At 55.5% G+C, this 57,671-nt stretch carries 51 protein-coding genes (1 of these 51 running past the window's edge); 32 read left to right on the top strand and 19 right to left on the bottom strand.

What is annotated here, in order from left to right; genetic code table 11:
- Together OGY07_RS12285 and fhuF are read left to right on the top strand one after the other, a co-directional pair.
- Positions 1-327, top strand: the end of a protein-coding gene (locus OGY07_RS12285; protein ID WP_286600856.1) for a GGDEF domain-containing protein. 738 nt of this gene lie to the left of the window's left edge; only the last 327 of its 1,065 coding nucleotides appear in the window; the start codon falls outside the window, past its left edge; it ends in the stop codon at positions 325-327.
- Positions 328-440: 113 nt separating this feature from the next.
- Positions 441-1,229: a siderophore-iron reductase FhuF gene (fhuF, locus tag OGY07_RS12280; RefSeq protein ID WP_042292249.1), complete on the top strand. Its 789-nt coding sequence runs from the start codon at positions 441-443 to the stop codon at positions 1,227-1,229.
- 25 nt (positions 1,230-1,254) lie between these two features.
- Here the strand turns inward: fhuF and OGY07_RS12275 are convergent, their stop codons facing one another.
- Positions 1,255-2,604: a PTS sugar transporter subunit IIC gene (locus OGY07_RS12275; protein WP_042292252.1), complete on the bottom strand. Its 1,350-nt coding sequence runs from the start codon at positions 2,602-2,604 to the stop codon at positions 1,255-1,257.
- A 234-nt stretch (positions 2,605-2,838) separates the two neighbouring features.
- On the opposite strand from OGY07_RS12275, the gene OGY07_RS12270 reads away from it, so the two are divergent.
- Positions 2,839-3,297, top strand: coding sequence for a YbaK/EbsC family protein (locus OGY07_RS12270; RefSeq protein ID WP_286600853.1), 459 nt, complete (start codon positions 2,839-2,841; stop codon positions 3,295-3,297).
- Positions 3,298-3,343: 46 nt separating this feature from the next.
- On the opposite strand, the gene bglJ is transcribed toward OGY07_RS12270, so the two are convergent.
- The 4 genes from bglJ to pobA all read right to left on the bottom strand — a co-directional run bounded on the left by bglJ (position 3,344) and on the right by pobA (position 7,003).
- Entirely contained in the window at positions 3,344-3,976 is a 633-nt protein-coding gene (bglJ, locus tag OGY07_RS12265) for a DNA-binding transcriptional activator BglJ (protein WP_060570311.1), read from the bottom strand.
- Positions 3,937-4,659 carry a helix-turn-helix domain-containing protein gene (locus OGY07_RS12260; protein WP_205612337.1) on the bottom strand — a complete coding sequence of 241 codons (723 nt, stop codon included), beginning with the start codon at positions 4,657-4,659 and terminating at the stop codon, positions 3,937-3,939. The genes bglJ and OGY07_RS12260 overlap by 40 nt, the downstream gene beginning before the upstream one ends.
- A gap of 250 nt (positions 4,660-4,909) precedes the next feature.
- Positions 4,910-5,803, bottom strand: a complete 894-nt coding sequence (locus OGY07_RS12255) for a helix-turn-helix domain-containing protein (RefSeq protein WP_286600849.1) — start codon at positions 5,801-5,803, stop codon at positions 4,910-4,912.
- A gap of 15 nt (positions 5,804-5,818) precedes the next feature.
- Positions 5,819-7,003, bottom strand: coding sequence for a 4-hydroxybenzoate 3-monooxygenase (pobA, locus tag OGY07_RS12250; protein WP_042292266.1), 1,185 nt, complete (start codon positions 7,001-7,003; stop codon positions 5,819-5,821).
- Between the two features lie 294 nt (positions 7,004-7,297).
- On the opposite strand from pobA, the gene OGY07_RS12245 reads away from it, so the two are divergent.
- The 14 genes from OGY07_RS12245 to OGY07_RS12180 all read left to right on the top strand — a co-directional run bounded on the left by OGY07_RS12245 (position 7,298) and on the right by OGY07_RS12180 (position 20,261).
- On the top strand, positions 7,298-8,074 hold the full coding sequence (locus OGY07_RS12245; protein ID WP_042292269.1) for a threonine/serine exporter family protein: 777 nt from the start codon (positions 7,298-7,300) through the stop codon (positions 8,072-8,074).
- Complete coding sequence (locus OGY07_RS12240; RefSeq protein WP_042292271.1) at positions 8,065-8,538, top strand: threonine/serine exporter; 474 nt, start codon at positions 8,065-8,067, stop codon at positions 8,536-8,538. The genes OGY07_RS12245 and OGY07_RS12240 overlap by 10 nt, the downstream gene beginning before the upstream one ends.
- A 96-nt stretch (positions 8,539-8,634) precedes the next feature.
- Entirely contained in the window at positions 8,635-9,174 is a 540-nt protein-coding gene (gene dnaT / locus OGY07_RS12235) for a primosomal protein DnaT (protein ID WP_042292273.1), read from the top strand.
- Positions 9,175-9,176: 2 nt separating this feature from the next.
- On the top strand, positions 9,177-9,914 hold the full coding sequence (gene dnaC / locus OGY07_RS12230; RefSeq protein ID WP_042292276.1) for a replicative helicase loader DnaC: 738 nt from the start codon (positions 9,177-9,179) through the stop codon (positions 9,912-9,914).
- A 152-nt stretch (positions 9,915-10,066) separates the two neighbouring features.
- The gene (locus OGY07_RS12225; RefSeq protein ID WP_072015037.1) at positions 10,067-10,561 is read left to right on the top strand and encodes a YjjA family protein; all 495 of its coding nucleotides are present in this window, start codon (positions 10,067-10,069) and stop codon (positions 10,559-10,561) included.
- 275 nt (positions 10,562-10,836) lie between these two features.
- Complete coding sequence (gene opgB / locus OGY07_RS12220) at positions 10,837-13,128, top strand: phosphatidylglycerol--membrane-oligosaccharide glycerophosphotransferase (protein WP_286600841.1); 2,292 nt, start codon at positions 10,837-10,839, stop codon at positions 13,126-13,128.
- 185 nt (positions 13,129-13,313) lie between these two features.
- Complete coding sequence (locus OGY07_RS12215; RefSeq protein ID WP_286600839.1) at positions 13,314-13,958, top strand: EAL domain-containing protein; 645 nt, start codon at positions 13,314-13,316, stop codon at positions 13,956-13,958.
- Positions 13,955-14,506, top strand: a complete 552-nt coding sequence (locus tag OGY07_RS12210; protein ID WP_286600834.1) for a helix-turn-helix domain-containing protein — start codon at positions 13,955-13,957, stop codon at positions 14,504-14,506. The genes OGY07_RS12215 and OGY07_RS12210 overlap by 4 nt, the downstream gene beginning before the upstream one ends.
- A 10-nt stretch (positions 14,507-14,516) precedes the next feature.
- On the top strand, positions 14,517-15,023 hold the full coding sequence (locus tag OGY07_RS12205) for a Csu type fimbrial protein (protein ID WP_042292287.1): 507 nt from the start codon (positions 14,517-14,519) through the stop codon (positions 15,021-15,023).
- A gap of 1 nt (position 15,024) precedes the next feature.
- On the top strand, positions 15,025-15,780 hold the full coding sequence (locus tag OGY07_RS12200) for a fimbrial biogenesis chaperone (RefSeq protein ID WP_286600831.1): 756 nt from the start codon (positions 15,025-15,027) through the stop codon (positions 15,778-15,780).
- Positions 15,764-17,980 (top strand): fimbria/pilus outer membrane usher protein, encoded by a 2,217-nt coding sequence (locus OGY07_RS12195; protein WP_286600829.1) that lies wholly within the window; start codon positions 15,764-15,766, stop codon positions 17,978-17,980. The genes OGY07_RS12200 and OGY07_RS12195 overlap by 17 nt, the downstream gene beginning before the upstream one ends.
- Positions 17,971-18,936: a Csu type fimbrial protein gene (locus OGY07_RS12190; RefSeq protein WP_042292293.1), complete on the top strand. Its 966-nt coding sequence runs from the start codon at positions 17,971-17,973 to the stop codon at positions 18,934-18,936. Before OGY07_RS12195 ends, OGY07_RS12190 begins: the two co-directional genes overlap by 10 nt.
- Positions 18,937-19,046: 110 nt before the next feature.
- A complete protein-coding gene (locus OGY07_RS12185) occupies positions 19,047-19,781 on the top strand; it encodes a winged helix-turn-helix domain-containing protein (RefSeq protein WP_042292295.1) in 735 nt (244 codons plus the stop codon).
- A 3-nt stretch (positions 19,782-19,784) separates the two neighbouring features.
- Positions 19,785-20,261 (top strand): FidL-like protein, encoded by a 477-nt coding sequence (locus OGY07_RS12180; protein ID WP_060570323.1) that lies wholly within the window; start codon positions 19,785-19,787, stop codon positions 20,259-20,261.
- Positions 20,262-20,304: 43 nt separating this feature from the next.
- Here OGY07_RS12180 and OGY07_RS12175 read toward each other — a convergent pair whose 3' ends face one another.
- Positions 20,305-21,327 (bottom strand): zinc-binding alcohol dehydrogenase family protein, encoded by a 1,023-nt coding sequence (locus OGY07_RS12175; RefSeq protein WP_286600826.1) that lies wholly within the window; start codon positions 21,325-21,327, stop codon positions 20,305-20,307.
- 138 nt (positions 21,328-21,465) lie between these two features.
- Between OGY07_RS12175 and OGY07_RS12170 the strand changes: the two genes are divergently transcribed.
- The 3 genes from OGY07_RS12170 to OGY07_RS12160 all read left to right on the top strand — a co-directional run bounded on the left by OGY07_RS12170 (position 21,466) and on the right by OGY07_RS12160 (position 24,495).
- Positions 21,466-22,380 (top strand): GntR family transcriptional regulator, encoded by a 915-nt coding sequence (locus OGY07_RS12170; RefSeq protein ID WP_042292297.1) that lies wholly within the window; start codon positions 21,466-21,468, stop codon positions 22,378-22,380.
- Between the two features lie 218 nt (positions 22,381-22,598).
- Positions 22,599-23,960, top strand: coding sequence for an MFS transporter (locus OGY07_RS12165; protein ID WP_042292298.1), 1,362 nt, complete (start codon positions 22,599-22,601; stop codon positions 23,958-23,960).
- Positions 23,961-23,979: 19 nt separating this feature from the next.
- A complete protein-coding gene (locus tag OGY07_RS12160) occupies positions 23,980-24,495 on the top strand; it encodes a GNAT family N-acetyltransferase (protein ID WP_286600823.1) in 516 nt (171 codons plus the stop codon).
- Positions 24,496-24,596: 101 nt separating this feature from the next.
- Here the strand turns inward: OGY07_RS12160 and tsr are convergent, their stop codons facing one another.
- Positions 24,597-26,261, bottom strand: coding sequence for a methyl-accepting chemotaxis protein (tsr, locus tag OGY07_RS12155; RefSeq protein WP_042292301.1), 1,665 nt, complete (start codon positions 26,259-26,261; stop codon positions 24,597-24,599).
- Positions 26,262-26,418: 157 nt separating this feature from the next.
- Positions 26,419-27,426: an Ldh family oxidoreductase gene (locus OGY07_RS12150; protein ID WP_042292302.1), complete on the bottom strand. Its 1,008-nt coding sequence runs from the start codon at positions 27,424-27,426 to the stop codon at positions 26,419-26,421.
- Positions 27,427-27,722: 296 nt separating this feature from the next.
- Here OGY07_RS12150 and btsT point away from each other — a divergent pair, with 296 nt between their 5' ends.
- The 3 genes from btsT to yjiA all read left to right on the top strand — a co-directional run bounded on the left by btsT (position 27,723) and on the right by yjiA (position 31,163).
- Positions 27,723-29,873, top strand: a complete 2,151-nt coding sequence (gene btsT / locus OGY07_RS12145; protein WP_042292303.1) for a pyruvate/proton symporter BtsT — start codon at positions 27,723-27,725, stop codon at positions 29,871-29,873.
- Between the two features lie 117 nt (positions 29,874-29,990).
- The gene (locus OGY07_RS12140) at positions 29,991-30,194 is read left to right on the top strand and encodes a YbdD/YjiX family protein (protein ID WP_042292305.1); all 204 of its coding nucleotides are present in this window, start codon (positions 29,991-29,993) and stop codon (positions 30,192-30,194) included.
- A gap of 12 nt (positions 30,195-30,206) precedes the next feature.
- Positions 30,207-31,163 carry a GTPase gene (yjiA, locus tag OGY07_RS12135; RefSeq protein ID WP_042292309.1) on the top strand — a complete coding sequence of 319 codons (957 nt, stop codon included), beginning with the start codon at positions 30,207-30,209 and terminating at the stop codon, positions 31,161-31,163.
- 97 nt (positions 31,164-31,260) lie between these two features.
- Here the strand turns inward: yjiA and OGY07_RS12130 are convergent, their stop codons facing one another.
- From OGY07_RS12130 to OGY07_RS12115, 4 genes are all read right to left on the bottom strand, one after another.
- Complete coding sequence (locus tag OGY07_RS12130) at positions 31,261-32,340, bottom strand: DUF2955 domain-containing protein (RefSeq protein WP_286600820.1); 1,080 nt, start codon at positions 32,338-32,340, stop codon at positions 31,261-31,263.
- Positions 32,330-33,397, bottom strand: coding sequence for an HlyD family secretion protein (locus OGY07_RS12125; protein ID WP_286600817.1), 1,068 nt, complete (start codon positions 33,395-33,397; stop codon positions 32,330-32,332). Before OGY07_RS12125 ends, OGY07_RS12130 begins: the two co-directional genes overlap by 11 nt.
- Positions 33,398-33,399: 2 nt before the next feature.
- The gene (locus tag OGY07_RS12120; RefSeq protein ID WP_042292325.1) at positions 33,400-33,864 is read right to left on the bottom strand and encodes a MarR family transcriptional regulator; all 465 of its coding nucleotides are present in this window, start codon (positions 33,862-33,864) and stop codon (positions 33,400-33,402) included.
- 146 nt (positions 33,865-34,010) lie between these two features.
- Positions 34,011-34,172 carry a DUF1127 domain-containing protein gene (locus OGY07_RS12115; protein ID WP_181822528.1) on the bottom strand — a complete coding sequence of 54 codons (162 nt, stop codon included), beginning with the start codon at positions 34,170-34,172 and terminating at the stop codon, positions 34,011-34,013.
- 175 nt (positions 34,173-34,347) lie between these two features.
- Between OGY07_RS12115 and OGY07_RS12110 the strand changes: the two genes are divergently transcribed.
- On the top strand, positions 34,348-35,760 hold the full coding sequence (locus OGY07_RS12110; protein ID WP_060570330.1) for an aminotransferase-like domain-containing protein: 1,413 nt from the start codon (positions 34,348-34,350) through the stop codon (positions 35,758-35,760).
- A 38-nt stretch (positions 35,761-35,798) separates the two neighbouring features.
- Here the strand turns inward: OGY07_RS12110 and OGY07_RS12105 are convergent, their stop codons facing one another.
- Positions 35,799-36,752 (bottom strand): Rpn family recombination-promoting nuclease/putative transposase, encoded by a 954-nt coding sequence (locus OGY07_RS12105; protein ID WP_286600813.1) that lies wholly within the window; start codon positions 36,750-36,752, stop codon positions 35,799-35,801.
- Between the two features lie 229 nt (positions 36,753-36,981).
- On the opposite strand from OGY07_RS12105, the gene OGY07_RS12100 reads away from it, so the two are divergent.
- The 3 genes from OGY07_RS12100 to mdtM all read left to right on the top strand — a co-directional run bounded on the left by OGY07_RS12100 (position 36,982) and on the right by mdtM (position 40,045).
- A complete protein-coding gene (locus OGY07_RS12100; protein ID WP_042292333.1) occupies positions 36,982-37,797 on the top strand; it encodes a helix-turn-helix transcriptional regulator in 816 nt (271 codons plus the stop codon).
- Between the two features lie 48 nt (positions 37,798-37,845).
- Positions 37,846-38,508 carry a LysE family translocator gene (locus tag OGY07_RS12095; protein ID WP_199957232.1) on the top strand — a complete coding sequence of 221 codons (663 nt, stop codon included), beginning with the start codon at positions 37,846-37,848 and terminating at the stop codon, positions 38,506-38,508.
- 304 nt (positions 38,509-38,812) lie between these two features.
- Positions 38,813-40,045, top strand: a complete 1,233-nt coding sequence (gene mdtM, locus OGY07_RS12090) for a multidrug efflux MFS transporter MdtM (protein ID WP_120714896.1) — start codon at positions 38,813-38,815, stop codon at positions 40,043-40,045.
- A 90-nt stretch (positions 40,046-40,135) separates the two neighbouring features.
- Here the strand turns inward: mdtM and metC are convergent, their stop codons facing one another.
- Together metC and OGY07_RS12080 are read right to left on the bottom strand one after the other, a co-directional pair.
- The gene (metC, locus tag OGY07_RS12085) at positions 40,136-41,326 is read right to left on the bottom strand and encodes a cystathionine beta-lyase (RefSeq protein WP_286600810.1); all 1,191 of its coding nucleotides are present in this window, start codon (positions 41,324-41,326) and stop codon (positions 40,136-40,138) included.
- A 28-nt stretch (positions 41,327-41,354) separates the two neighbouring features.
- Positions 41,355-42,587 (bottom strand): dicarboxylate/amino acid:cation symporter, encoded by a 1,233-nt coding sequence (locus OGY07_RS12080; RefSeq protein WP_286600808.1) that lies wholly within the window; start codon positions 42,585-42,587, stop codon positions 41,355-41,357.
- Positions 42,588-42,814: 227 nt separating this feature from the next.
- On the opposite strand from OGY07_RS12080, the gene OGY07_RS12075 reads away from it, so the two are divergent.
- The 5 genes from OGY07_RS12075 (at position 42,815) to OGY07_RS12055 (ending at position 47,546) form a co-directional block, all read left to right on the top strand.
- Entirely contained in the window at positions 42,815-43,741 is a 927-nt protein-coding gene (locus OGY07_RS12075; RefSeq protein WP_060570336.1) for a LysR family transcriptional regulator, read from the top strand.
- A 44-nt stretch (positions 43,742-43,785) separates the two neighbouring features.
- Positions 43,786-45,057 carry a DUF445 domain-containing protein gene (locus tag OGY07_RS12070; protein WP_269535728.1) on the top strand — a complete coding sequence of 424 codons (1,272 nt, stop codon included), beginning with the start codon at positions 43,786-43,788 and terminating at the stop codon, positions 45,055-45,057.
- A 9-nt stretch (positions 45,058-45,066) separates the two neighbouring features.
- Complete coding sequence (locus OGY07_RS12065; RefSeq protein WP_042292346.1) at positions 45,067-45,306, top strand: DUF2164 domain-containing protein; 240 nt, start codon at positions 45,067-45,069, stop codon at positions 45,304-45,306.
- 169 nt (positions 45,307-45,475) lie between these two features.
- A complete protein-coding gene (locus tag OGY07_RS12060; protein ID WP_286600909.1) occupies positions 45,476-46,273 on the top strand; it encodes an SdiA-regulated domain-containing protein in 798 nt (265 codons plus the stop codon).
- Positions 46,274-46,352: 79 nt separating this feature from the next.
- Positions 46,353-47,546 carry an MFS transporter gene (locus tag OGY07_RS12055; RefSeq protein ID WP_042292351.1) on the top strand — a complete coding sequence of 398 codons (1,194 nt, stop codon included), beginning with the start codon at positions 46,353-46,355 and terminating at the stop codon, positions 47,544-47,546.
- A 247-nt stretch (positions 47,547-47,793) separates the two neighbouring features.
- Here the strand turns inward: OGY07_RS12055 and OGY07_RS12050 are convergent, their stop codons facing one another.
- The 4 genes from OGY07_RS12050 to OGY07_RS12035 form a co-directional block, all read right to left on the bottom strand.
- On the bottom strand, positions 47,794-48,009 hold the full coding sequence (locus OGY07_RS12050; RefSeq protein ID WP_042292358.1) for a hypothetical protein: 216 nt from the start codon (positions 48,007-48,009) through the stop codon (positions 47,794-47,796).
- A gap of 672 nt (positions 48,010-48,681) precedes the next feature.
- On the bottom strand, positions 48,682-49,857 hold the full coding sequence (locus tag OGY07_RS12045; RefSeq protein ID WP_199957238.1) for an HlyD family type I secretion periplasmic adaptor subunit: 1,176 nt from the start codon (positions 49,855-49,857) through the stop codon (positions 48,682-48,684).
- A gap of 1 nt (position 49,858) precedes the next feature.
- On the bottom strand, positions 49,859-52,027 hold the full coding sequence (locus OGY07_RS12040; RefSeq protein WP_199957247.1) for a type I secretion system permease/ATPase: 2,169 nt from the start codon (positions 52,025-52,027) through the stop codon (positions 49,859-49,861).
- Between the two features lie 190 nt (positions 52,028-52,217).
- A partial coding sequence (locus OGY07_RS12035) for an Ig-like domain-containing protein (RefSeq protein ID WP_286600803.1) occupies positions 52,218-57,671 on the bottom strand: 5,454 nt, incomplete at its 5' end.

Raw genomic sequence — 57,671 nt, 5'->3', positions numbered from 1 at the left:
GTATCCGCGGCTATTCGCGACGCCGTACGTTCGCGTGATGTGGTTGCTCGCTTTGGCGGCGAGGAATTTATGGTTTTGCTGACGGCAGCCGATCCGCAGCAGGCGCATGCCGCCGCTGAGCGTATTCGTCAAAGCGTGTATGACCTTAAGATCCCACACATGTTTAATGAAAGCGTCGCGACCAACGTCACGATCAGTATTGGTATCGCGCCGCTGACAGGCAGAGAGATCGAAAGCGCCATTAGCAGTGCGGACAAAGCGCTTTATAAAGCCAAGCATCTGGGACGTAACCATATTTTAGCCAGCAGCGATCCCGGTATCGCCTGACGCGGTATGGTGTAATCGTGCGGCGTGAGAAGCAAGCCTGACAAAGCGCTTGCTATCGGTTATGCCTATAGCTAGGATTAGCAATCATTATCATTTAGATTATTATCCAGACTATGGCTTATCGTTCCGCATCCGTCATTGATAACGTCATCTGGCGAACGCCTCTGCAGCCGCAGCGCCCTTCGCTGGCGGAGGCCGTACGCGCAACTATCGCCCAGACACGCGAGCACCTGCTGGATTTCATTCGTCTGGACGAACCTGCTCCCCAGTCTGCTATGACTCTGGCGCAATGGTGTCGACCAAATGAGCTGCAGTCATTGCTGGCGGTCTATTCCGACCATATTTATCGCAACCAGCCCACGCAGCCGCGAGAAAACAAGCCACTGCTATCGCTGTGGGCGCAGTGGTATATCGGTTTGATGGTGCCGCCGTTGATGCTTGCCTTATTAACGCAGGAAACGGCCATCGATGTCTCTCCCGAGCATGTGCACGTGGAGTTTCATGAAACGGGTCGCGCCGCGTGCTTCTGGATTGACGTTCATCCGGATCGTCAGGCGACGGAATGCTCTCCGCAGATGCGCATTGAAATCCTGATCAAACAGGCGCTAACGCCTGTCGTCCAGGCTCTTGAGGCCACGGGCGAAATTAACGGTAAACTCATCTGGAGCAATACCGGTTACCTTATTCACTGGTACCTCAACGAGATGAAACCGCTGCTTGGCGAAGAGTTACTTCACGCGCTTCGCCATGCCTGCTTCTTCGAAAAACAGCTTTCCTGCGGCACTGATAACCCACTCTGGCGGACCGTTGTCCCGCGCGAAGGCGTACTGGTACGCCGCACGTGCTGCCAACGTTACCGCCTGCCCGACGTGCAGCAATGCGGCGACTGCACGCTGAAATAAGCCGGGAGCTTTCGCTCCCGGACCGTTATAACGCAATCTGCTCGCTTTCGGCGTCAGTTCGCTGCGCTTCTTCCGCTTCCTGCGCCAGTAACTGCTTCTCATATACCTTAAAGAAAGGGAAGTAGATAATGGCGGAGACCAGCGCCAACAGCACTACCAGGATCGCCGCGCGATAATCCCAGCCTAATGCCCATGCCGCCCCCACCGGCGCAGGCGCCGTCCACGGCACCACCGAAATCACCCGACCAATCAGATCAAACTGCATGGCTGCCCATGCGATGATGGCGTTGACCATGGGCGCCAGCAGAAAAGGAATGAAGAACACTGGATTCATCACGATGGGCGTACCAAATATCACCGGTTCGTTGATATTGAAGATGCTGGGCACCACGCTTAAGCGACCAATCGAACGCAGATGTACGGAACGGCTGCGAAGGTAACAAATCACCAGCCCCATCGTCGCTCCTGAACCGCCAATGACAATGAAGAAGGTCCAGAACGCCTCCATAAAAATGTGCGGTAACGGCGCGCCCTGCGCCAGCGCCGTCTGGTTCATGCCGAGATTGGTCAGCCAGAACATTTGCAGCATCCCGGAGACGATCGCCGCGCCATGGATGCCCGCAAACCACAGCAGATGCCCAATCAGCACCGCCAATAAAATTGCCGGCAACGAATCGGCTGCCGAAACCAGGGGTTTAAAGATGGCCATGATCGCCTGCGGGATCAACATGTCGAACTGCGCCTGGATCAGCAAGCTGAGTGGATACAACGTCAACACAACGACCAGCACGGGGATCAACAGATCGAAGGAGTTTTTGATCATCGGCGGCACCTGATCCGGTAAGCGAATACCGATGTTATGCGTCTTCAGAAAACGCATCATCTCAACGCAATAAATCGCCACCAGAATCGCCGTAAAAATACCTGTACCGCCAAGACTGTCAACCGGCAACGTCCCCTTCGTTTTTGGCGCGGCGATCAATAAAAAAGCCATAATCGCCAACATTGCGCACATAAAGGGATCAAGCTGATGTGACTTCGCATAGTGTTTTCCGAGGTTGTACGCAATCGCCGCGCAGATGTAGATAGACATGATCCCCATCGTCATATCGAACGGGGTAAGGATTTGTCCTTCAAACTGCTTTGCCAGATCCAACCAGCCTCTGGCAAAACCCCAGGTGGTGTCGGGGGAAAACGGCGGATAGGCGAAAACCAACAGAAACGATCCAACAATCATAAACGGCATCGCAGAAATAAAGCCGTCGCGAATAGCCATGACATGACGTTGTGACGAAATACGCCCCGCGACAGGGCTGACGTAGTTTTCGACGAACCGGAAAATCACATTAAAGACTGCATGGTTGGTAGATTTCATAAGTGGCTCTTTTTATGTGATACAGAGGAAGTGACAACTGCAGTATTAATCGCCCTTTCGCGTACTGCAACCGGTTACGGTAACCGGTTTCCGTGAATGTGAAGAGGATCGAAAAAACGTCTATGTTACTGGTTTGTTACATTAAAATATTTACAGCGGCGCCTGTCTTATGACAAATTACGCCAGCGGTTTTGCACACACTGGAAAACCGTCGAATGGTGTCAGGAGAAAAGAATGAGTTTGCAATCCGTACGGCAGTTTCTGGCCGAACATGCGCCCGATATTGAAATCATTGAATTAGAGCAAAGCACCGCCACGGTTGATCTCGCGGCAAAAGCGCACAATGTGCAACCGGGACAGATCGCAAAAACCCTGTCGCTAAAAGTCAAAGACATGATCGTACTGATCGTCGCGAAAGGCGACGCGCGACTGGACAATAAAAAACTTAAAAGTACCTTTGGCGCGAAGGCCCGAATGCTCAGTTGTGATGAAGTGGTGAACGCGACGGGTCACCCGGTTGGCGGCGTTTGCCCGTTTGGCCTGGAGACGCCGTTACCGGTTTATTGTGATGTGTCGCTAAAGACGTATACCGAAGTGCTTCCCGCCGCTGGCGCAATCCATAGCGCTATCCGCATTTCACCAGAACGGATGGCTGAACTGACCTCAGCGACCTGGGTGGATGTCTGCCAGTGAAGGTCAACCGTGCGCATTCCTCTTAAGAGAAGCGCGATTCCCGCGCCTACAGCAGAATATCCGCCGCGTTCAGCAAACCGGCGTCCGAACTGACGCCCAGTTTCGACATCACATTAAATTTATGCGCCCGAATGGTTTTAATATTTCGCTCAAGCTCAACGGCGATTTCAGGCATAGAGTAACCGTGGGACATAAAACGCAAAATTTCACGCTCAGTAGGGCTGAGCATCCGACTCTGTGTGAGATACCAGAGATTATGATTACTTTCATTAATTCGGCGGGTACCGCTAAGCGCCGTAAATAATGCTTCCTGTAATACCGGCAGCGACGCCTCTTTACTGAGAACGCCGTCCAGCGGCGACGGCGACAGCGCGCCGATTAATCGCGCTTCGACGTTATCATCGGCAATCACCAGACGTCGCATACGGGGAAAATTGGTGGCCAGTTCAGCCAGACACATTAACCCCATCCGGCGATCTTTTCTGATTGAAGAAAGCGAGAAAATAACGGCAGAAAATGTCGTTGTGTTCATCGCCTGTAGAAATTCATCTCGTGTCGAGTAAAGGTGCAGTTTATAGTGATATTCAGTATTTGTTTTAAATAAATCCTGAATACCAATACCGCTCATAACACATTTTTCTATGAGTGCGACATTTCCCGCATAGCTTCGGTTTTCCATTCTGGCGTATCTCCATATACAGAAGGTAAATTCAGCTCTCTCGCTCCTTGAGAACTGTTAATCCAGGCGTACATCTCAGCGTTGCTGTTGATTGATAAACGGCGCATCGCGCTATTTTTCTGGGCGCTGATGGTTTTATTACTTTTCTTTAGCAGCATCGCGATCTGATTGATGCCCCATCCCTTGCCTAACAAGCGCAGCACTTTTCGCTCGGAGAGCGTTAAAATAATAGAACGCGAACCAAATTCCGCGTGCTCGACGTGTTCTGGCGACAGCAACGTTTGGCTCACGCTGTCAGGATGTTTGCTGCCTGCACGCAAGGTGTTGACCAGGTTTTCAATCGGTTCCACATCGGACAGCAGCGTACTGGATGGGCACATTAGCAATTCCACCGCCTGCGGATACCAGGCGCGTGAGACGAGAAAAACCCAATGGATATCGCGATACTGAGAGATCAGGGTGGAGAACTGTTCACAGATAGTGCGCGGATGGCGGCACTCTCCGGTAAGATCGGCGATGACAACGTTAGAACGACGAAGTTGTAATAACGTAAGTTCGTCGACAGCGCGACAGGTGGAGACGTCATATTCCGGGAAATGCCGATGCATCACCCCATTCAGTCCAGCCTGAATGACCGGTACTTTGCTGATAATAATTCCGTTTTTGCAGCATCCTGGCAACATATATCCTCCACATCCCATAGCCGTTATCGCCCTGTTATTTTTGCAATTTGCGCAGAAAAACATTATTCAACGCAATACAAATAAACATAACAATAATCAGTATGAATTGTTAATCCCTGGTTTTCTTTCAGAATTCATATGGGCGATTATACAACTATCCACGTAGTATAATGCAATCCTGCCCCGTCAATATTTAACCATAAATCCAGAATGAGACATTAAAATATTCTTAAATTATAAATTAGCATTACTAATCCTTTTTGAGATAACGGATTTGTTTCATTAATTCACGAAATGCTTTAGGCGACATATTTTCATTTTTTTTAAAGAAACGCGAAAAGTAAGTCACATCGCTAAACCCCAGGTAATCTGAGATCTGGTTGATGGTCATGCTGGTATATTGCAGACTGCGTTTGGCTTCCAGCATGATGCGCTGATGCACGACGATTAATGCACTGCAATTATGAAATTCACGGCATAACTGATTAAGGTAATTCGCGGAGAGTCCCACCCGACGCGCATATTCCCCCAGCGGGAGGTGCTCGCGATAATGACTTTCGATCTGGCGCGCAAAAAGACGCATTGCGCTACGTCTGCGCGCCAGTTTGTCGTCCTGTTGTATTGCCGGTCGATGTTGCCGACGCAGCCAGACCAGTAGCGCGCTCAGCAACGCAAACAGCATCATTTCCCGCGCCTCATGATCCGTCTGGTATTCCTTACGTAACGCCGAAAACAGGCTGTGAATATGGCGACGGGAGTGTCCCACCTGCACGCACTGCGGGGCGCTGAGCAAAGAGAGCGGCTGTGGAAACTGCGCCTCCAGGCGGCTTATCAGCGGCAGGGCAAGCGAGAGCACATAGCCCTGGGTTCCCGGTGAGAAACGAAAGCCATGCACGCACAGCGCAGGCACCACCTGCAGGCAGGGCTCCCGCATGACCGTCGAGAGTCCTTCAACCTCGATCGTCGCCTCCCCCCGGTGCAAATAGAGAAGCTGGACAATCTCGGCGTGCTGGTGCACCCGGATGTGCCATTCATGCAGGCTGCTGCGCTGATGGATCGACTCACAGTGCAGCAATTCCGGCGTCGGCCACCCCTGTTGTTCGCCATACAGTTTGAAAACGGGAACCCCATCAGTGAATGGCATCTTCTCTCCTTCTCGTTAACCCACTTTTTCGTATGGCAGCCCGACGTAGTTTTCCGCAATGGTCGTCAGTCCGGCGACAGACCCAAGATAATATTGCCGATCCGCCTCCTGCATCTTGCGGTCGAAATCGCTCTTGTCCTGAAAATCATGCAGCAGGTGAGTCATAAACCAACTGAATCTTTCCCCTTTCCAGACCCGGTTAAGGGCCAGGCGTGAATAGCTTGCCAGCAGGTCGCCCCGCCCATGCTGGTAATATTGCGTCAGAATACGCCATAAATAGTTCACATCCGAGGCGGCAAGATTCAGGCCCTTCGCCCCGGTGGGCGGAACGATATGCGCCGCGTCGCCAACCAGGAACAGCCGACCATACTGCATTGGTTCCACGACGTAGCTGCGTAGCGGCGCGATACTTTTTTCCAGTGAGTGACCCGTCACTACCTTTTGTGCTAATCCGTCCGGCAGCCGCCGTTTGAGTTCGTCCCAGAAGCGCTCATCGCTCCAGGCCTCAACCTGCTCGCTAAGCGGCACCTGCAAATAGTAACGGCTTCTTGTTAGTGAGCGCTGACTACAGAGCACGAACCCGCGTTCATGATGGGCGTAAATCAGCTCCGGATTCACCGGTGGCGTGTCGGAGAGCAGCCCCAGCCAACCAAAAGGCCAAAGACTTTCATACTCGCGGATCGCCTCGCGCGGAATACTTTGCCGCGAGACGCCGTGAAAGCCATCGCAACCGGCGATGAAGTCACAATCCACACGACACTTCTCCCCCTCCTTTTCAAACGTGACGTACGGGCGATCGCTTTTGGCGTCGTGAATGTCTACCTGCTGCACGCCATAAATCGTGGGCGCTCCACATTCGCCACGTTCCTGCATTAAGTCCCGCGTGACTTCCGTTTGGCCGTAAACCATCACGCTTTTTCCACCGGTTAATTCGCTCAGCGCCACGGGGATACGTTTACCGTCGAAGATAAACTCAACGCCATGATGTACCAGCCCTTCATTGTCCATGCGTCGGGCGGCTCCCGCTTCGCGCAAAAGATCTACGGTCCCGCTTTCCAGAATGCCCGCGCGGATCCGGCCAAGCACATACTCCGGCGTCTGGCGTTCAATGATAAGCGTGCGGATCCCCGCCTTATGCAGCAATTGCCCGAGCAACAGGCCGGAAGGCCCTGCGCCAATAATGGCGACCTGAGTTTTCATCGCGTCCCCCAGCTTATAGTTGATTATTTGTTTAAACAATGTTGATCAAAAGTTTCAAATTGCATTTTTGATAAGCACGCGACGAAAAAGAAGGTCAAAATGCGGACAAAAATTGCACTTTTCACCGATTTGATAAAAGTGTGGCGCAGTTCAAATTCTCATCTGCAGAGAACTGGTTCTTTTTTCAACATAAAGATTGATCTCAGCGGGAGCCAAAAAACGTCCGCTTCATGATACAAAGAAGTCTTTCGTCATCAGTCAGTACGCAACGCGTCTTTTCAGTCAGGGCGAGTCATGCAAGAAGAGCAGTCATTTCAGCGAACGGTTACACGGTTGTGCATTCAGTGCGGGCTTTTTTTACTGCAACACGGTGCGGAAAGCGCGCTGGTTGATGAACTCTCCACCCGCCTCGGTCTGGCACTGGGCATGGACAGCGTGGAAAGCGCTATCTCCTCAAACGCCATCGTCCTGACCACCATCAAAGACGGGCAATGCCTGACCTCAACGCGTAAAAACCAGGACCGCGGGATCAACATGCATGTGGTGACAGAGGTTCAACATATTGTGATCCTCGCTGAACATAAGTTGCTGGATTACAAAGGCGTCGAGAAGCGCTTTAGCCAGCTCAGACCGTTACGTTACCCGCGGTGGCTGGTCTCGTTGATGGTCGGCCTGTCCTGCGCTTGTTTCTGTAAGCTGAACAACGGCGGCTGGGACGGCGCGGCGATCACCTTCATCGCCAGCATGGTCGCGATGTATATCCGACAGCTGCTGGCGCACCGCCATCTGCATCCGCAGATCAACTTTTGTATTACGGCATTTGTCGCCACCACAATTTCCGGTTTATTGCTGCACCTGCCGGCCTTCCGCCTGACGCCCACGGTGGCGATGGCCGCCAGCGTCCTGCTGCTGGTGCCTGGTTTTCCACTGATCAACGCCGTAGCGGATATGTTCAAGGGGCACATCAACACCGGGCTGGCGCGCTGGGCTATCGCCAGCCTGCTGACGCTGGCGACCTGCGTGGGGGTGGTGATGGCATTAACACTGTGGGGGCTTCGCGGATGGGTATAATCGATTTTATTCTCGCGCTGATGCAGGACATGGCGCTTTCCGCCATACCGGCGATGGGTTTCGCGATGGTGTTTAACGTGCCGCACCGCGCGCTGCCCTGGTGTGCGTTGCTTGGCGCACTCGGACACGGCTCGCGCATGGTGATGATGAGCGCGGGTTTCAATATTGAGTGGTCGACTTTTGTCGCCTCACTGCTGATCGGCAGCATCGGCATTCAATGGTCGCGCTGGTATCTGGCGCATCCAAAAGTATTTACCGTTGCAGCGGTGATCCCGATGTTCCCCGGCATTTCCGCCTACACGGCGATGATTTCCGCGGTAAAAATCAGCCACTTTGGTTACAGCGAGGCGCTGATGATCACGTTGCTGACCAATTTCCTCAAGGCGTCGTCGATTGTCGGCGCGCTGTCGATCGGCCTGTCGGTACCCGGCCTGTGGCTTTACCGCAAGCGTCCACGCGTATAATCCTGGCGGCAGGTTCCTCCCTGCCGCTCGCCCGCCCCGGTGTGTTACTATAGAAGCAGAGTCCCTTCTCGGTTGCAGTCCGTATTGAGAAACGTTATGTCATCCAGAATTTTAACCCCGGACGTCATTGGTATTGACGCCCTATTACATGACCACCAGACGGTGCTGGCAAAATCCGAAGGCGGCGCGGTAGCGGTGTTCGCCAATAACGCCCCGGCCTTTTACGCGGTCACTCCGGCGCGTCTGGCGCAACTACTGGCGCTTGAAGATAAACTAGCCCGTCCGGGTTGCGACGTGACGCTGGACGCTCAGCTGTATGAAGAGCCGCAGCCGGTGCCGGTTAGCGTGCCGCTGGGGAAATTTGCGATGTATCCCGACTGGCGCCCGGACGACGACTTTCAGCGTCAGGCCGCGCTTTGGGGCGTGGCGCTACGCGAGCCGGTCACCGCCGAAGAGCTGGCCGCGTTCGTGGCTTACTGGCAGGCGGAAGGCAAAGTCTTTCATCATGTCCAGTGGCAGCAAAAACTGGCGCGCAGCGTACAGATAGGCCGCGCCAGCAACGGCGGGTTACCGAAGCGCGACGTCAACACGGTCAGCGAACCTGACAATCAAATTCCACCGGGTTTTAGAGGGTAACAATGAAAAACGTTGGCGATCTGATGAAACGTCTGCAAAAAATGATGCCAGCACACATCGAACCTGCATTCAAAACGGGTGAAGAGCTGCTGGCATGGCAGAAACAGCAAGGTGAAATCCGCGCAGCGGCGCTGGCCCGCGAAAACCGGGCGATGAAAATGCAGCGTACCTTTAACCGTTCCGGCATTCGTCCATTGCATCAAAACTGCTCCTTCGATAACTATCATGTTGAATGTGAAGGACAGATGAACGCGCTCAGCAAAGCGCGCCAGTACGTTGAAGAATTTGACGGCAACATCGCCAGCTTTATCTTTTCGGGCAAGCCGGGAACCGGAAAGAATCATCTGGCGGCAGCCATTTGCAATGAACTGTTGCTGCGCGGCAAATCGGTGCTGATCATTACCGTCGCGGATATTATGTCCGCGATGAAAGAGACCTTCAGCAACCGGGAAACCAGTGAAGAGCAGTTGCTAAACGATCTCAGTAACGTCGATCTGCTGGTGATCGACGAGATCGGCGTACAGACAGAGTCACGCTACGAAAAAGTGATCATTAATCAGATCGTCGATCGGCGCTCTTCCTCCAAGCGTCCGACCGGCATGCTCACTAACAGCAACATGGAGGAAATGACCAAATTGCTGGGCGAGCGGGTGATGGATCGTATGCGGCTCGGCAACAGCCTGTGGGTGATCTTCAACTGGGACAGCTTTCGCAGCCGGGTCACCGGTAAAGAGTATTAATAGCCTGATGGGCGGGTTCTAAGACCATTCTTACCTTTCACAGCGCTATACTGCGCTAAACGTGCCTGATGGCGCTACGCTTATCCGGTCTGCGATTCATGTCATCAGGCCGGATAATCCGCCATACCGATAACTTCCTTACATGAGTCAGTATGATGAAAACAGCTAAATACCTTCTGGGCTGCGCGGTAACCGCCAGCGTGTTTATCGCCACCAGCACCTTTGCCGCCTCCTGGCAGGAGTCGCTTTCCAGCGCCGCCAATGAACTGAGCAAGCAAAGCGCCTCTTCTTCCCAGAGCGGAACGTCGCTTTCTTCCCTGACCAGCCTGCTTAACGGCGGCAATCAGGCGCTGAGCGCGAACAATATGAACAACGCCGCAGGTATTTTACAGTACTGCGCGAAGCAGAAACTGGCCTCAGTAACCGACGCGGAAAACGTGAAAAATCAGGTACTGGATAAACTCGGGCTGGGTGCGACAGAGCAGAAGCAGGACACTCACTATCTGGACGGCATTCAGGGTCTGCTGAATACCAAAGACGGCCAACAGCTTAACCTCAACACTATCGGCAGCACGCCGCTGGCGGAAAAAGTGAAAACGAAAGCCTGTGACCTGGTGCTAAAGCAGGGAATGAACTTCATTTCCTGACGCCAGAAGCCGCGTTTCAGCTGTCTCCCTGCTGGCGCGGCGTTTGCCGCTTCTTTTTATCCTTTTCCCCCTCTCGTCCCCCGTATAGCGGGAAGTGACAGCGATCAAAAAAGTCTATTTCTAAACCAATTCTGAATAACATCGCATTAATATGTCACTAGAATTGCAGCTAAGTGACAACCCCATTACATTGTACTTCCTGAAAAAAGATTCACTGCCAGCCAACGCCTGGTTAAGCGCCTTTCTGCAAGAAGGCTATTCGTGAGGATCGTCTGTTGTCTGAGTTACTTTCCATCGTTCTGTTTCTCGCTTCCGTATTCATTTATGCGTGGAAAGCGGGTCGCAACACCTGGTGGTTTGCCGCAACATTAACCGTGCTGGGGCTGTTTGTGATTTTAAATATCACGCTCTACGCCAGCGACTATTTTACCGGTGACGGCATTAACGACGCAGTGCTCTACACGTTGACCAACAGTCTGACGGGGGCAGGCGTGGGCAAGTACATCCTGCCAGGCGTCGGCATTGCGCTGGCATTAGTGGCGGTCTTTGGCGCGCTGGGCTGGGTGCTGCGCCGTCGTCGCCACCACCCGCACCATTTTGGCTACAGCCTGCTGGCATTGCTGCTGGCTCTCGGTTCAGTGGATGCCAGCCCGGCCTTTCGCCAGATCACCGAACTGGTAAAATCCCAGACCCGCGATGGCGATCCTGATTTCGCGACATACTATAAAGAGCCTGCGAAGCGTATTCCTGACCCGAAGCTGAATCTGGTTTACATCTATGGTGAAAGTCTCGAACGTACGTATTTCGATAACGACGCTTTTCCGGATCTGACCCCGGAACTGGGGGCGCTGAAAAATGAAGGGCTGGACTTTAGCCACACTCAGCAACTGCCGGGCACCGACTACACCATCGCCGGAATGGTCGCTTCGCAGTGCGGCATTCCGCTGTTCGCCCCGTTTGAAGGTAACGCCTCGGCGTCCGTTTCCAGTTTCTTCCCGCAGAATATTTGTCTGGGGGATATCCTGAAAAACTCCGGCTACCAGAACTATTTTGTCCAGGGCGCCAACCTGCGTTTTGCCGGAAAAGACGTATTTCTGAAATCCCACGGCTTTGACCATCTGTATGGCGCGGAGGAGTTAAAAAACGTGGTGGCAGATCCGGCCTACCGCAACGACTGGGGCTTTTACGACGATACGGTGCTGGACGAAGCGTGGAAGAAGTTTGAAGAACTGTCCCGTTCCGGCCAGCGTTTCTCACTGTTTACCCTAACGGTCGATACCCATCACCCGGATGGCTTTATTTCGCGCACCTGTAATCGTAAGCGCTACGATTTTGACGGTAAGCCGAACCAGTCATTCAGCGCGGTAAGCTGCAGCCAGGAAAACATTGCCGCCTTTATCCAGAAAATCAAAGCGTCACCATGGTTTAAAGACACCGTTATCGTGGTCTCTTCTGACCATCTGGCTATGAACAACACCGCATGGAAATACCTGAACAAGCAGGATCGTAATAATCTGTTCTTTGTGCTGCGTGGCGACAAGCCGCAGCAGGAGACGCTGGCGGTCAAGCGTAACACCATGGATAACGGCGCAACGGTGCTGGATATTCTCGGCGGCGATAACTTTATCGGTCTTGGCCGCAGCAGCTTATCCGGTCGGTCCTTGTCCGAAATCTTCCTTAACAGCAAAGAAAAAATCCTGTCGATGAAGCCGGACGTTATCCGTTTGTGGAACTTCCCGAAAGAGATGAAAACGTTCACCGTCGATCGGGATAAAAACATGATCGCTTTTTCCGGCAGTCATTTCCGTCTGCCGCTGCTGCTGCGGGTCTCCGACAAGCGCGTCGAGCCGCTGCCGGAAAGTGAATACTCCGCACCGCTGCGCTTCCAGCTTGCCGATTTCGCCCCGCGAGATAACTTCGTCTGGGTCGATCGCTGCTACAAGATGGGCCAGCTGTGGGCGCCGGAACTGGCGCTTTCGACTGACTGGTGCGTGTCGCAAGGACAGCTTGGCGGTCAGCAAATCGTACAACATGTCGACAAAGCGCAGTGGAAAGGCAAAACGGCATTCAACGAGACGCTCATCGACATGGAACGTTATAAAGGCAACGTCGACACGCTGAAGATCGTTGATAACGACATCCGCTACAAAGCCGACAGTTTTGTCTTCAACGTGGCTGGCGCGCCGGAAGAAGTGAAGCAGTTCAGCGGGATTTCCCGCCCGGAATCGTGGGGACGCTGGTCGAACGCCCAGCTCGGCGATGAGGTGAAAATCGAATACAAGCAGCCGCTGCCGAAAAAATTTGACCTGGTGATCATCGCGAAGGCATTCGGCGACAACGCCAACCGCCCAATTCCGGTGCGGGTTGGCAAGCAAGAGCAGACGCTGGTGTTAGGTCACGACGTCACCACCACCACGCTTCATTTTGAAAACCCCTCCGAGGCGGATACGCTGGTGATTGTTCCGCCTGAACCGGTTTCCACAAACGAAGGCAATATCCTCGGCCACTCACCGCGTAAGCTCGGTATTGGGATGGTGGAAATCAAAGTGGTTAACGGCCAAAGCTAACATTATCAGGCGGGATAATATTCCGCCTTTAACCCTTAAACACAAAATATAAACCTATAAAAAAATAAAAAACCAGTCATAATAACCTTATAAATAGAAATTATATTTATAAATATCCTGCAGAAAAATAATCCCTTACGCTTTCCCGACATTCATTTTCAGGGCAAGCGAACGCGCCGGTTATCATGCTTACAGGTTATAAATTCGAATCTATCCGCGTTTTACAAAGTGAAAACGTTATCGCCTGGGAGGTGTTGTCCACCGCCCCTGATGAGGTAGACCTGGAGCATTTTTTCAGTCACTTATCGTTGCAGGACAGGTTCAGCCTCTTTTTTGCTCAGCTCACTCACGTCCTGCAAACAACGCAGACGGGTAAATATTATCTCAACGCCAGTGAGGATGTGCTGCTGAGCGAGGGGTTCATTGAACGCCTGGCAGCGGAAGTACGTCAGCCGGAAAAGATTGCCATTGAGCTCACAGACCTTGAGCGTCTCCGCGCGCTCAGCCCTGACGAAAGCCGCAGGCTACGTGAGCGCATCGCCACCCTTCGTCAAATGGGCATTGCCGTCTGGGCCGACGATGTCCATGACGACATTCTCACCTGCCTGCTCGAACAGGCCTACGCCTTTTCCGGTGCGAAAATCGACAAACACGCCTTCTGGGCCGGTCGCGAACAGCAAACTCCGCTGTTGAAGCTGGCTCAGCGTTGCCGACAGATTGCGGAAGAAGTGCTGATAGAAGGCATTGAGACCGTCAACGATTACGAATTAGCCTGCCGCTCTACGGCGCATTACGGCCAGGGTTATCTGTGGAATAAACCAGCACTATGACTCCCTCATTTGCAGAGCGTTATCAGCTCATTGTATACAGCGACAACTACTATCTCTGGTCAGGGTTACGCCACTTAATCCGCGAGATGGGCGAACCACAACTGTCGATTGCCTGGCACAACGATCTCTCCAGTAAGAGTCTGTTCCAGCTACGCGAAACGATGCTTAACGATGCCAGCAGCAGAAGATGGTTGGTCGTCACCCCTGACAACCGTCTGCGCGAAGTGCAGCAAATCCTGCCGCCTGAAAACATCTGCGTAATCCGTGACACTCTGACGCTAAAGCAGTTTGCCAATCATCTCCGTCACCCTGATTTTCGCCGCACGATCCAGAAAGATGCGCCACTGACCCGAACAGAAGTGAGCGTTTGTTTATTGATCATTAAGGGATTTTCCACAGTGAAAATTGCCGAAATGATGAACAAATCGCCGAAAACCATTTACACCCATAGACGCAACGCGATGGTCAAGTTTCATTGCCATACGCTGGCGGAACTGCATCGAAAAATGCATCTGATGGAAAGCCGTTCGCTTTACCTGTCATCGTAAGGACGAAAACATGAAAATTTCTTCCCGCGCGCTCCCGGCGCTTTGTCTCAGTTTATCCGCACTTGTCGCGCCGCTGGCGTGGGCTGACAGCACGGCCAGCGCCACGCTGCACGTCTCGCTGGAGGTGCTGAAGTCCTGCACGCTGCAGGCTAACGATCTGAATTTTTCTCGCCACGGTTCCGACGAAACCAACGAGATTCAGGCCAGTACGCAGCTCAGCGTGCTGTGCACTAACGGTACGCCGTTTTCGCTTTCTGCCGCCAGCGCCGACAGCGAAAACGATGGAACATTCTGGCTGAAAGCAGAAGACAGTAGCCTCGGCGCGAAAAATATCGCCTATAAGCTGTATGCCGACGAAAGTAAGAAAACGCCGGTAAACGCCAGCGGCGGCATCGAAGGCACGGGTAACGGTCAAACGCAGTCAGAAACCCTCTACGGCGTCATTGAGGCTGGCGCGCTGGCCGAGGCCAGGGCCGGTTTATACAGCGATGATGTGACGCTGAATCTGGTGTACTAATATGCGCTGGCTATTTCTGTTGACGCTGTTTTGTCTGGCTATCCTCGGTTTGTTAAGCCGTTACGCCGAGTCCGCCACGTTACAGGTCGCCCCCGTGACGCTGAATCTTAACCCACATCAGCGCGCCGCCGCCCTGTATCTCACCAACACAGGCGATACGCCGATTCACGCGCAGGTGCGAATCTATGACTGGACGCAGGACGACGGTAAAGACGTCCTCACGCTGACCGACGACATCGTCAGCAGCCCGGCGGTGGCCTCACTGGAGCCCGGACAACAGCAACTGGTGCGCATCGTGGTACTAAACCCAGGCTTACACGCGCATGAACAGAGCTTTCGCCTGCAGATCGACGAACTGCCAGGGCTTTCCGCCGCTGGCGCCAGTCATACCGGCGTCCATTTTCTGTTGCGCTATTCGATCCCTCTGTTTATCGCAGCGGAACACAACGCGGCGCTGGATGACATTTCGCAGCTCGCCTGCGCGCAGCAAGAGACGGATATCTGGTGCCAAAACCGCGGAACATCGCATATTCGTCTGAGTAACGTTCAGGCGCTGGCGAACGATGGCCACCCCATAGAAACACTCCCGGGTCTGGCGGGTTATGTACTGGCAGGACAGCGGTTCATGCTTCCGTTTAAACGCGATCACCGTCGCCTGCTATCCGCCCTGCGCGCCTATCTGAATGAAAATACTGAAGCCAGCCTGCTTAAGGTACATCCTGCTGCTGTGGCTACTGCCCATGACACTCCACGCTGAACCCTCTGCGAAAACCACGCTGTACCTGTCCATTACCGTTAACCATTATGTTCACGACGGACTCTGGGCGGTACGCGTTGAGGATAACGCTCTCTGGCTCGCCAGCCGCGACGCGAAATCTCTGGGGATCGCGTTGAACGATGACAGTCGCCCCTGGATCAATCTCGCTTCTCGCAAGGACATTAAGGCGGAGTTTGACCCTCTGCAACAGCATCTGTCGTTAACGCTCAAACCGTCGGCATTAAACCATCGTCAACATCTGGTCAGCCAGCCGCCCCCGTCGGCACAGGTGCTGCCGCAGGCGGAAACCATGGGGACGCTCTCTCTCGACTATTCACTGTACGCCAGCGAAAGCGCAGCGGAACGACAGGCAAGCGTCCAGAGCCGGATGCAAAGCTCCGGATGGCTGCCTGGCCAACTGAGCAGCAGCATGAACAGCCGCATTCAGCAAGGGCAGAATGACGCGCGCACCCGCCATACCCGTCTGATGACCGCCTGGCAATACGATATGCCGCAGTCGTTAACCAGCCTGACGCTCGGTGACGCCATCACCACCGGGGTAAGCTGGAGCCGCCAGGTACGGTTTGCCGGGCTGCATCTGTCGCGCAACTTTCAGCTTGATCCCCGGCTGAATACCGCTCCACGGGCAGAATTCAGCGACAGCGTGGTTTTGCCGTCAACGGTCGATTTGTACATTGACGGCCTGCGACAAAGCCGCCAGCGGGTCGCGCCGGGCAACTACGTTCTGGATACGATGCCGACCTTTTCTGGACGCGGGCAGGCGCAGGTGGTGATCACCGACATCAATGGACAGCGGCGAGAGGTCACTCTTGACGTATACGGTACGCCAGACATGCTGGCGAAAGGGATGAGCAGCCATTCGCTGGATATCGGTTGGCTACGGGAAAATTATGCCGAACACTCAAACGATTACGCCGCATCCCCGCTACTGGATGCGGGATGGCGCTACGGGGTCAGCAACCAACTGACGCTGGGCGTCCATAGCGAGCAGCATCGACAGGCGCACAATATCGGCATCGCCAGCGACTGGCTACCCTCGCCACGCGCCGGGGTGCTCAGCGGTCATCTGGCGACCAGCCAGGGAAAGGTGGGCAACGGCGTGAAATGGGGGCTGGGCTATCAGTGGAACGCGCAGGGCAGCGGTTTTTCGCTGAACACCAGCCGCAGCAGCGACGACTGGTCTGATATTGCCCGGGTCAGCGGAAGTCTACCCGTCAGCCGCAGCGACAGCCTGTGGCTCAGCCAGGCGTTACCGGACTGGGGCACACTCGGTGCGGGCTGGGTGCGGCAGGACAGCGTACGCTACATCAATGCCAGTTGGTCGCGTACCTTTGATAACCGGATTTCTGCCACGCTGGGCTATAGCCATTCACTCAGCAATGGCGATAAAACCGTTCAGCTTCTGCTCTCTTTGCCACTGGGAAGGCGGGACACGGTGTCGTTCCAGACCCGCCAGACCGCAACTCGCTGGGATTATCGCCATCAACCTGATGACCTGCAGGGCGGCTGGTCCTGGCAGCTTGCCCGCAGCGACGGTCAGCTCAGGCAGCAGCATGCGGAACTTGGGCATTTGAGCCGCTATGGCGAATGGCGCGTTGGTCTGGATCGCGACAACCGCGAGAACAGCCGCTACCTCACCGGCGAAGGCTCCCTGATGCTACTGGAAAAACACGCCTATGCGCTGCGCTACAATCAGCAGGGCATGGCGCTGATCACCACTAACGGAATAGGTCATATCCCCATCGCCATCGAAAACCGGCCTGCGGGCGAAACCGATGAAAATGGCTTTCTGCTGTTGACCGATCTGCCTCGCTACCACCAGAGCAAAATTACCCTGGATCCGCTGAGGTTGCCGCCGGACGTGGTGACGCCGGTGACGGATATCCACGCCGCGCCGGGCGTCACCGAAGCGGTGAAGGTCGACTTTCACGTCCACCGTTCGCGGTTAGTCACGGCACAGGTAGTGGATAAACAGCGTCATCCGCTTCCGATGGGCAGCAGGGTCAATACTCCCGACGGCGCCACGATTGTCGGACGCGACGGGTTTATCTGGCTGGAAAATCCGCCCATGCCGGGAAAACTGGAGATACAACAGCCGGCAGGACGCTGCCAGATCCGTCTGCCCGCCTCTGAACCGCAGGCTGGTCCGGTTAATCTGGGAGAGCTGTCGTGTCTGTAAGCCAGCGCCCGCTGTTCGCGCTACTGCTGTTTATTCTGTCGGCTTTTAACGCCAGCGCCAGCAAATGCTGGATAACCCAGGGCGCAGGCGTCACGTTTGGTACACTGGTGACCGGCAGCGCCAGTACGACGCATGCCAGCGTCCATTTCAGTTGCTATGCCGATTTCGGCGAAACGCGCTACTTCAACGTCTGCCTGAGCAGCCTTGAAGCCAGCCCGTTTAAGATGACCTCCAACGGCGATGAGGAAGGCAAGGCGTACACGATGCTGTTTAACCTGTACAGCGCCGTGGACAATACCCGGCCGCTTACCGCGCAAACGGCGGGTCGCGCGCTGCAAACGCCGCTAACGGTGGGCGGCAATCAGGTCGGCAGCGGCAGTTTTCCCTTAAACGCGGAGATCCCCGCCGGGCAGAACAACCTGCCGGTGCGCAGTTATTTTAACTATGCCCTCGGACTGAAATTAACGTGGAATAGCGCCACCCGCCCCGAGGCGCTCACTGCCTGTCAGGACGGCGTATCACAAGGCGAAGCCATCGACAGCGCCTCACACGCCAGTGCAACTCTGTCAGACAGCTGTTTCATCCAGAATGTCTCGCCGCTCAACTTTGGCGTGGTAAACAGCACCGCATTACGCGGCCAGGTGAACTCAACGGCATCGATCCGTGCCCGTTGTCCTGTCGGCACGCGCTATTCCCTGGGGCTTAGCGTCGGAGAACATGCGCGCGGGCAAAACCGCCAGATGTGCAATTCGCAACAGCAATGCCTCACGTATAACCTCTGGCAGGATGCCGCCATGAGCCGCCCCTGGGGAGACCAGATCGGCAACAATACGCTGGAAATGGACCATCATAACGGCAGCATTCAGGATGTGACGGTGTACGGCAGCGTACCGGCGCAAACCTTAACCGGCACAGGTGAGTTCAGCGACGATGTTGTCGTAACGCTCACTTATTAATCTGTTTAATACCGGTCTGGATCAATGTTACCGATAACATTTAGCGTTAAAATTATTCACGCACTAAATAAATACACCGCTACTCTTTCACCCGGACTACCAATAATCCCATGAAATACCTGCTTGCAGACATGCTCGTTTACGACAACGAGGATGGTACGCTTACACTCCAGAATGACGCCGCTGCGGAAAGTCAGTCGTTAACCTGCACCGCGCAGACCATTCTGAATCTGCTGATCGACCACCACGGCATGGTGGTTGAACGCGAGACGTTCCTGCAGGAGGTGTGGGATAACCGCGGCCTGCACGGTTCCAGTAATTCACTAAATCAATACATCAGTATCCTGCGTAAAATGCTGGCGACGCTGGTGCCCGACAGCCTGTTTATCGTCACGGTGCCGAAAGTGGGGTTTATGCTCAGCGCAGATATGCCCGTGATCCCTCTCGACACAGAAACGCGCGAAAGCGCCCCCGCGTCCCCCCGCTCCCCGCGCATAACCGGGTCGTTGATACTCGTGACGCTCATCGTGACGGGGTTATGTCTCGCGGCATTGTTCTGGAATGCGCATCGTCAGCGTGCAGAATTGTTTCTGCTCAGCCACATTGATACCTGTCCGGTTTACAGCTTCACTCCCTTCCCTGACGGCTTTCGCGAACAGGCGGATGCGCTGCTGGCGCAGATACAAAAAGCCGGTGAATTTCGCTGTCTGCCCGACTCGCTCTTTTATGTGCACATTCAGGATCCGCTGCTGTATGGCGATCAAGGACGGCTGGTGCTCTCGCAGTGCTCGCGCTTTCGCGGACACACCAGCAGTTGTCAGACCTTGTATTACTATGAGTGGTAGACCGTGAAACAGAAAAAAAGGATCTTCGCCGTTCTTGCCCTCAGCCTGCTGGTGATTCTGAGCACCTGGCTGTGGATCAAACACAGTGAGCAGTTGGCCATGACCTGTCAGGGAGGCCTGGTCTTTAAGGATCGGCGGGCAGACAACCCGTTTACCTTTGAAGGCGTCGTGGTGATGCATTTCACGCCCGACGGCACCGGTTATTTCAGTCTGAACGGCGATATCATGAATAAGCAGAATCACTGGACAGTGTCGCGCCAGCAGAATTTCAGTTGGAAGCACATCCATGACGCTTTTTACCAGTTGCAGATCAATCAGGTTGAACGGTTCGGTCATGATGACGTGCCCGCGGGGGTGTTCGAAAAATACGCCCTTGGGATAACGCAGGACCAGAAGCGCCTCTTAAACATTCAACGAACGCCTGATGAGGCGGTTGTCATCAGCAACTATTACTCGCCGCTGCTGGTTTGTGCGGGATAAAAAGACAGCGCCCCACACTGCTCCGGGCGCTGTATGGCAACAGCTAAAACGTTATCACGCCCTTGATCAGTTCCCGGTTATTGATCACTTCACGTTCGAAGATCCCGGCAAGCTGGCTGAACGGATAGCGATGCGTCAGCATCATCTCAGCGGTCAGCTTGCCTTCCGCCATCAGGCGCCCCACTTTGGCAAAATCTTCCGGAGTGGCATTACGGCTGCCCATCAGGGTGGTCTCTTTCTTGTGAAATTCCGGATCGGAAAACTGAAGATCGCCTTTGAACAAACCGACAAACACAATCGTGCCGCCGTGACGAATCAGGTTAACGGCGTTATTCATCGCGTGCGCGCTGCCAGTGGCATCCAGTACCCTCTGTGCCAGCGCGCCGTCAAATTGCGCACGCAGCTGCGCGTCAAAGTCTGTGGCCGACGGATCCACCACCGGCAGCCCAAGGCGGGTGGCGACATGTTCGCGCCGGGCTGGGCTGGTATCCGCCACCACGACCTGCGCGCCATCCGCTTTGGCGATCGCCGCTGCGCCCAACCCGATCGGACCCGCCCCCACAACCAGCACCTGCTCGCCCGGCGCAATTGCCGCCCGTCGAACCGCATGCGCGCTGATGGCATAAGGCTCAATCAATGCCGCCGCTTCCGGCTCAATATCTTCCGCCAGCAGTAAATTCGTTTCCGGGACGCTGAGATACTCGCCAAAGCCGCCGTCCTGGTGAACGCCGATAACCGAAATATGTTCACAGCAGTTTGTGCGACCGCTCAGGCAAGCGGGACACTGTTGGCAGGCGACGTAAGGGATCACCGCCACCTGTTGACCGACCTTAAGATGAGTCACCTTTTCGCCGAGCGCGACAATATCCCCACATATTTCATGGCCTAATACACGTGGATAGTTAAAAAAAGGCTGGTTCCCGCCCCAGGCATGAATATCGGTACCGCAAATACCGACAGTTTTTATTTTAATTAACGCCTCATACCGCGCCGGAATCGGAATTTCTGTTTTTTTCACTATTAATTTTTTGGGTTCCTGACAAATCAACATCGTCATTGTGGACATAATCATGCACTCCGGTTTTTTCGTTGCTTCAGATATTGATGAAAAGCGAAATAACGGCGTAACCGGAAAGCTAATTTGTGAAACTCTACGCATTAAAATGTTTTAAATCGGGTTTTAATGCGCAAAAAGGAGGAAATAATGAGCCGTTCACAAAATTTACGCCACAATGTGATTAATCAGGTAATCGACGATATGGCGCGCGGCCATATTCCCTCTCCGCTGCCGTCGCAAAGCGCGCTGGCGGAAATGTACAACATCAGCCGGACGACCGTGCGCCATATCCTTCATCACCTGTGCGCATGCGGCGTACTGACGCCGGTGGCGGGTGATTACGTCATCGCCCGCCGTCCGGACGCCGACGACGGTTTTGCCTGCACAACGGCGTCGATGGCGGAGCAAAACCGGATATTTGAGCAGGCGTTTTTCACCATGATCAACCAGCGTCAACTGCGCGCGGGCGAAACCTTCTCTGAACTTCAACTGGCGCGCGCGGCGGGCGTAAGCCCAGTCGTGGTGCGGGAATACCTTTTAAAATTCGGGCGTTATAACCTCATTCAAAGTGAAAAACGCGGCTACTGGAGTATGAAGCAATTTGACCAGTCGTGGGCTGAACAGCTTTTTGAGCTACGGGAGATGCTGGAGACGCACGCATTGCAGCATTTTCTCAATCTACCCGATGACGACCCGCGCTGGTTACAGGCCCGAACCTTGCTTGAGCGCCACCGGACGCTGCGCGACAGCATCGGCAGCAGCTTTCGCATGTTTTCCCAGTTGGACCGGGATTTTCACGCGTTGCTCCTTTCCGCTGCAGATAATATATTTTTTAATCAATCACTTGAAATTATCTCCGTGATCTTTCATTTCCACTATCAGTGGGACGAGCGTGACCTGAAGCAGCGCAATATCATCGCCGTCGACGAACACATGACCATCCTCAGCGCATTAATCTGCCGAAGCGATCTCGATGCCACGCTGGCACTGCGTAACCATCTGAATACCGCGAAACAATCGATGATTCGCTCAATCAATCAGCGTGTCCAGGAGACGTATTAAAGACAGATTAAAAACAGGATTCCGGAACCCACCGCACGCTTTTATCAAAATAAAAACGCGGAAGAAATATCCCTTACCTATGCTCACGAACTGTCGACGTTATTAAAAAAGCATTGTGAGCGGCGGGGATAAAATATTCCTTTGCCGATCGTTTACATGAACGCTGCGCGACACGATGTCCCGCAGAAAATAATAAACACAAGTAATGGGAGTCCGGCGTGGAAAAAGACAATATTACCCTCGACCCGCGTTCTTCATTTGACAAACCGGCCACTGCCGATATTACCGTCCCGCCTGAAGGCATGGTACAACGCAGCAGTCGAATAAAACGTATTCAGACCACTGCAATGATTTTATTATTTTTCGCGGCGGTGATTAATTATCTTGACCGTAGTTCGCTGTCGGTGGCGAACCTGACGATCCGGGAAGAGTTAGGGCTAAGCGCCACCGAGATCGGCGCGCTGCTGTCGGTCTTTTCTCTGGCCTACGGCATCGCCCAACTTCCCTGCGGCCCGCTGCTGGACCGCAAAGGGCCACGCATTATGCTCGGCCTCGGCATGTTCTTCTGGTCGCTGTTTCAGGCGCTTTCCGGGATGGTGCACAGCTTTACGCAGTTTGTGCTGGTGCGCATCGGCATGGGGATTGGCGAAGCGCCGATGAACCCGTGCGGCGTGAAGGTCATCAACGACTGGTTTAACATCAAAGAGCGTGGTCGCCCAATGGGCTTTTTTAACGCGGCATCCACTATTGGCGTAGCCATCAGTCCCCCGATTCTGGCGGCAATGATGCTGGTCATGGGCTGGCGCGGCATGTTTATTACCATCGGCGTGCTGGGCATCTTTCTCGCCATCGGCTGGTATATGCTGTATCGCAACCGCGAGCAGGTGGAACTGACCGCTGTCGAACAGGCTTATCTGAACGCCGGGAGCGTCAACGCCCGTCGCGACCCGTTGAGTTTTGCCGAATGGCGCAGCCTGTTCCGCAACCGCACCATGTGGGGCATGATGCTCGGCTTTAGCGGCATTAATTATACCGCGTGGCTGTATCTGGCCTGGCTGCCTGGGTATCTGCAAACGGCCTACAGCCTGGATTTAAAGAGTACCGGGCTGATGGCGGCGATCCCTTTCCTGTTCGGCGCGGCGGGGATGCTGGTCAACGGCTACGTCACCGACGGGCTGGTAAAACGCGGAATGCAGCCAATTAAAAGCCGTAAAATCTGCATTATCGCCGGGATGCTGTGCTCTGCAGCCTTCACCTTTGTGGTGCCAAACGCCACCACCTCCATGAGCGCGGTTCTGCTGATTGGCATGGCGCTGTTTTGTATCCATTTCGCCGGAACTTCCTGTTGGGGTCTTATCCACGTGGCTGTCGCTTCACGGATGACCGCGTCGGTGGGCAGTATCCAGAACTTCGCCAGCTTTATCTGCGCCTCGTTCGCGCCGATTATTACCGGTTTTATCGTTGATACCACCCACTCATTCCGCCTGGCGTTGATTATTTGCGGCTGCGTCACCGCAGCAGGCGCGTTGGCTTACATCTTCCTGGTTCGCCAGCCAATTAGCGATCCCCGTAAGGTGTGAAAGGCAATATACTGAGCGGATGAAAATACACTGCCGCCCCACCACACTTGCTGATACCGCTGACCTGCCCGCCATTGAGCGCTCGGCAGGACGGCGCTTTTTAGCCGTTCCTGCGCTTGCCTGGATCGCTGACGACACCATTACGACCGTGGAGCAGCATCGGGAATATGTCTTAGCCGGAATGAGCTGGCTGGCAGAGACCGACGGGCATGCCGTTGGCTTCCTGCTCGCAGAAGCACAGGAGTCTTCGCTGTATATCGCAGAGTTTTCGCTGCATCTCGACTGGCAGGGGAAAGGAATTGGTCGTCAGTTGCTCAACGTTGTCAGACAATGGGCTGATGAACAGGGCTATACCGCGATGACGTTGACCACGTTTCGTGACGTGGCGTGGAACGCGCCGCTGTATGCCCGGCTGGGCTTTGAGATGCTCGACGAGGACTCGCTGCCAGCCGCATTGCGTCAGAAGCGAGAAGCAGAAACGGCGCGGGGTATCGCCCGTGGATCCCGCTGCGCCATGCGCCTGCGTCTGAGGTAAACCCCCGAGGGCGGCTACGCTTTTCCAGGCCGACGCTTACCCGGTAGGCCGGTTAAGCGCAGCGCCAACCGGCGGCGTTCCTTCGCCACCGGCTTTACCGCTTAAAACGTTTCCCAGTTCTCGCCGGTATCCGCCACAACGGCCTTGCGCGGCTGAACGGGCGCCGACACCGGTTTCACGCTGGCGGTTTCGCGCGCGCGCTGCTGCTCCTGTTGGATGCGGAACACGGCGACAGCCTGAGTCAGGCGGCTGGCCTGCTCTTCCAGCGCTGCAGCCGCCGCTGCGGACTCTTCCACCAGCGAGGCGTTCTGCTGCGTGACGCGATCCATCTCCGCCACGGCCAGGCCGACCTGATCAATCCCACGGCTTTGTTCGTCAGACGCGGAGGCGATTTCGCCCATAATGTCGGTTACGCGCGTGACCGCGTTCACGATCTCATCCATCGTTTCCCCCGCGCTTTCCACCAGCGTAGAGCCAACGTCAACACGGCTCACCGAGTCTTCGATCAGGCTCTTGATCTCACGCGCCGCCTGGGCGCTACGTTGCGCCAGATTACGCACTTCACCGGCGACCACAGCGAATCCGCGGCCCTGCTCGCCTGCACGCGCCGCTTCAACCGCCGCGTTAAGCGCCAGGATGTTGGTCTGGAAGGCAATACCATCGATCACGCTAATAATGTCGGCGATTTTTTGCGAACTGGAAGCGATATCGCGCATGGTCTGCACCACGTTGTCCACCACTTTACCGCCTTTTTGCGCCGTCTCGGAGGCGCTAAGCGCCAGATGGCTGGCCTGACGGGCGTTTTCGGCGTTCTGCTTCACGGTAGCGGTCAGTTCTTCCATGCTCGCCGCGGTCTCTTCCAGAGACGCCGCCTGTTGTTCGGTACGGGAGGAGAGATCGTTGTTGCCCATGGCGATTTCACTGGCGCCGCTGTAAATCGCGTTCGCGCCGTTACGCACATCACCCACGGTACGCACCAGCTCGCCCTGCATATGGCGCAGGCTCTCCGCCAGTTGGCCCATTTCGTTAGAGCCTTCCACATCAATACGCTTCACCAGATCGCCGCTGGCGATATGGCGAATACTTTCAATCAGCCGGTTCATCGGCGCAATCAGCGACAGCTTAATGCCAAACCAGACGGCAAAAATCACTACCAGCACCGCGAGCAGCACGCAGCCAAGCACCCACATCGCCTGATTGTAAGAGTTGTTGTTGTCCTTGACCGCCTGGTCATAAAGTCGGTCGTTCTGCTCAAGATAGCTCACATACTGCTTCTCAAAAGCGTCCTGATATCCCTGGGTTGGCTGATCGAAAAACGCGTTGATATTACCCGCGCCGAGCAGTTGTATAAGTTCAGCCAGCGCGTTGTGGTAAATGTCGTAATTGCGTTTGATCTCAGCCGAAGCCGCTTCGCTTTGGCGCGGGTCACGCGGCAACGCTTCGTAATCGGCCCAGTTTTTTTCCGCCTGTTTCAGCGACGCCGTGGCTATCTGCATCAGATCCGCCACGGTCGCGCCGCTACCGATGTTGTTCTGATCCATCATGTAACGGATACCTGCGCGGTTCAGGGTATTGCGGGTCTGCAACAGCGCCACCCAGCTACCGTTTAGCGTGGACTGTTGCTGGCGAATGGTTTGTAAAACGGTGAAATTCTCTTTGTCATTCTTCAATGCGTTAAAGAACAGACCGCCTGAGGTGAGTTGTAAAAGGCCAAACAGCGCCAGGACCAGCAATAAGCTGGTCACAATCTTGATACGTTTTAACATGTTTTCTCTTTCCGCTAGACAGATACTCTGGTTTTCGGCCTGGAATGAGAAAACTTTATGGAACCGCGGGCGGTATCACAGGAAATTTGCTTAATTAACTGGCAATAACGGTGATAACCCTCTCTGCAAACGGGCAGCGGGCGGCTGCCCGCGTACGTTACAGCAATGCTGAAATCTCCTCATACAGCGAGCGTGGGATCGTCACGCCTGCATCCTGGCATGTTTGCCGCGAGATGAAACGACGCTCGCCCGGCAGCCGCGCCCCCTGCGCCTGCATTGAGGCAAACAGCGTTTCAGCACGATCCAGATGTACATGGGCTTCCGCGCCCAGAAACCGTTCAGGATCAAGCGCCAGGATCAGCTCGCCGCCGTACGGCAAACCGCCTGCGCCATCGTCCCAGGCCAGCGACTCTGCGCTGGTCATATCGCCAATCAGCGGCCCGGCCAGCAGCTCCACCATCGCGGCGAAGGCGGAGCCTTTATGCCCGCCAAACGTCAGCATCGCGCCATCCAGCACCGCCTGCGGATCGGTAGACGGTTGCCCTTCACTGTCGATTCCCCAGCCTTCGGGTATGGGCTTTCCGGCTCGCAGATGAAGCTGAATTTCACCACGCGCCGCCGCGCTGGTCGCCATATCGAAAATATACGGCGGCTTGTCTTTTCGCGGCCAGCCAAAGGCGATGGGGTTCGTACCAAACAACGGACGCGTACCGCCAGCCGGCGCGACCCAGGCATGGCTTGGCGTACAGGCGTAGCCGACCAGCCCGGCGTCGGTGAGCGGTTCGATATCGGCGAACAGCGCTGAGAAATGCACACAGCGATTAATGGCCAGCGCCGCAATGCCGCAGGTTTTGGCTTTGCAAATCAGCAGCGGCAGCGCCTGTTCATAGGCCACCAGCGAAAACGCGCCGCCCGCGTCGGCTTTGACAATCGCGGGGGCCTGATCGGTAATGACCGGACGCGCATCCGCAGAGACTTTTCCCTTACGCAGGGTGTCGACAATCCCCAGCAGCCGCCACAGGCCATGTGACGCGCATCCGTCGCGTTCACCCGCCGTGACGTTACGCGCGATAGCATCTGCATGTTCAGCGCTAAAGCCGTTTTTACATAACACTTCGCGTGACAGCGCATAGGCCTCAGAGAGTGCGAGGGTGACGTTTTCCATGTTCTTCTCCTTATAAGAGTGTCGGCAATAAGCGTAGACCCTTATTGCCCGAGGCCACAGTATTTTTCATTGTGATCTCAGTCACATAAAATCAATCCCTTAACGGTCGTCTTTACCGCTTACTGACACTTCTGACCGCTTAACTCAACATTTGACCGCTTACCCATTTACCTTACTTTACGCGCGCGTACCTCTGGCAAGATCGCTCCACCTTAGTCGTCATTTTTTTCTCCTCAAACGCAACGCAAACCCAACGGCTTCGGCCAATTATTCATCTTAGAAAACCAGGTTTTACTATGGATACTAAAAAGATATTCAAGCACATACCCTGGGTGATCCTCGGGATCATCGGGGCCTTCTGCCTCTCGGTAGTGGCCTTACGTCGGGGTGAACACGTCAGCGCCCTGTGGATCGTGGTCGCTTCCGTGTCGGTATATCTGGTGGCTTACCGCTACTACAGCCTGTACATCGCCCAAAAGGTGATGAAGCTTGACCCTACACGTTCAACGCCTGCGGTCATCAATAACGATGGCCTGAACTATGTTCCGACCAACCGCTACGTGCTGTTTGGTCACCACTTTGCCGCTATCGCTGGCGCGGGTCCACTGGTTGGGCCGGTTCTGGCGGCGCAGATGGGCTACCTGCCGGGTACGCTGTGGCTGCTGGCGGGCGTGGTGCTGGCCGGGGCGGTGCAGGACTTCATGGTACTGTTTATTTCTTCACGCCGTAACGGCGCGTCGCTTGGCGAGATGATCAAAGAAGAGATGGGCACCGTGCCGGGGACCATCGCCCTCTTTGGTTGCTTCTTAATCATGATCATCATCCTCGCCGTCCTGGCGCTGATCGTGGTCAAAGCGCTGGCGGAAAGCCCGTGGGGTGTCTTCACCGTCTGCTCAACGGTGCCGATCGCGCTGTTTATGGGCATTTACATGCGCTTTATTCGCCCCGGTCGCGTGGGTGAAGTCTCCGTGATTGGTATCGTTCTGCTGGTCGCCTCGATCTATTTCGGCGGCGTGATCGCGCACGACCCGTACTGGGGCCCGGCGCTGACCTTTAAAGACACCACCATTACCTTTGCGCTGATCGGCTACGCGTTTGTTTCCGCACTGCTGCCGGTCTGGCTGATCCTCGCGCCGCGCGACTATCTGGCGACCTTCCTGAAAATCGGCGTTATCGTCGGTCTGGCGCTGGGTATCGTTATCCTGAACCCGGAACTGAAAATGCCTGCGATGACTCAGTACATCGACGGCACCGGCCCGCTGTGGAAAGGCGCGCTGTTCCCGTTCCTGTTCATTACCATTGCCTGCGGCGCGGTTTCTGGCTTCCACGCGCTGATCTCGTCCGGTACCACACCGAAACTGCTGGCCTGTGAAACCGACGCGCGTTTCATTGGTTATGGCGCAATGCTGATGGAATCCTTCGTAGCGATCATGGCGCTGGTTGCGGCATCCATCATCGAACCGGGTCTCTATTTTGCGATGAACACCCCGCCTGCGGGCCTGGGCATCACCATGCCGAACCTGCATGAAATGGGTGGCGAAAACGCGCCGCTGATTATGGCGCAACTGAAAGACGTCACCGCACACGCGGCGGCCACCGTCAGCTCCTGGGGCTTCGTGATTTCGCCAGAGCAGATCCTGCAAACTGCGAAAGACATCGGTGAACCGTCCGTGCTGAACCGTGCTGGCGGCGCACCGACGCTGGCGGTAGGTATCGCGCATGTCTTCCACAAGGTGCTGCCTATGGCGGATATGGGCTTCTGGTACCACTTCGGTATTCTGTTTGAAGCGCTGTTCATCCTGACCGCGCTGGATGCCGGTACCCGTTCTGGCCGCTTCATGCTGCAGGATCTGCTGGGTAACTTCGTGCCGTTCCTGAAGAAAACTGACTCTCTGGTCGCCGGCATTATCGGCACCGCGGGCTGCGTGGGTCTGTGGGGCTACCTGCTGTACCAGGGTGTGGTCGATCCGCTGGGCGGCGTGAAGAGCCTGTGGCCGCTGTTCGGTATCTCTAACCAGATGCTGGCTGCCGTGGCGCTGGTTCTCGGCACCGTGGTGCTGATCAAAATGCAACGCACCAAATACATCTGGGTCACCGTGATCCCTGCGGTCTGGCTGCTGATCTGCACCACCTGGGCGCTGGGTCTGAAACTGTTCAGTGACAACCCGCAGATGGAAGGCTTCTTCTACATGGCTAACCAGTACAAAGAGAAGATTGCCAACGGTGGCGAGCTGACCGCTCAGCAGATCGCCAACATGAACCACATTGTTGTGAACAACTACACCAACGCAGGCCTGAGTATTCTGTTCCTGGTGGTGGTGTACAGCATTATTTTCTACGGTTTTAAAACCTGGCTGAAAGTGCGTAACGTGGACAAACGTACCGATAAAGAAACCCCGTACGTTCCGGTTCCGGAAGGCGGCGTGAAGACATCTTCACATCATTAAAAACCGAGACCGGGTGGCGCTGCGCTTACCCGGTCTACGTATGATGAGCGCCGCAGTAAAGTAGGCCGGATAAGGCGTTAGCCGCTATCCGGCTTAATTCATTACAGGTATAAGACAATGTTTGGTAACTTAGGGCAGGCAAAAAAGTACCTCGGCCAGGCGGCGAAGATGTTGATTGGCATTCCAGACTACGACAATTACGTCGAGCATATGCAGACCAATCATCCCGATCAGCCGTACATGAGCTACGAAGAGTTCTTCCGCGAGCGCCAGCAAGCACGCTACGGCGGCGACGGTAAAGGCGGCATGCGCTGCTGTTAGAAGGAGAAGTGAATGACCCCGATTGCAGTCACCCTACTCACCGGATTTCTTGGCGCGGGTAAAACCACCCTGCTGCGCCATATCCTCAACGAACAGCACGGCTATAAAATCGCTGTTATCGAAAACGAGTTCGGCGAAGTCTCCGTTGATGACCAACTCATTGGCGATCGCGCCACGCAGATAAAAACCCTGACTAACGGCTGTATTTGCTGCACCCGCTCCAACGAGCTGGAGGATGCGCTGTTGGACCTGCTTGATAATCTTGATAAAGGCAACATCAGCTTTGACCGGTTGGTGATTGAGTGCACCGGCATGGCCGACCCCGGTCCGATCATTCAGACCTTTTTCTCCCATGAGGTCATTTGCCAGCGTTATCTGCTGGACGGCGTTATTGCGCTGGTCGATGCGGTTCACGCCGACGAGCAGATGAATCAGTTCACCATCGCCCAGTCCCAGGTCGGTTACGCCGACCGTATCCTGCTGACCAAAACCGACGTGGCGGGCGGGAGTGAAAAACTGCGCGAGCGGCTGGCGCGCATCAACGCCCGCGCCCCGGTATATACCGTGACGCACGGCGATATTGACCTCTCTCTCCTGTTCGATACTAACGGCTTTATGCTGGAAGAGAACGTGGTCAGCGCGACACCACGCTTCCATTTTATTGCCGATAAGCAGAATGATATTTCTTCCATTGTGGTGGAACTGGATTATCCGGTAGATATTGGCGACGTTTCGCGCGTGATGGAAAACCTGCTGCTGGAATCCGCCGACAAACTGCTGCGCTACAAAGGGATGTTATGGATTAAAGGCGAACCCAACCGCCTGCTGTTCCAGGGCGTACAGCGTCTGTACAGCGCCGACTGGGATCGCCCGTGGGGCGACGAAACACCCCACAGCCAGCTTGTGTTTATTGGTATTCAATTGCCGGAAGACGAAATCAGAGCCGCATTTGCGGGGCTGGAGAAGTAATATCTCCCTGCCCGATGGTGACGCCTGTCGGGTCCGGCCCCACGGGCCGGAGAAAGCGTTTACGCTATCATCCGGCGCCTTCCCATGTAAGCCCGAATCACTCCACCACAAACCGCGTTGCCGCAAAGCAGTTCAGTACCCGGTGTACCAAAAACACCATCGTCAACGTTACCATCAGCGCCACGGTGACCGAGGTGATGCGGTACAGATCGCTGAACACCAGGTCGCTGTCCGGGTGCAGGTTCTGACCGAACATAATGCCGATGGTAGTGATACTGGCGAAGCCCACTCCCGCGCCGACCTTTTCCATCACATGCAGGCGAGCGCTGAAGGCCAGGCCGAGCCCAATTAACGGCATCATGAGCAGCATGTGGTTGCTGAAGTCATAAATAATCAGCTGCACCACCAGAATGTACAGGCAGGCCAACACGACGCCCACCACGCGCCAGATAGAACTGATCACCGCGCCACGATAGTGCATGGGAAAGAGAATCAAAATGCCCGCCATCAGCGCCGACAGGGAGTCACTGAGATCGCAAATCTGGAAAACTACAAAGATCATCGTCGCCACACTGCCGGAAAGCAGCGACTCATGACGAACCCGGGCAGCGTCTTTGTCAATACGCGGCGGCGGCTGTCGCGGTTCCACATCGGGAATCAGATAGTGCAGCAGCGCGCTCAGCGCCACGGCCATCACGCAGGCTTCCATATTTGAAAACATCAGCGTATGCCAGTTTGTGGTGGGATAGCTCATAAAGTTAAGCATTGTACTCTGGCAAACCACCCCCATTGAGCCGAGCAGAAACAGTGGCCCCTTGCTCATAAAGCGAAAGCGCATCACGTACAGAGCCAATACCACCAGCGTCATAATAAGCGGCCATTGCGAAAGATAACCGACAATCAGTACCATTTCGACGCAGTTCACCGCTGCGCTGAACACAAACTGCGTCGCCACGTGACGGTTAAACACCGGCACCAGCGACATCAGCATCAGCGGATAGACCACAAAAAACACGCCGTACTGAACGTTGTAAAATGTGGAAACACTGAGGGCAACCGTTCCGGCGACGGCGATGCGTACGGTCTGGCGAAAATCGTTGGCCGTGTAAACAATCCTCCCGTGCGGCGTAAACACCTGTGCCAGCGTATTTATCGAGGCCAGAGAGCTAATAAACATAGTGCAGCCAGCTTACGAGGTGGATCTGCGCCCCGGCGAAGGTGCGGGCAAACGGCCCTTCACTGTTATACAGTTGCACTGTGGCGCGCGCCCCGGTCGGTAACGGTTTTTCCAGCGGCTTGTCCAGCGCCACATGGATGCGCATCCGCTGGGCATCACGTACCCAGCGTGTGGACTGCTCCGGCTGCGACAGTTGGCCATTCACATCCTCCTGCCCCGCCAGGATCCCGGCATCGCTGCTGGTGACGTGAGCGGGAAACACGTTGCCCGGCAGTGCGTCAAAGACCACGGCGGCATCGGTGCTGGTCTGAGTATGGCGCAGGCTCTTCTCGCGAAAGTCGGCCACGATATCGGTCTGGTTGCTGACCAGCGCCAGCAGCGGCGTGGCGGCAGTAGCATACAGGCCGGGGTTTAGCTGCAGATTACTCACCGTGCCGTCGGTCTCGGCTCTGACCTTCGTCCAGGCCAGGTTCAGCTTCGCCTCGTCAAGCGCGTTACGGTATTTTTGAAGCGTGACGTTACGACTGTCGTCGCGTTCGCCACGCTGGATCAGCAGGTTCTGAATATTGGCTGTCAATGCCGATACCGACTGTTCGCTGGTTTGCCAGGCGGTGCGGACTTTGTCGAGATCCGCCTGAGAGACGTTCTGCATCGCGCTCAGCTTCTGGTAGCGATTAAGCGTAAGTCTGTCGTTGTGGGCGGTGTATTGCGCGGTGCGCAGGCTGGCGCGCGCAGCGGCGATCTGCGCATCCAGTTGCTGATTGCTCAGTTTCGCCTGTTCCAGAGCGATCTGCGCAGCCTCAACTTTATTAATAAACGGTGTCGGGTCGAGCTCATACAGCAGATCGCCTTTTTTCACCTGGCTGTTGTTGTGTACGTAAACGTGGGAGACGTAACCGGATACCCGGGAAGAAACCGGCGTGACCACGCGCATTACGGTGGCGTCCGGCGTCAGTGGGATCCAGATATCGGCAACAATAAACCAGGCGAATATCACCAGGAAAGCGGCAATACTCACCCTTACCCAACGGGCAAATTTTTGTTCTGGCGTCATCATTTTTAGCGTTGATTATCTTCTTCGCGGATTGTCCGCAGATTGCAGGCGATTTGATTAAGTGTGGCGCTGAAAAGGGCAAGTTCCGCTTCCGGGATGGTGCAGGTCACGCGCTGCTGATACGTCTCGATCACCCTGTTGAGTTCACGCAGAACCGCGCGACCGTTGTCCGTCAGGGTGAGCAGGCGAATACGCTTGTCCCAGGGCGATATGGAACGTATCAGATAACCCCGTTTTTCCAGCTGCGCGAGCGTGCGCATGAGCGGCGGCAGTTCAATACCCTGCATTTCAGCCAACTCGCTTACCGAGACGTTATCGCCCAGTTGATGCAATTGCATCAATACCGTCCAGCTTGACTGCGTCAGGCCGGTGTCGGTGATGGCGGTATCAATAATGGCGCGCCACTGACGCACCACCATCGCCATGCGCATGCCCATCGGACGGCGGGCAAACAGTTCGTCTTCGGTCATAGCACTTCCCCTCTTAGCTGAGGGGAAAATAATACTTATCAGGATAAGTATCAAGAAACAGGCCGGGTATTCGCATGAATTGATAAATATCATGAATGTATTTAGAACGACGCTGTGCGCGTCGCCCTTATTGATTTTACGGGCTTTTAGAGCTCATCCCGCCGTAAGCCAATATCTTTGAGCCGTTCATCATTCATCTGTTGCAAAATGCGTCGCGAGTAAACCCGTAAGCGCCACGCTTTATACGCCCGCCAGATCAGCATAAATCCCGCAAATGGCCGTTTTGCCCTGTTCTCGTAAAATTCCATTCTCCACCTCCGCATTAACCTGAGGCTTTATTCTGGCGGGGTGCGATTATTCAATACAGATTCAAAAAACACTTTTCTTTAACATACAGATTGACTAAAAATACGTCTGAACTGCAAAAAATGCACCTGTCTGTACTGGTTTTGAAATCTGTATGGCATTTATAAGGGATACAGCATGACGCGTTATCAACATCTGGCCAATCTGCTGGCTGAACGTATTGAGCAAGGTTTATATCGTCATGGAGAAAAATTGCCGTCAGTGCGCAGCCTGAGCCAGCAACATGGCGTGAGTATCAGTACTGTGCAACAGGCGTATCAGCGCCTGGAATCGCAGCAGCTCATTACGCCACAGCCGCGGTCGGGCTATTTTGTCGCGCCGCGCAAAGCGCAGCCGCCGGTCCCTCCGATGTCACGACCGGTACAGCGTCCGGTGGAGATCACCCAGTGGGATCAGGTGCAGGATATGCTGGAAGGGCATCACGACGCGTCCATCATTCCCTTTAGTAGCGGCATCCCGGACATCAGCCAGCCAAGCCTGAAGCCGCTCTGGCGCGAGTTAAGCCGCGTTGCGCAGCACAATCTGAGCGCGGTGCTGGGCTATGATGAGCTATCCGGCTGTCGCGAACTGCGTCAGCAAATCGCGCGGCTGATGCTCGACGGCGGTTCCGTGGTCACCGCCGAAGATATTGTCATAACCAGCGGCAGCCAGAGCAGCATGTCGCTGGCGCTGCTGGCGGTGTGTCAGCCGGGGGATATTGTCGCCGTGGAATCGCCCGCATACTACGGCACCATGCAGCTTCTGCGCGGTTTAGGCATCAAAGTAATTGAAATTCCTACCGATCCGGATACGGGGATCAGTATCGAAGCGCTGGAACTGGCGCTGGAACAATGGCCGGTCAAAGGGGTCATACTGGTGCCAAACTGCAATAATCCGCTTGGGTTTATCATGCCGGATGCGCGTAAGAAAGCGGTACTGGCGCTCGCCCAGCGTCACGATATCGTTATTTTCGAAGACGATGTTTACGGCGAACTGGCCTCGGAGTACCCTCGCCCGAAAACCATTCACGCCTGGGATATCGACGGACGGGTGATTCTGTGCAGCTCGTTTACCAAATCGGTCGCGCCGGGCCTGCGCGTCGGTTGGGTGGCGCCTGGCCGTTACCATGACAAGCTGCTGCATATGAAGTACGCCGTTATCGGCTCCAACGTCCCGGTCACCCAACTGGCGGCGGCCGCGTTTGTCCGGGAGGGTCACTATCACCGTCACCTCCGGCGAATGCGCCAGATTTACCAACGCAACATGGAAATCTACACCTGCTGGGCACGGGAATATTTTCCCGGCGGCATCTGCATCACGCGGCCAAAAGGCGGTTTTTTACTGTGGGTTGAATTACCAGAACAGGTCGATATGGTCTGCGTGGCGAAACAACTCTGTCGACTGAGAATCCAGGTTGCGCCCGGCTCCCTGTTTTCGGCATCAGGTAAATACCGCAACTGCGTGCGCATCAATTGCGCGCTACCACCGGACGAGAAACACCGGGAAGTGATGCAAAAGCTTGGCGAGGCGATTAAGGTGGCGATGGACTAGCTTCTGCCACCCGCTACGCGTTGCCAGTCGGGCGCCCCTCAATGCGCCACGTTTTGTATCTCTTCCGCAGAGAGCCCGGTCAGACGCTGCACCGTTGGAGGTTCAATCCCCTCCGCGAGCATCATTGCGGCAATACGCCGGGCTGCTGCGCGCTGGCCTTCGGCCAGCCCTTCCTGTTTGCCTTCCTGTTTACCCTGCTCCATGCCCTGGCGGATCCCTTTTCTGAGAATCGCATTACGAAATCTTTCTGCAACCGTCATTAATCGCTCCTTGTGTTGAGGCACCCGCTGCGCCATCTCTTCCAGAAAGACGCTGAACCGTGGCGTATAACCGTGCTGTCTTTGTAAATAATTAAACAGCGCTTTCAACTGTCTGTCATTAGCGCAACCGGTAACGAGTAGCGATGCCAGTTGTTCTACCAGCCCCAACAGATCGCGTCTGCGAATATGCTTTTGGACCAACTCCAGTACCGCCATCCGCCGATGCTGCATAATTTCATCGTCCGGGATCACCGTGATATCCACCAGAGGGAACGCGGCGCTATACAGTTCACGCGCCAGCGCAGGATCGGCAAAGTCATCCAGCCAGTTCAGGGAGAAGGGATAAGGGCTTTCCGCGCCGTGATAAAACAGCATCGGCACCACCAGCGGCAGCCGCTTATGCCCGGCGTCTAAATGCTGTTGCATCGCCGCGATGGCGTAGCGCATCAGCCTGAATGCCATATGTGCATCAGGCGTGCTTTGATGCTCGATAACCACATAGATATACCCCTCGCCCTCATCGGTTTGTACCGACCACAGCACATCTGAATAATACGCCCGCAGATTGTCTTCAATAAAACTGGTCGGCTCCAGCTTCAGCGTCTGCAAATCGCACAGCGATCGCAGCGAAGCCGGAAGGTGAATATCCAGAAAATCACGGGCGGTATCCGGATGGCGCAGAAAGGTCTTAAACACGGCGTCATGCGGGGTGGATGTATTTGATTTGCTCATGGCGGTCCATCACCTAAAAAATTTACCGCCACGTTACCGTGCCGCCTCCCCCGTTTCATGCGCCACTTTTCTTCTCTGCGAAACGCCTCCAGAGAAAAAGTCCCCCCAGATGTAACAGCAACATGTTCGCGGAATGCGCTACGCAAAAACCACACAACGTCGGCGATTACGACGTTTCCGCCGTCCGGCCTGTGGTATAACTCATCATTATCAACAGGAGAGGCTGACCGTGAACCGCACCCGAAATATTTCACAATCATTCTGGCGTGACGAACAACTGCCGTGGCTGGAATTACGCAGTACCAGACGCAGCCATCAGGCCTACAAGCGCCATTACCACCCGCAACTGTCGGTTGGCGCGATCCTGGAAGGAGAAACCCGTTGCGTCAGTCACGGTGTAGAGTACCGCCTGCAGGCAGGCGATCTGATTGTGATCCCGCCGGATGCGCCACACAGCTGCAACCCGGTAGACGGACAGTGTCGCAGCTATCATATGCTCTATCTGGACGCAGACTGGTGCCGTGCGCAATTCGTTGGCGTGACCGCCAGCGCGCGCCTTGTCGCCCCCGCGCCGGTCATTCGCAGCCCGTCGCTGTTTGCCGATTACCTTACGCTGGTTACGTTCATGGCGCGCCGACAGACGGCAGCGGTAGCGAGCGCCGCCCAGCGTCTGCTGCGCCAGCTCCCCTTGCACATTGGCACGACAGATACTCCACGCGCCAGCAGTCGCTATTTACTGACACGCCTGCAAAGCGATTTGCTTTCTCCACCGTCGCTGGATGAGTTAGCCCATGAGTGCCAGATGCGTAAAGAGACGCTGATCCGCACCTTTAAACAGGATATCGGCCTGACGCCGGGCAGTTACCTGAACATCGCGCGCATCGGTTACGCCCGTGCGCGTTTACGCGCCGGGGAGACGATTGCCGACGTCAGTTACCAGAGCGGATTCGCCGATCAGAGTCATTTTCATCGCACCTTTGTCAGCTATACCGCCGCCACGCCGCGACAGTATGCGTCGGGGCGATCAATATCAGACAATAATTAGCGCCGGACAAAAGGTAGGGTGATCTCAGGTTTACTGTCTGAGGTCACTATGGAACGCTTCTCTGTTCTCTTTCCGTCGGCATTCCCCGCGCTGGCGTTGGCACATTTTGTGGCGCTGCTGAGTCCGGGTCCCGACTTCTTTTTACTGGTCGGCTATGCGGTCCGCTACCCATTGCGGGGTAGCGCCGGGCTGTGTGTCGGGATTGCCGCAGGCAATGGCCTGTACATCCTGCTGGCGATTGTCGGCTGGGGGATCCTGCGCCAGCTGCCGCTCCTGTTTACCGTCATTGAGCTGCTCGGCGCAGTGTATCTTCTGTGGATTGGCACCCTGCTGCTGCGAAGCCGTCCGCAGACGTTGTCCGGTTCCGGCGCTGAAAACGCTTACCCGGGTTTTCACCAACAGCTGCTGCTGGGGCTGGGCTCCTCTTTGCTCAACCCAAAGAACGCGCTGTTTTACCTGGCGCTAATGACAGCGTTGCTTGGCCCCGGGGTGACGCTGGTGCAGCAAACGGTAAGCGGCATCTGGATGACCAGCGTGGTGCTGGCATGGGATATACTGATCGTCACGGTTATCGCTCTGCCAGCCGTCCAGCAGCGCTTCACCCACGGGTTACTGTGGATTGAGCGGGCCGCTGGCGCCATCTTGTGCGTTTTTGGCGTGGGGATTGTCGGACGGTTTATCTGGCCGCTGATTGTCGCTACGCCGAATTAACCCGCAAAACTCTTTTGATTACCGTCAAATTTTAATTACACTTAATGTGTATATTTTCCACTCAACTTACTTTTCCCGAGGTGTGATGTGCTGAATGTCATCTGTAATCGACACACTTTCTGACGTGAGTCAGTGGTGTTTTCCTGTCTGTGTTTATGCGCGGACAGCGCTTTTGATTACATGAAATTCAGTCCATCCGCAGTCTGTTTGCGCCCGTTCTCTGCCTGACGTCCCTGTGACGGTATTGAATTTCGTTGTTCCCGCTATGGGTTGTTCCACATGGAGTGCGTTTACGATGTCACGGATTTCTCACTTTTTCTCACGACACGCCACGTCGCTGTTTTTTCCGATGGCGCTGATCGTGTATGACTTTGCCGCTTATCTGTCGACGGATTTGATTCAGCCTGGCATCATCAACGTCGTGCGCGATTTTAACGCCGACGTCAGCCTTGCGCCCGCGGCGGTCAGCCTTTATCTGACCGGCGGCATGGTGTTGCAATGGTTGCTGGGGCCGCTTTCGGATCGCATTGGCCGCAGGCCGGTGTTGATTACCGGCGCGCTGATCTTCGCCCTCGCCTGTACCGCCACGCTGTTCACCACCACCATGACGCAGTTTCTGATCGCGCGCGTGGTACAGGGCACCAGCATTTGCTTTATCGCGACGGTCGGCTACGTCACGGTTCAGGAAGCCTTCGGCCAGACGAAAGGCATTAAATTGATGGCGATTATCACCTCTATCGTTCTTGTGGCGCCTATTATCGGCCCGCTTTCCGGCGCGGCGCTGATGCACTTTGTCCACTGGAAAGCGCTGTTTGGTATTATCGGCGTGATGGGCTTTCTTGCATTTATTGGCCTGTTGCTGACCATGCCGGAAACGGTCAAGCGCGGCGCGGTGCCATTCAGCGCGGTCAGCGTGCTGCGCGACTTCCGCGATGTGTTCCGCAATCGTGTGTTCCTCGCGGGCGCCGCGACGCTGTCGCTCAGCTATATCCCGATGATGAGCTGGGTCGCCGTTTCGCCGGTGATCCTGATCGACGCTGGCGGCATGACCACCTCGCAGTTTGCCTGGGCGCAGGTGCCGGTGTTCGGCGCAGTGATCGTCGCCAACGCCATCGTCGCACGTTTTGTTAACGATCCCACCGATCCCCGCTTTATCTGGCGCGCGGTGCCTATCCAGCTTAGCGGACTCGCGGTGTTGATTGCCGGAAACCTGCTCTGGCCGCACGTCTGGCTGTGGTCGGTGATCGGCACCAGCCTGTACGCGTTTGGTATTGGAATGATCTTCCCGACGCTGTTCCGCTTTACGTTGTTTACCAACAATCTGCCCAAGGGCACGGTCTCGGCGTCGCTGAATATGGTGATTCTGCTGGTGATGGCCGTCTCCGTCGAGGTTGGCCGCTGGTTGTGGTTTAACGGCGGACGAATCCCGTTTCACCTGCTGGCGGTAGCGGCAGGCGTGGTGGTCGTATTCACGCTACGAGGTTTACTCCATCGCGTGCGCCAGCATGGCGAAACCGAGCTGGCGCTCGAGAAATAAAGCAAGCCGGATGGCGGTGCAGACCCCTTAACCAACCGACAGGGTTCGCAGGTGGGTTAAACGTCAGCGCCATCCGGCAAGGGAATCACTTTACGCGATGCGCGCAAATCCGGCGTCGAGATCGGCAATCAAATCGCCCACGTCTTCCAGCCCGATATGCACCCGCACCAGCGTTCCGCTGAAGTCCACGTCCCCTGCCGGACGGATGCTGTTTAGCTCCTCCGGCTGATTCGCCAGAATCAGCGATTCAAAGCCGCCCCAGGAGTAGGCCATATGGAACAACGAAAAGTTATCAAGGAACGCGGCCAGTTGCGTGTCCGACAGGCGTTTTTTTAGCACAAAGGAGAACAGGCCGGAGCTGCCGCTAAAGTCACGCGCAAAGTACTCGTGCCCCGGGCATTCCGCCAACGCCGGATGGTTCACGCGCGCCACTTCCGGTCGCGCCGACAGCCAGCGGGCAATCTCAATACTGCTCTCCTGATGCTGCTTCAGGCGGACCGACAGCGTACGCAGGCCGCGGCTGCCGTTATAAGCGGTATCTGCATCCAGCGTCTGCCCCATCAGATATGAATTCTCACGCAGGCGCTCCCAGCAGCGGGCGTTGGACACCGCCGTACCCAGCATACCGTCTGAATGACCGATGGTGTACTTGGTTCCTGCCTGAATCGAAATGTCCACACCATAGTCCAGCGCCTTAAACAACACGCCAGCCGCCCAGGTGTTGTCGATCATAATGACGATCTCCGGGTTCACCGCGCGGATCGCTTTTACCATCCCCGGAACATCCTGCACTTCCATGGTGATCGAACTGGGTGATTCAAGAAACACCACTTTGGTTTCCGGTCGGATCAGTTCGGCAATTCCCGCGCCGATCATAGGATCGTAATAGGTGGTTTCGACATTGAATTTACTGAGGATCTTATTGCAGAAATCCTGGGTCGGCTCATACGCCGCGCCGGTCATCAACAGATGATCGCCCCCCTGTACAAAGGCGAGGATCGCATTGGTCACCGCCGCCGCGCCGCACGGATAGAGCGCGCAGCCGACGCCGCCCTCCAGTTCGCTCATCGCCTTCTGAAAGGCGAAGTGAGTATACGTGCCGCGACGTCCGTAAAACAGTTCGCCGTTGGCGCGATTGGCAGTGGCGAATTTTTTGTCTTTGACGGTATCAAACACCAGCGAGGAGGCCCGCTGGATCACCGGGTTCACCGCTCCCTGGGTATAGCGCTTATCGCGTCCGGCGATGATTAACTGCGTTTCAAGCTTCATTGAATCTTTCATATTTTTTATCCTTCATCCGTACGCAAACTTATACCGTCGCCGTGTCAGGGTTAGTCCCGACACTGGCCTGTTTCTTTCCCGCGAAGCGCTCAACAATCTGCGTCGCGTTTAAATCGTGAATGACGTTAATCAGCGTTGCCGGAGCATCGGTAATGGTACCAAGCACCACCAGCATCGGAATTGCCTCCATCGGCAGTCCCAGCGTGGTGACGATAAAGATCTCGCCGAGAAACGCCCCACCCGGCACGCCGCCAACGATAATCGCCGACAGCACGGCAATCAGCATGGTCAAAAAGAAGGTCTCGGTGGTAAATTCCATCCCCAGTACTGAATAGATAAAGACAATCTTCAGCGCCGCAATCATCGCCACGCCGCCCTTGTTCAGGTTGACCAACAGCGGCACGGAGACATCAACAATTTCCGGATTAATGCCCATCGCCTTGCCCGCGCGCAGGGTCACCGGTAACGTGCCCAGCGAGGAACAGGTGCCCAGCGCGGTCACGGAAGGCTCAATGGCGTGGCGCCAGAAGGCTTTTACCGCCGGAACGCCCCCGCCGATGTACGAATAGAGTATTGAGCCAAAGACGTAATACACCAGGGTGGCGACCATAAACAGGCCAATTGCCCGGGCGAAGGTCAGCAGCAAGTCGGCGTCCTGGCTGGCCATCGTCGCCGCGAAGTAGCAGCCAAGCCCGACCGGCGCGACCTTCATAATGATCGACACGATCTTCATGATCACCGTGTTGGCGTCTTCCAGCAGCGACGCGATGCGCTTACCGGCCTGCTCCGACTGACCGATAGCGATCCCGGCAACGATCGCCATGACGATCAACGCCAGAATATTCGACTTGGAAAACAGGCCGATAAAATCATTGGTGGTGATCATACTGACAAAATCCATCTTGCCGCTGCCCGCCTGCACGGACTGGGACAGATCGATAGTGACGCCCTGCGCCGGGTTGTACCACAGCGCCAGAGCGACGATCCCTGCCGCGGGTATAAACGCCATCGCAATAGAGACGATAAAAATAACCGCCATAATGCGCCCCAGACGCTTCAGGTCGGTCATGCTGGCAATAGAAGACATCACGCTAATGCCAACCAGCGGAACAATAATCATAAACAGCAGGTTCAGGAAAATCTGACCTATTGGCTGAAGTTGACTGGCAACCGCGGGGGCATAAATACCGAATACGCCGCCGGCCACCAGTGCGATTAATAAGATAATTGACGATTTATAGGGTTCGAGTCGTGACCACATACGAGGCACCTTTCATTAAAATAGAATATAAAATGAGAGTAAATTCACAATTTGATGGGGTTCCGATTTTTCCTCCTTATTATTTTGTGACCTGACTCACTTAAGTTGTTATTTTTTCATTTTGTCAGCACGTTGTTTCCTGTGATTCAATAGTTGCATGTTTCAGAAAGGAATGTAACGGCATATTCGTACCGTTTTTGCAAATCACTTGTGAATAAAAGGAAACAATGAGCGCGCCCATTTCACTCAAGCATTTAGAGTTTTTTGTCCGGATTGTCGACTGTGGCGGCTTATCTGAAGCGGCGGCGCAGCTTAACGTTTCGCCGTCGGCGGTAAGTAAAAGTCTGGCGGCAATGGAAGATACATTAGGAACGACCTTAATTAAGCGCACCACCCGCAGTATTACCCTGACCGACGCAGGACACTATTTATTTAATCGCGCAAATAAATTACTGAAAGAATTTGATGAAACGTTGAATACCACCTCTGGCTATTATCACAATCCTCAGGGGGAATTACGCATTACCTGCTCTATTGCCTTTGGTTATTCCCGGCTGGTCAATCTGGTGGATAAATACCGCACCCAGTTTCCCGACGTGAATCTGTATATCGATCTCAACGATAATTTCATCAACCTGAACGATACTGACTTTGATATTGCGCTGCGCATCTCCACCGCACCGCCGCAAAACTATGCGATGCGCAAGCTGGTGCCGATCCGCTGGGCCTGGTGCGCCTCACCGGGCTATCTCGCCAAAAAAGGGATGCCGCTGCGGCGCGCCGATCTGGTGGATCATGACTGTCTGGTTTACCCCGGCCTGACGCCAACCGTAAAGGTCGCCGACGAGCAGGATCGGCTGCATCAGCTCAAACTGCATATGCCGATTCAGGCCAACAGCAGTCTGGTGCTGCTGAAATCGGTGCTGGAAGATCAGGGCGTGGCGTATCTGCCCACCTACCTGATTGGCGATCATATCCAGAAAGAAGAGATCACCCCGCTGATGCTCGACGGTACGATCGCCTGCGAAACGCACACCCTGTACGCGCTTTATTTCCCCAGCAAATACAGTAACCCAAAGGTACGATCGTTTATCGATTTTCTGGTGGCGGAACTCGGCGCTCTTCCGGCCTGGGACAACTGGATCCCGGGCTGAGTACGCGTTGCACAATCCCACTGTCTGCCTCTATCCTTAAGCGTATGAATAAAATCGCTGAACTTAAACGCGCCAAACTGCTGGCGCTCTCGTTGCTGCTGATCGCCGCCAGCACTTTTGTGGTCACGCTTTTTCTGCCTCCCGGTTTCTGGGTTAGCGGAATCAAGGCCATTGCCGAAGCGGCGATGGTCGGCGCGCTGGCGGACTGGTTCGCGGTCGTGGCGCTGTTTCGCCGCGTGCCGCTGCCGTTTATCTCGCGCCATACGGCAATCATCCCACGCAATAAAGATCGCATTGGCGAGAATCTCGGCCAGTTCGTCCAGGAAAAATTCCTCGATACTCAGTCGCTGGTGGCGTTGATCCGCCGCCACGAACCGGCGCTGTTAATCGGCAAGTGGTTTAGCCAGCCGGACAATGCCCAGCGGGTCGGCCTGCATTTATTGCAGATCATGAGCGGTTTTCTGGAACTGACCGACGACGCCCGCATTCAGCGCCTGCTGAAACGCGCGGTACATAAAGCCATCGACAAGGTGGATCTCTCCGGTACCAGCGCCCTGATGCTGGAAAGCATGACCAAAAACGATCGTCACCAGGTGCTGCTCGACACGCTGATCGCCCAGCTTATCGCCCTGCTGCAACGCGACAGCTCACGCCGGTTTATCGCCCAGCAGATCGTGCGCTGGCTGGAAACCGAGCATCCGCTGAAAGCGAAAATTCTGCCGACCGAATGGCTCGGCGAGCACAGCGCCGAACTGGTTTCTGACGCGGTGAATTCGCTACTGGATGATATCAGCCAGGATCGCGCTCACCAGATCCGCCATGCTTTCGATCGCGCCACATTCAAACTTATCGATAAGCTGAAAAACGATCCGGAAATGGCGGATCGCGCCGAAAGCATTAAAGAGTACCTGAAGGAAGATGAAGCCTTTAACCGCTATCTGGGCGAGCTGTGGGCGGATCTGCGCCAGTGGCTGAAGAACGATATCAACGCCGACGATTCGCGCGTCAAACAGCGGATCGCCAACGCTGGCCAGTGGTTTGGCGAAACGCTGATTGCCGACGATGCGCTGCGCGCGTCGCTTAATGGCCATCTGGAACAGGCTGCGCATCGGGTTGCCCCAGAGTTCGCCAGCTTTCTGACCCGCCACATCAGCGACACGGTAAAAAGCTGGGACCCGCGCGATATGTCGCGGCAGATTGAACTGAATATCGGCAAAGATTTGCAGTTTATCCGCGTCAACGGCACCCTGGTCGGTGGTACCATTGGGCTGGTGCTTTATCTGTTATCCCACGCCCCGGCCCTGATGGGCTTTTAAGGAAATACTATGGCTGATCTCACTCTTTCCGCAGCGGAGCGCGAGCGCTTGCGCGACGAGCTGGAGCGCTACTGCCGCGATCAGTTCGATCTCCACCTGGAGCAGTTCGACGCTGAGTTTTTTATCGATTTTATTATCGATAAATTGGGCCCCGCCTTCTACAACGCCGGCATTGAAGAGGCGATCCGCACTCACCTTGCGTGGAATGAACGGATTCAGGAGGAGATGGATCTGAAAAAGATCCTCTAGCGATGCCGTCTCAAAGCGATCCGTTTGACGGTTAAGAAGTCGTTAAGATCTCTGTCTAATACTGGACGTCTGTTCGTCGTTCAGGGAAAGATCGCTTATGAAAAGGATTGTCTGGCTGTTAAAACGCCCCGTGGCCGGGTTTGTCGTGTTTACAGGGGTTATCGCCGCAATGGGCTACACGCTCCTTACCGGGGCGATGGCCGATGCCGAACGTCCGGACTCTTCTCTACAGCACTATCGCGCCACGATTGATGGCAAAGAAATTGCTGGCATTAGCAACAACATCTCTTCGCTCACCTGGTCGGAAAAAAGCGACACCCTGTTCAGCACCCTGAACAGACCCGCCACCCTTGTTGAGCTGACCAAAGATGGTGACTTATTGCGCACCATCCCGCTCGATTTTGTGCAAGATATGGAAACGATCGAATACGTCGGCGACGACACCTTCGTGGTGAGCGATGAGAAAAACTACACCATTTACGTGATCACCGTAAATGAGCGCTCAGAGGTGAAAATCGTCAAAAAAGTGCAGTTCGCTGTGCATGACACGCCGACCAACCGCGGTTTTGAAGGACTGGCCTGGTCACAAAACGATCGTACCTTCTGGTTCTTTAAGGAGCGTAAACCGATTGAGATTTACACGGTTCGGGGATTACTGCGTAACGATGAGCTCTCGATTAGCCGGGATCTCGCGCTGCAGCGCAATCTGGCGGTAAAAGACATTTCCGGCGCAGAGTTTAATTCACAAAATAATACCTTGTTGATCCTTTCTCATGAGTCACGAACGCTAAAAGAGGTGACGCGGGACGGCGACGTGATTGGCTCCCTGTCGTTGACTGGAGGCCACCACGGGCTGGCAAAGACTCTCCAGCAGGCGGAAGGGATTGCGATGGACAACCAGGGCACGATCTTTATCGTCAGCGAACCGAATCTGTTTTACCGCTTTACGCCAGTGCCTGCACACTAAATTCACATTATGCCTTACCCGGTTGTTAAAAATTTGTTACTCTCACTCTTACCACGCGAATCATCACACAGGGTACGGCATGAGCCAACAACCGCATCATCTCGCTGACCGTTTTTCTTTTAGCACCGCTCTGTTTGGCATGATGGTTTTAGCGCTCGGCATGGGCATAGGCCGCTTTTTGTATACGCCTATGCTGCCAGTACTGCTGGCTGAAGGACGCTTTAGTTTTAGCGAACTGTCGTGGATCGCCAGCGTCAACTATGCGGGCTATCTGGTGGGAAGCCTGCTGTTCTCTTTTGGTCTGTTCCATCTGCCGGGACGGTTACGCCCGCTGCTGTTCACCTCTGCCGTCGCCACCGGCATATTGATTCTGGCGATGGCGGCGCTGACACATCCGGTCGGCGTGATGCTGGCGCGTTTTCTCGCCGGGGTCGCCAGCGCCGGAATGCTGATTTTTGGCTCGACGCTGATCCTGCAACATACCCGTCATCCGTTCGTTGTGGCCTCGCTGTTTTCCGGGGTCGGCGTGGGCATCGCGCTGGGCAATGAGTATGTTATCGCCGGGCTTCAACTGGCGCTCACCTCGCAGACCCTGTGGACAGGGGCCGCCGCCTTCTCCGGCCTGCTGGTGGTTTTGCTCGCGCTGCTGCTGCCTTCCCGCGCTCATGCGATACCGCCCGCGCCACTGGCTAAGGCAAAGCATCAGCCAATGCGCTGGTGGTTACTGGCGATACTCTATGGCCTTGCCGGGTTCGGCTACATTATTGTTGCCACCTATCTGCCGTTGATGGCTAAAGACGCGGGGTCGCCGCTTTTAACGGTACACCTGTGGACGCTGGTGGGCCTTTCGATTGTGCCGGGCTGCTTCGGCTGGCTATGGGCCGCAAAACGCTGGGGCGTTCTGCAATGCCTGACGGCAAACCTGGTGATTCAGGGTGCCTGCGTGCTCCTCACCCTCGCCAGCGGCTCGCCGACGCTGCTGGTGCTCAGCAGTATTGGTTTTGGCGCGACCTTTATGGGCACCACTTCGCTGGTGATGACCCTCGCCCGTCAGCTGAGCGTGCCCGGGAATCTCAATCTGTTGGGCTTTGTCACGCTGACTTACGGTATTGGGCAGATCCTCGGCCCGCTATTAACCACCTTTTTCGCCAGCGGAACAGAGGCCATTACCCGCGCAACGCTCTGCGGCGCGCTGGCGCTAATGATTGCCGCATTAATCAGTGTCGCCCAGCTTTATCAACAAAAGCGCTTATTACGCTGCCGCGCAAAATAATCACCGGAGTCATAAAAAGCGGGCCTGGATTATTTTCGAAACGCGATGAAGCCATTCCAGAAGTTCCGAAAGAATAAATCCGTAATTATTTTATGGGTGGTGATAATCGGCGAAGGAAATATGATGACGGTACATCCCCACATCATTATCGTTATCATCACGACGGCCAGGGTCAGGCCCCTTGTAAAAGCGCTAATACAGTCCACGGAACGGCAGAGCGGCAAAGGCAACGTCTGAAAACCTGCGCTTAATTTTCCGCGCCGTGCTTAAGATCGTCTTCGTGGACGGTGCGGTGAAGCATTAACGCTTCGGCAATAATATCCTGCTTACTTTTCCGCGTTTCCAGCGCCAGCGCACGGACATAGTCCCAAAGGGTTGACTCTACGCGGGCGCTCAACAGAACCATATTTTTAGAACGCGTGCCTCTGGCTTTGCGTTGATCGGGATAATCGCGAGAAGGCATTGTCATCTCCTGAAAGCGGGTGGTCTTAACAGGAGAGGAATATGCAGTTAGCGGAAAAACAAGTCAACGCACAAAAATTCATCAGTCACGTAATTTAATTGTTAATAAATCGCCTCAAAATGGAACGCTATTTCAAATGAAAGGGAAGACTGGCAACCTTTATTTCGTCACGATTCCTTTACACCCTGACCTTTATTCCACGTCGGCCTGGTGTAAATTGACATGGATAAAATGTGGATCGATAGTGGAAAATTCCTGTTCGCCAATAAGTTACTCCTCAAATAAATGTTTACATTGCGCGGAATAACCGGAGTTTTTAGAGGGACTTAAACGATGCTTACGCCATCATTTTTGTAGTGAGCCTCACAATATTCTGCCCCCGGACGTCTTACCACTGCTGCTTGTCGCACTGGAAAGGTAAACAAGACGTAAACGGCAACATTTTTTAAGGACGCAAATTAAGTGCCTTCAGTTTGATTTAAGTCAATTTTCAAGAGACACATTTGCCAATTTTTGGTAAGAATCTGATGAAGCGCACAAATAACCGCCCTCGTTGTACAGGAATTTTTACGCGTTTGCCTGTACATCTCTCTGCGGAGTGGCATTGACATAAAAAAACTGCTGGTCCGCCCTGAAATTCCCCGGCGGACCGTTGTCCACTGCGGGCTGTCGTTATCGCTCCCGCATGGCTTCTTTCGCCTTGTTCAGCGGTTTCAGCAGATACTCCAGCACCGTTTTATTGCCGGTTTTGATATCCACAGTGGCAATCATGCCGGGAAACACCGGAAAGGCTTTTTTCTGTTTATTAATTAACTGATTGCTGTTGGTGCGAATGTAAACCCGGTAATAGTAGAGATCGCGTTTGACTTCATCCTGAATCGTATCCGGCGAAATGAGCGTCACCACGCCGTTGATGCCGCCATAAATGGAGTAATCGTAAGCGGTAATCTTTACCATCGCTTCCTGCCCCGGATGGATAAACGCAACATCGCGCGGCAGGATTTTCGTTTCAATCAGGATCTGATCGTCTAACGGCACCAGGCTCATCAGCTTGCCGCCTGGGGCGATCACACCGCCCACGGTCGTGACGTCAATATCTTTCACAATGCCGCGTACGGGGGCGGTAAAGGTCAGGCGGGTCAGCGAATCTTCCCGCCCGCGCATCACTGACCGCTCGGTCTCGATTTCAGCGTTGGCCTTCGCCAGCTCTTCACGGGCGCGCACGTAATACTGGGTTTGCAGCTCGGCGATCTTATTTTCCATCTCATTCTTTTGCCGGCGCAGGCGCAGCACTTCCACCTGGCTGGCTGCGCCCTGTTTGATCAGCGGTTGGGTGAGCGCCAGCTCGCCGTCAATCAGCGCGATGCCCTGCTTCAGCCCCTGGATCCCTTTTTCCAGGCTTTCACGTCGGGACAGAAACAACGCGCGCTCCTGGTTTATCAGCGCCGTCTCGTTGTTCAGCTCCGGCGGGAATACCGGCTCGGTGCCGTTCACTTCCGCCGTTAAACGCGCCGAGGTCGCCAGCGCCGCATGCAGTTTCGATTCGCTCTCCTGCACGCCGGACTCGGTTTTCGTCCGGTCGAGCTGCGCCAGGACTTGCCCTTTTTCCACAATGTCGCCTTCACGCACGTGCAGTTTGTAGATAATGCCGCCTTCCAGCGACTGGATCTCCTGCTCGTGGGACGATGGCACCACTTTGCCGCTGCCGGTGGTTACTTCATCCAGATGAAAGTAGCTCGCCCAGGCGACAAACGCCGCCAGCAGGGCAAACAGGAACCAGACGATCAGGGAAGAGCGCGGCAGTTTTGGCTCGCTTAGGCGACTGTTAAAACGGTTTACATCGCGCATTTTACGCTCTCCCTGAGTTGTTCGACGGCATCCGGGTAACATTGCCTGTCGTCGGCGGCGTCATACCGTGTTTATGCAAAATGGCGTCACGCGGGCCGTCCATGACAATACGTCCGTTATCGAGCACGATAATGCGATCCACCAGTTCAAGGATCGGCAAACGGTGCGTCGCCACCACCATCGTTCGCGTATTGCCCAGCCAGTTCTTCAGGTGCTGAATAAACTGGCTCTCGCCAATTTCATCCAGCCAGGCAGTGGGCTCATCCAGCAGTAAAATATTCGGCGACGTCAGCAGCGCGCGCGCCAACAGCAACGCCTGACGTTGTCCGCCCGACAGTCCGGCGCCGCCTTCGCTGATCACATAGTTCAGCCCGGTTTTCTGCTTGCGCACAAATTCGAGCGCGCCGCTGATCGCCAGCGCCTGCTGGATATCGTCATCGGTCGCCGTGGGGTTACCGAGCGTAATATTGTCGTGGATGGAGCCAAAGAACAGGCGCGCCTGCTGGCTCAGCAACTGCATATCGCGGCGCAGATCCGCCGGGTCAAGGTGATTGAGCGCGATATTGTCGAGCAGCACCGACCCCTGCTGCGGTTCCTGCATACCCGCCAGCACCTGCAGCAGCGTACTTTTGCCCGAGCCGTTGCGACCGAGCAGCGCCACGCGCTCCCCGGCGTTGATATTCAGCGAAGGCACCGTCAGCACGTTAACTTTCTCTTCTTCGTCGTAGTAAAACGCGACGTTTTCCAGTTGATAATGCCCGCGCAGGTGCGCTTTATGTACTTTCTTGCCCTGCTGCGGCTCATCAACCGGACGCTGCATCAGCTCATCCAGCCCCTGTAACGCCACCTTCGCCGACTGCCAGCGCGACAACACACCGGAGATTTGCGACAGTGGCGCGATAGTGCGCGAGGCCAGAATCGAGGTCCCGACCAGCGCGCCCGTGGTCATATCACCAGCAATGACCAGATAACAGCCAATCAGCAACACCACCGCATAGACAATGGACTGCACTTCCTGGGTCCAGGTCAGCAACAGACTGGTCAGCCAGCGCTGGCGCATGCCGACATCAGCGGCGACAAAGTTGGTGTTGTTCCACTGGTTCTGAAAACGCTGTTCGGCGCGCATCAGTTTGATATCTTCAATGCCCTGTACCGCTTCCACCAGCGTGGCGTTACGGATAGCCGACTCGCGCATCCCCTCGCTGGACAGCCGCCCCAGCGGACGCTGCACCAGCAGGCCGGGGATCAGCAGCAGCGGAACCGCCATCAGCACCACCAGCACCAGCGGACCGCCAATCATCCATAAAATGAAGACAAACAGCAGGAAGAAGGGTAGATCGGAGAGCGCGGCGATGGTGGTTGAGGTGATCAGCTCACGCACCGACTCCAGTTCGCGGATCTGGGCAATAAACGATCCGGTGGATTTGGATCGCGCGCCGTTCTTAATCCGCATCGCATGAGCAAAAATGCGTTCTGAAATACGCAAGTCGGCCCGCTTGCCCACCACGTCAGAAATATAGACGCGCAGCATACGCATAATAAATTCAAACAGGATCGCCAGCATTACCCCGCCAAACAGCACCCACAGGGTAGTTTCAGACTGCGAGGGCACTACGCGGTCGTAAACCTGCATCGAAAAAATCATGCCAGAGAGCGCCAGCACGTTCGCCACCAGCGCAACCACCATAATGTCGATATAGCGAGGCCAGTCTTTTAACGCCAACTGCCAGAACCAGTTTTTCTTATACGGCTTAATGTAATCATCAACGCGCGCGTCAGGCGTGGATTCCAGCGGACGTAAAATAAATAACGCTTTCAGTCGCGCGCTTAATTCATCGCGCGGTAATACAGTTTCCAGCCCTTCATCGCCGCTGAACTGCAGGCTGATATTCCCGTCGTTGTCCATGCGGGTAATGACGGCGATTTGCCCTTCGCTAAATTCCGCAATCAGCGGCAGACGCCACGGATCGAGATGCGAGACTTTCGCTGCGACCCTGCGCAAACCCAGTCCCAGTTGGCGCGCCATATCTTTTAACACCAGCTCGCGCGGGGAGTCAGTTTCATAGTTTATCGACACCCGAACATGCTCCTGCGAGTAGTCGAGACGATAATGTTGCGCCACGCCGATCATAGCCTGTAACCAGGGTTCATATTGCGACTGCGTGTTCATAGCATTCTGTTCCTGTTCTGCGACATTGCGCCGTAACGGAATTGCGTGAGGAATAACGGATTGTGTGCTCATACTCGTTTCTGCCGCAGCGCGATAAACCTGTTATCCACTCTGCGCTGTTCATTTTTTAGTCTAGTGCGTACTTACCGCGAAGTGTGCCGGGGGAAGCGATTCCCCCGGACGTCGGTTATTACATAATCACCAACTGATGGTTTGCCAGCAGGGTGGCGAGGTCGGTTTGTACGCCGTTCAGGGTGACCACGGTGGTGGAGGCGGAGACCCCGCCCGCACCGTCAAGATCCACATGAATTTCGGTGTTGCTGCCGTTCTGCACCACGCGGACGTAGTCTTCGATATTCCCCGCCTGGGCATCCAGCGTCGCGACGCTGTTGACGTAGGTGGCTGACCCGCTGCCGGTGTAGCCGCTGCCGGATAACAGTTCGCGCAGGTCGATACGATCGGTATCCGCCGTCCCTTCCCAGGTGCCGACGGTAAAGCCGTTGACCACGTCGCTGCCGTTGCCGCCAGCGGCGTCTGAGGCGTTGATCAGCTTGTACAACAGGGTATCGTGTCCGCCGTTGCCAATATTGAAAGTATCGTTACCGCCGCGCCCGTTGAAGACGTTTTCGCCGGTGCTGCCGGTAAAGACATCGTCACCGTTGCCTCCGGCAATCCCTTCAATGTTGACGAACTGTGCCTGACCAAAACCGGTGTTCTGCATCGCGCCGTTGCTGAGATCGATGTTCAGCGCAGCGCTGCCCGCCAGCGTGTAATCCACCATATCCATCCCACCCTGTGCGGTCCAGACGTCCACATCCGACACGACGCGACTACCGCCGCCGCCGTTATAGATATGGGTGCCCGCGGTAGCGTTCAGCGTATCGTTGTAGCCGGTACCCACAATTCCCACGGTATTGCTGCCGTCGGTCGCCGCCAGTGCGCTATTCGTCGCTGACGCGCCGTCTTCCGCTGTCAGGACGTACGCATGGTTCTTCTCCACCGCCGTCAGGCCGCCCCAGGAAGCGTTGACGTTTTCAACCGTGTTCACTACGCCGGAAGCGTCAAACGTCGCCGACGACACGCCGCCGTAATCCTGACCGTTCGCCAGCAGCACCGCGCTGTACGACTTACTGGCGTCCAGACCGTAGAAGTAGACCAGACCAGACGAGTCGTTCATGTTCACACCGCCCTGCGGGTTAATCACCTGCGAGCTGACCACCTTGCCGGTGCTCTCATCCACCAACAGCACGGTATTGCCATAGAAGGCGTTAATCCCGTTGGCATCGACAATACGCAAAATCATGCTCGTGCCGTTGCTGATGGTGCTGGTGTTCTCGATGTATTCCGTTTTACCGCCCGCGGCGCGGAATACCACCAGATCCTTGTCGCCGTCATAATCCAGGTCCAGCGTCAACGCGCCAGTGGTGATGTTGGTGCTGCCCTGGTTCGCGCCGGTTAGCAAAGTCTGAGAAGACCAGTCAACCTGGTTGCTGCCGTTCACGCCGTTGTTGGTCCACAGCAGCCCCACGTTGCTGGTATTGGTGGCGATGGTCGATCCCGCCGCTCCGGCGATTTCGATCAGATCCATCCGGCCATCGCCGTTCCAGTCCACCGCCAGCGAGGACATACTGTTCACGCTGTCGCCCAGCGTCTGCACGTTTGACCCTACGCCCGCGCCGTTGGCCGCCGCGGTGAGTTTGCCGGTGCCGTCGTTATAGAAGATGGCGCTGGTGGCGCCGCCTTTGGCGGTCAACCCGGCAACAAACAGATCCATATAGCCATCGCCATTCAGATCGGACCAGGTTAGCGTGGTGTAATGGTTATCGGATGCGTTATCCCCGTTGAACACATCCGTGATCAGTTGGGTATTGGTCAGCGTCATATTGCCGTTAGCATCCACGCCGTTGGTTACGATCGCCAGACGGGAGTTGGAGCTACTGGTGCCTCCGGCCGAAGTCGTACTGGTGCCTGAGGTTGCGTGATAGGTAATGTCCACGTAACCGTCGTTGTTCAGGTCAACGCCCGATACTTCACGGTCCGGCGTCGGGTTACCGCCATTGGTCGAAGCCACGCCGTCCTGCGAGTTGTTGGTATAGACATAAGCGCCGGTCTTATCAAACCCCATCACGGTGCCGTCGGTGTTGAGTACAAACCCGGAGTCATAGCCGCCCCGTCCTTCAGAGTCGTTCGGCGTTTCATCGCCGTAGACCATATCCACATAGCCGTCGCCGTTGATATCGATCCCCATTGCGCCGCCGTACCAGCCGTAGACGTTGCCGTTCGGATCGTTAGTCTGGCCCGACACGCCATAAGCGCCCACCTGGAAGGCGGTATAGCTGCCGTCGGCGTTGTATTTGAACGACTGCTGTCCGTTGGCATAGCTGGTGTCCGCGCCGAGAATATCCATCAGGCCATCGCGGTCGAAATCGATAAACGACGACTGCTGCTGACGATCTGGTCCGCTGATCGCCACCGAGTCAAACGAGCCCAGGGTAGTCGAATCTGTCGCGTTCTGGGTAAAGACCGTCGAGTTACTGAGGATACGCCACGTCCCATCTTCGCCCAGGGTTAGCGCGGTACCGGTATCTTCCGAAGAGGCCGCGGATGACGTAAAGGTGATGGACGGCGTTGGCGAAACCGTCAGTTCACCGGTGGTGTCGTCATGGGTAATCTCCGTGCCATCGGCTTTAAACAGCGCGGCCTTCACGTCGTAAGTGCCCAGCGCCAGCACGTCGCTGTCCGGGAGCTGCACGTACCAGGTGCTGTTTTTCGGGTCAATGACCACCGCGCCGTTGCGTGAGCTGTACACGACGTTATTGATCGTCACCTCCACGTATTCGCCCGGCAGGATTTCAAAGTCCACGCGCCCTGTAATAATCGGCGTGGTATCCAGCGTATTCTGGGTATCGGCATACATTTTGAGGTCGACAGTGAAATCAAATACCGGCGACTGCGCGCCTTCGTTGCCAGCGGCATCGACGACAACCGCATAGAACTCCCCTTTTTCGCCGTCAACCAACGGTTCGTTCAACTGGAACGTCCAGTCGGTGCCGTTGACGTCCGCTTCGCCGACCAGTGTGCCGTCGGCGCGGTAAATACGCACCATTTCCCCGGTCAGCAGACCCGTCGTCAGCGTGCCGTTCAGCACCGGCATACGATCGTCGGTTGTGGTGCCTGCCGCGAACTCGCCGCGTGAAGAGGCAACGTCGTCGGTATAACTGTGGATATTCGCCGCGTTGGTGGATGCGGTCAGATCGACGGTGACAACCTGGTTCGTTGTCGCGCCCACGTTGCCCGCCACATCGACAACGCGGACCTGGTAAGTCTGATCGCCTTCCGGCAGCGTGCGCGAATCGACATAATGCCAACTGTTGCCGTTCGTCACGACATCATGCCAGGTCAGGCCGTTATCGACGCTAATCTGTACGCGATCGCCTGCGGCAAGCGGCGCGCCAAGGGAGCCGCTGAGGGTCAGCGAGGTATCGTTGGTCAGGAAGTCGCTGCTGCTGTAACCGGTATCCGTAGAGATACTGTCGACGCTGACCGTGATCGCGCTGTCCGGCGGGGTCAGATCGACGGACACCTGCTGGTGCGCGGTCGCGCCAATGTTTCCGGCGGTGTCGATCACGCGGACCCAGTAATCATGAACGCCTTCGCCCAGCGTACGCCCATCGGCAAACGACCAGCTATTGCCAATCACTGTAACGTTCTGCCAGGTGGCGCCGCCATCGAGGCTGATCTGGACGATCTCGCCCGGCGCCAGCGTCGCGCCCAGCGATCCCTGCAGACTGAGCGAGGTGTCTTTCGTAATAAAGTCACTACTGCTCAGACCACTGTCGTCCGTAATGCTGTCAAAAACGATGGTTTTCGTCGCGTCCGGTACCAGAGTATCCACGGTCACCGTCTGGCTGGTGGTCGCGCTGACGTTACCCGCCTGGTCGATCACGCGCAGCTGATAAATATAATCGCCGTCGGCGAGCGTGCGCCCATCGGCAAACGACCAACTCAGTCCGCTGACGCTGACGTCAGTCCAGGTGTTGCCGCCATCAAGGCTGATCTGCACATGTTCACCGCTGGCGATCGCCGCGTTCAGCGAGCCTTGCAGGGAAATCTGGTTGTCATGCGTAATGTAATCGCTTGTCGACAGCCCAGTATCCTGGGTGATCGCATCAACGGAGATCAGCGTTACGGCTGGCGGCGTGGTGTCTACCCGCACCGACTGACTGTCGACCGATCCGACGTTACCCGCCGCATCAATCACTCGCACAATGTACAGATAACCGCCGTCCGCCAGGCTACGACCGTCGGCGTAAGACCACTGTGTGCCGTTCACCAACAGATCGATCCAGGTTGTCCCGCCATCAAGACTGATCTGCGCGGTTTCGCCATTGGCGAGCGATGCGCTGAGCGAGCCGTCCAGTACCACCAGATTGCTGTTAGTAATGAAGTCGCTGCCGCTCAGGCCGCTGTCGCCCTGCACGGCATCAATGTTGATGATCTGGACTGGCGCGGTCAGATCGACGTTCATTACCCGATCGGCGCTGGCGCTGTTGCCAATGGTATTGCTGACCTGCGCATTCACCGTATACGCCGTGCCGTCCGCCAGCGCGGCGACGTCGACGCTGCTCACTACGCAGCTCCACTGTCCGTTGCTGTCGACCACCGCGGTATAGCGATTGCCGTTAAGCGTGATGGTCACCGTCTGACCGGCAGGCGCGTCCGTCGTACCGCTGAGAGTCAACGGAGCACCTTGCTCTGCGGCATTGATCACATCATCGGTGCTGATGGCATCAATGGCGATAGTCGGCACATCACCGTTCAGGATAACGTTGTGCGTGACGTTACCTGCATTACCCGCCGCGTCGTTAACGGTGACGGAGATGACATAGTTACCGTCCGCCAGGCCGGTAAAATCGCCCGCCGGGACGAATAGCGACCAGTTGCCGCTGGTATCTACCGTCGTCTGATACGTGTGCCCGTTAAAGGTCAGGGTTACCGTCTGTCCCGGTTCGGCAGTTGTGGTGCCGCTGAGGGTCTGTCCGGCTCGTTGCTCGCCACTGTTGATGATGTTGTCGCCCGCCACCGTATTGACGGTAATAACCGGCGCGCTGGCATCCACCGTCAGATTATGGGCAGCCTGGCTTTCATTTCCCGCCTTGTCGCTGACAACAGCGGAAACCGTCAGCGGACCGTTGCTTAACCCGGCCAGATCGGTGGCAGGCACGGTGACGCTCCAGGTGCCGTTCGCCTGCACCTGCGCGGTGTAATTAGCGCCATTCAGCGTTACCGTTACGGTCTGCCCCGCTTCTGCGCTGGTGTTGCCCTGCACGGTCAGCGGCTGCTGCTGTTCCGCCGCGTTCAGTACGTCATCCGCGGAGATCGTGTTGATGGAGATAACCGGCGCATCGGTGTCGATGCTGTAGTCGCGGGTGGCCGATGCGCTGTTACCTGCCACATTGCTGACGCTGGCCTCCACGCGGGCGCTGCCGTCAGTCAGGGTGGATAAATCCGCATCCGGGACGACCAGCGTCCATGCTCCGTTACTGTCAACGCTGGCGGTATATGTTTTGCCGCCAAAGGTGACGGTGACGTTCTGGCCGGCTTCCACGTTTGTGGTGGTGCCGGAAAGCGTCAGGTCCGCGCC

The sequence above is a fragment of the Citrobacter sp. Cs237 genome (genome assembly GCF_030332325.1).
GTDB classification, from domain to species: domain Bacteria; phylum Pseudomonadota; class Gammaproteobacteria; order Enterobacterales; family Enterobacteriaceae; genus Citrobacter_A; species Citrobacter_A sedlakii.
Note: the sequence above shows the minus strand (reverse complement) of the source record. Positions and strands in the feature narration are given on the sequence as shown.

Excerpts from the sequence above, each read along its gene's own strand:
- fhuF (WP_042292249.1), top strand. The coding sequence starts at position 441 with ATGGCTTATCGTTCCGCATCCGTCATTGATAACGTCATCTGGCGAACG.
- OGY07_RS12275 (WP_042292252.1), bottom strand. The coding sequence starts at position 2,604 with ATGAAATCTACCAACCATGCAGTCTTTAATGTGATTTTCCGGTTCGTC.
- OGY07_RS12270 (WP_286600853.1), top strand. The coding sequence starts at position 2,839 with ATGAGTTTGCAATCCGTACGGCAGTTTCTGGCCGAACATGCGCCCGAT.
- bglJ (WP_060570311.1), bottom strand. The coding sequence starts at position 3,976 with ATGGAAAACCGAAGCTATGCGGGAAATGTCGCACTCATAGAAAAATGT.
- OGY07_RS12260 (WP_205612337.1), bottom strand. The coding sequence starts at position 4,659 with ATGTTGCCAGGATGCTGCAAAAACGGAATTATTATCAGCAAAGTACCG.
- OGY07_RS12255 (WP_286600849.1), bottom strand. The coding sequence starts at position 5,803 with ATGCCATTCACTGATGGGGTTCCCGTTTTCAAACTGTATGGCGAACAA.
- pobA (WP_042292266.1), bottom strand. The coding sequence starts at position 7,003 with ATGAAAACTCAGGTCGCCATTATTGGCGCAGGGCCTTCCGGCCTGTTG.
- OGY07_RS12245 (WP_042292269.1), top strand. The coding sequence starts at position 7,298 with ATGCAAGAAGAGCAGTCATTTCAGCGAACGGTTACACGGTTGTGCATT.
- OGY07_RS12240 (WP_042292271.1), top strand. The coding sequence starts at position 8,065 with ATGGGTATAATCGATTTTATTCTCGCGCTGATGCAGGACATGGCGCTT.
- dnaT (WP_042292273.1), top strand. The coding sequence starts at position 8,635 with ATGTCATCCAGAATTTTAACCCCGGACGTCATTGGTATTGACGCCCTA.
- dnaC (WP_042292276.1), top strand. The coding sequence starts at position 9,177 with ATGAAAAACGTTGGCGATCTGATGAAACGTCTGCAAAAAATGATGCCA.
- OGY07_RS12225 (WP_072015037.1), top strand. The coding sequence starts at position 10,067 with ATGATGAAAACAGCTAAATACCTTCTGGGCTGCGCGGTAACCGCCAGC.
- OGY07_RS12215 (WP_286600839.1), top strand. The coding sequence starts at position 13,314 with ATGCTTACAGGTTATAAATTCGAATCTATCCGCGTTTTACAAAGTGAA.
- OGY07_RS12210 (WP_286600834.1), top strand. The coding sequence starts at position 13,955 with ATGACTCCCTCATTTGCAGAGCGTTATCAGCTCATTGTATACAGCGAC.
- OGY07_RS12205 (WP_042292287.1), top strand. The coding sequence starts at position 14,517 with ATGAAAATTTCTTCCCGCGCGCTCCCGGCGCTTTGTCTCAGTTTATCC.
- OGY07_RS12200 (WP_286600831.1), top strand. The coding sequence starts at position 15,025 with ATGCGCTGGCTATTTCTGTTGACGCTGTTTTGTCTGGCTATCCTCGGT.
- OGY07_RS12195 (WP_286600829.1), top strand. The coding sequence starts at position 15,764 with ATGACACTCCACGCTGAACCCTCTGCGAAAACCACGCTGTACCTGTCC.
- OGY07_RS12185 (WP_042292295.1), top strand. The coding sequence starts at position 19,047 with ATGAAATACCTGCTTGCAGACATGCTCGTTTACGACAACGAGGATGGT.
- OGY07_RS12175 (WP_286600826.1), bottom strand. The coding sequence starts at position 21,327 with ATGTCCACAATGACGATGTTGATTTGTCAGGAACCCAAAAAATTAATA.
- OGY07_RS12170 (WP_042292297.1), top strand. The coding sequence starts at position 21,466 with ATGAGCCGTTCACAAAATTTACGCCACAATGTGATTAATCAGGTAATC.
- OGY07_RS12160 (WP_286600823.1), top strand. The coding sequence starts at position 23,980 with ATGAAAATACACTGCCGCCCCACCACACTTGCTGATACCGCTGACCTG.
- tsr (WP_042292301.1), bottom strand. The coding sequence starts at position 26,261 with ATGTTAAAACGTATCAAGATTGTGACCAGCTTATTGCTGGTCCTGGCG.
- OGY07_RS12150 (WP_042292302.1), bottom strand. The coding sequence starts at position 27,426 with ATGGAAAACGTCACCCTCGCACTCTCTGAGGCCTATGCGCTGTCACGC.
- btsT (WP_042292303.1), top strand. The coding sequence starts at position 27,723 with ATGGATACTAAAAAGATATTCAAGCACATACCCTGGGTGATCCTCGGG.
- OGY07_RS12140 (WP_042292305.1), top strand. The coding sequence starts at position 29,991 with ATGTTTGGTAACTTAGGGCAGGCAAAAAAGTACCTCGGCCAGGCGGCG.
- yjiA (WP_042292309.1), top strand. The coding sequence starts at position 30,207 with ATGACCCCGATTGCAGTCACCCTACTCACCGGATTTCTTGGCGCGGGT.
- OGY07_RS12130 (WP_286600820.1), bottom strand. The coding sequence starts at position 32,340 with ATGTTTATTAGCTCTCTGGCCTCGATAAATACGCTGGCACAGGTGTTT.
- OGY07_RS12125 (WP_286600817.1), bottom strand. The coding sequence starts at position 33,397 with ATGATGACGCCAGAACAAAAATTTGCCCGTTGGGTAAGGGTGAGTATT.
- OGY07_RS12120 (WP_042292325.1), bottom strand. The coding sequence starts at position 33,864 with ATGACCGAAGACGAACTGTTTGCCCGCCGTCCGATGGGCATGCGCATG.
- OGY07_RS12115 (WP_181822528.1), bottom strand. The coding sequence starts at position 34,172 with ATGGAATTTTACGAGAACAGGGCAAAACGGCCATTTGCGGGATTTATG.
- OGY07_RS12110 (WP_060570330.1), top strand. The coding sequence starts at position 34,348 with ATGACGCGTTATCAACATCTGGCCAATCTGCTGGCTGAACGTATTGAG.
- OGY07_RS12105 (WP_286600813.1), bottom strand. The coding sequence starts at position 36,752 with ATGAGCAAATCAAATACATCCACCCCGCATGACGCCGTGTTTAAGACC.
- OGY07_RS12095 (WP_199957232.1), top strand. The coding sequence starts at position 37,846 with ATGGAACGCTTCTCTGTTCTCTTTCCGTCGGCATTCCCCGCGCTGGCG.
- metC (WP_286600810.1), bottom strand. The coding sequence starts at position 41,326 with ATGAAAGATTCAATGAAGCTTGAAACGCAGTTAATCATCGCCGGACGC.
- OGY07_RS12080 (WP_286600808.1), bottom strand. The coding sequence starts at position 42,587 with ATGTGGTCACGACTCGAACCCTATAAATCGTCAATTATCTTATTAATC.
- OGY07_RS12075 (WP_060570336.1), top strand. The coding sequence starts at position 42,815 with ATGAGCGCGCCCATTTCACTCAAGCATTTAGAGTTTTTTGTCCGGATT.
- OGY07_RS12070 (WP_269535728.1), top strand. The coding sequence starts at position 43,786 with ATGAATAAAATCGCTGAACTTAAACGCGCCAAACTGCTGGCGCTCTCG.
- OGY07_RS12065 (WP_042292346.1), top strand. The coding sequence starts at position 45,067 with ATGGCTGATCTCACTCTTTCCGCAGCGGAGCGCGAGCGCTTGCGCGAC.
- OGY07_RS12060 (WP_286600909.1), top strand. The coding sequence starts at position 45,476 with ATGGGCTACACGCTCCTTACCGGGGCGATGGCCGATGCCGAACGTCCG.
- OGY07_RS12055 (WP_042292351.1), top strand. The coding sequence starts at position 46,353 with ATGAGCCAACAACCGCATCATCTCGCTGACCGTTTTTCTTTTAGCACC.
- OGY07_RS12050 (WP_042292358.1), bottom strand. The coding sequence starts at position 48,009 with ATGCCTTCTCGCGATTATCCCGATCAACGCAAAGCCAGAGGCACGCGT.
- OGY07_RS12045 (WP_199957238.1), bottom strand. The coding sequence starts at position 49,857 with ATGCGCGATGTAAACCGTTTTAACAGTCGCCTAAGCGAGCCAAAACTG.
- OGY07_RS12040 (WP_199957247.1), bottom strand. The coding sequence starts at position 52,027 with ATGAACACGCAGTCGCAATATGAACCCTGGTTACAGGCTATGATCGGC.